54 protein-coding genes and 1 tRNA gene are annotated in these 56,196 nt (G+C 72.4%); 45 read left to right on the forward strand and 10 right to left on the reverse strand.

All coding sequences use genetic code 11. The features are described from left to right. Together ACWCYO_RS09030 and ACWCYO_RS09035 are read left to right on the forward strand one after the other, a co-directional pair. A partial coding sequence (locus ACWCYO_RS09030; protein WP_144385854.1) for an acyl-CoA dehydrogenase family protein occupies positions 1 to 92 on the forward strand: 92 nt, incomplete at its 5' end. A 144-nt stretch (positions 93 to 236) separates the two neighbouring features. Further along, positions 237 to 923, forward strand: coding sequence for a TetR family transcriptional regulator (locus tag ACWCYO_RS09035; RefSeq protein WP_270151334.1), 687 nt, complete (start codon positions 237 to 239; stop codon positions 921 to 923). A 172-nt stretch (positions 924 to 1,095) separates the two neighbouring features. Here ACWCYO_RS09035 and ACWCYO_RS09040 read toward each other — a convergent pair. Further along, positions 1,096 to 1,180 (reverse strand) — tRNA-Leu (locus ACWCYO_RS09040). A 293-nt stretch (positions 1,181 to 1,473) separates the two neighbouring features. Here ACWCYO_RS09040 and ACWCYO_RS09045 point away from each other — a divergent pair. From ACWCYO_RS09045 to ACWCYO_RS09055, 3 genes are all read left to right on the forward strand, one after another. Beyond that, positions 1,474 to 2,805, forward strand: a complete 1,332-nt coding sequence (locus tag ACWCYO_RS09045) for a M20/M25/M40 family metallo-hydrolase (protein WP_449783837.1) — start codon at positions 1,474 to 1,476, stop codon at positions 2,803 to 2,805. 278 nt (positions 2,806 to 3,083) lie between these two features. Then, on the forward strand, positions 3,084 to 3,326 hold the full coding sequence (locus tag ACWCYO_RS09050; RefSeq protein WP_405000739.1) for a chaplin: 243 nt from the start codon (positions 3,084 to 3,086) through the stop codon (positions 3,324 to 3,326). A gap of 291 nt (positions 3,327 to 3,617) precedes the next feature. Then, entirely contained in the window at positions 3,618 to 4,454 is an 837-nt protein-coding gene (locus ACWCYO_RS09055; protein ID WP_449783838.1) for a chaplin family protein, read from the forward strand. Positions 4,455 to 4,651: 197 nt separating this feature from the next. Here ACWCYO_RS09055 and ACWCYO_RS09060 read toward each other — a convergent pair whose 3' ends face one another. Continuing rightward, positions 4,652 to 4,861, reverse strand: a complete 210-nt coding sequence (locus ACWCYO_RS09060; protein WP_033350848.1) for a DUF5703 family protein — start codon at positions 4,859 to 4,861, stop codon at positions 4,652 to 4,654. Between the two features lie 363 nt (positions 4,862 to 5,224). Here ACWCYO_RS09060 and ACWCYO_RS09065 point away from each other — a divergent pair, with 363 nt between their 5' ends. Further along, positions 5,225 to 5,824, forward strand: coding sequence for a hypothetical protein (locus tag ACWCYO_RS09065; protein WP_270148176.1), 600 nt, complete (start codon positions 5,225 to 5,227; stop codon positions 5,822 to 5,824). A gap of 70 nt (positions 5,825 to 5,894) precedes the next feature. Here ACWCYO_RS09065 and ACWCYO_RS09070 read toward each other — a convergent pair whose 3' ends face one another. Together ACWCYO_RS09070 and ACWCYO_RS09075 are read right to left on the reverse strand one after the other, a co-directional pair. Beyond that, a complete protein-coding gene (locus ACWCYO_RS09070; protein WP_449783839.1) occupies positions 5,895 to 7,994 on the reverse strand; it encodes a helix-hairpin-helix domain-containing protein in 2,100 nt (699 codons plus the stop codon). Between the two features lie 73 nt (positions 7,995 to 8,067). Then, complete coding sequence (locus ACWCYO_RS09075; protein WP_270148178.1) at positions 8,068 to 9,048, reverse strand: aldo/keto reductase; 981 nt, start codon at positions 9,046 to 9,048, stop codon at positions 8,068 to 8,070. 389 nt (positions 9,049 to 9,437) lie between these two features. Between ACWCYO_RS09075 and ACWCYO_RS09080 the strand changes: the two genes are divergently transcribed. The 6 genes from ACWCYO_RS09080 (at position 9,438) to mshC (ending at position 14,570) form a co-directional block, all read left to right on the forward strand. Next, the gene (locus tag ACWCYO_RS09080; RefSeq protein ID WP_270148179.1) at positions 9,438 to 10,484 is read left to right on the forward strand and encodes an LLM class F420-dependent oxidoreductase; all 1,047 of its coding nucleotides are present in this window, start codon (positions 9,438 to 9,440) and stop codon (positions 10,482 to 10,484) included. A gap of 130 nt (positions 10,485 to 10,614) precedes the next feature. Continuing rightward, the gene (locus ACWCYO_RS09085) at positions 10,615 to 11,307 is read left to right on the forward strand and encodes a histidine phosphatase family protein (RefSeq protein ID WP_270148180.1); all 693 of its coding nucleotides are present in this window, start codon (positions 10,615 to 10,617) and stop codon (positions 11,305 to 11,307) included. 206 nt (positions 11,308 to 11,513) lie between these two features. Next, on the forward strand, positions 11,514 to 12,080 hold the full coding sequence (locus ACWCYO_RS09090) for a DUF3090 domain-containing protein (RefSeq protein ID WP_449783840.1): 567 nt from the start codon (positions 11,514 to 11,516) through the stop codon (positions 12,078 to 12,080). Then, complete coding sequence (locus ACWCYO_RS09095; RefSeq protein ID WP_405000740.1) at positions 12,050 to 12,922, forward strand: SCO1664 family protein; 873 nt, start codon at positions 12,050 to 12,052, stop codon at positions 12,920 to 12,922. Before ACWCYO_RS09090 ends, ACWCYO_RS09095 begins: the two co-directional genes overlap by 31 nt. Positions 12,923 to 13,009: 87 nt before the next feature. Then, the gene (locus tag ACWCYO_RS09100) at positions 13,010 to 13,306 is read left to right on the forward strand and encodes a helix-turn-helix domain-containing protein (RefSeq protein WP_449783841.1); all 297 of its coding nucleotides are present in this window, start codon (positions 13,010 to 13,012) and stop codon (positions 13,304 to 13,306) included. Positions 13,307 to 13,340: 34 nt separating this feature from the next. Beyond that, the gene (mshC, locus tag ACWCYO_RS09105) at positions 13,341 to 14,570 is read left to right on the forward strand and encodes a cysteine--1-D-myo-inosityl 2-amino-2-deoxy-alpha-D-glucopyranoside ligase (protein ID WP_449783842.1); all 1,230 of its coding nucleotides are present in this window, start codon (positions 13,341 to 13,343) and stop codon (positions 14,568 to 14,570) included. A gap of 72 nt (positions 14,571 to 14,642) precedes the next feature. On the opposite strand, the gene ACWCYO_RS09110 is transcribed toward mshC, so the two are convergent. Further along, positions 14,643 to 15,596 carry a PAC2 family protein gene (locus ACWCYO_RS09110; RefSeq protein WP_270148184.1) on the reverse strand — a complete coding sequence of 318 codons (954 nt, stop codon included), beginning with the start codon at positions 15,594 to 15,596 and terminating at the stop codon, positions 14,643 to 14,645. A gap of 355 nt (positions 15,597 to 15,951) precedes the next feature. Here ACWCYO_RS09110 and ACWCYO_RS09115 point away from each other — a divergent pair, with 355 nt between their 5' ends. Further along, positions 15,952 to 16,473, forward strand: a complete 522-nt coding sequence (locus ACWCYO_RS09115; RefSeq protein WP_270148185.1) for an SRPBCC family protein — start codon at positions 15,952 to 15,954, stop codon at positions 16,471 to 16,473. Here ACWCYO_RS09115 and ACWCYO_RS09120 read toward each other — a convergent pair. Next, the gene (locus tag ACWCYO_RS09120) at positions 16,470 to 17,522 is read right to left on the reverse strand and encodes a hypothetical protein (protein ID WP_449783843.1); all 1,053 of its coding nucleotides are present in this window, start codon (positions 17,520 to 17,522) and stop codon (positions 16,470 to 16,472) included. The genes ACWCYO_RS09115 and ACWCYO_RS09120 overlap by 4 nt on opposite strands. 184 nt (positions 17,523 to 17,706) lie before the next feature. Here ACWCYO_RS09120 and metH point away from each other — a divergent pair, with 184 nt between their 5' ends. The 3 genes from metH (at position 17,707) to ACWCYO_RS09135 (ending at position 23,962) form a co-directional block, all read left to right on the forward strand. Next, complete coding sequence (metH, locus tag ACWCYO_RS09125) at positions 17,707 to 21,234, forward strand: methionine synthase (RefSeq protein ID WP_449783844.1); 3,528 nt, start codon at positions 17,707 to 17,709, stop codon at positions 21,232 to 21,234. A gap of 151 nt (positions 21,235 to 21,385) precedes the next feature. Then, positions 21,386 to 22,090 (forward strand): HAD family hydrolase, encoded by a 705-nt coding sequence (locus tag ACWCYO_RS09130; protein ID WP_270148188.1) that lies wholly within the window; start codon positions 21,386 to 21,388, stop codon positions 22,088 to 22,090. 255 nt (positions 22,091 to 22,345) lie between these two features. Further along, entirely contained in the window at positions 22,346 to 23,962 is a 1,617-nt protein-coding gene (locus ACWCYO_RS09135; RefSeq protein ID WP_449783845.1) for an ABC transporter substrate-binding protein, read from the forward strand. A 65-nt stretch (positions 23,963 to 24,027) separates the two neighbouring features. On the opposite strand, the gene ACWCYO_RS09140 is transcribed toward ACWCYO_RS09135, so the two are convergent. Both ACWCYO_RS09140 and ACWCYO_RS09145 read right to left on the reverse strand, forming a co-directional pair. Next, entirely contained in the window at positions 24,028 to 24,699 is a 672-nt protein-coding gene (locus tag ACWCYO_RS09140) for a response regulator (protein ID WP_030286109.1), read from the reverse strand. Beyond that, complete coding sequence (locus ACWCYO_RS09145) at positions 24,699 to 25,616, reverse strand: RecB family exonuclease (RefSeq protein ID WP_449783846.1); 918 nt, start codon at positions 25,614 to 25,616, stop codon at positions 24,699 to 24,701. Before ACWCYO_RS09145 ends, ACWCYO_RS09140 begins: the two co-directional genes overlap by 1 nt. A 191-nt stretch (positions 25,617 to 25,807) precedes the next feature. Between ACWCYO_RS09145 and ACWCYO_RS09150 the strand changes: the two genes are divergently transcribed. From ACWCYO_RS09150 to ACWCYO_RS09160, 3 genes are all read left to right on the forward strand, one after another. Next, positions 25,808 to 27,019, forward strand: a complete 1,212-nt coding sequence (locus ACWCYO_RS09150) for a site-2 protease family protein (RefSeq protein WP_449783847.1) — start codon at positions 25,808 to 25,810, stop codon at positions 27,017 to 27,019. Between the two features lie 47 nt (positions 27,020 to 27,066). Continuing rightward, positions 27,067 to 28,026, forward strand: a complete 960-nt coding sequence (locus tag ACWCYO_RS09155) for a tRNA (adenine-N1)-methyltransferase (protein WP_270148195.1) — start codon at positions 27,067 to 27,069, stop codon at positions 28,024 to 28,026. 182 nt (positions 28,027 to 28,208) lie between these two features. After that, a complete protein-coding gene (locus ACWCYO_RS09160) occupies positions 28,209 to 28,868 on the forward strand; it encodes a hypothetical protein (RefSeq protein ID WP_270148197.1) in 660 nt (219 codons plus the stop codon). Positions 28,869 to 28,871: 3 nt separating this feature from the next. Here the strand turns inward: ACWCYO_RS09160 and ACWCYO_RS09165 are convergent, their stop codons facing one another. After that, positions 28,872 to 29,177 (reverse strand): ferredoxin, encoded by a 306-nt coding sequence (locus ACWCYO_RS09165; protein ID WP_207809367.1) that lies wholly within the window; start codon positions 29,175 to 29,177, stop codon positions 28,872 to 28,874. 286 nt (positions 29,178 to 29,463) lie between these two features. Between ACWCYO_RS09165 and arc the strand changes: the two genes are divergently transcribed. The 23 genes from arc (at position 29,464) to ACWCYO_RS09280 (ending at position 52,858) form a co-directional block, all read left to right on the forward strand. Beyond that, complete coding sequence (gene arc / locus ACWCYO_RS09170; protein ID WP_270148199.1) at positions 29,464 to 31,230, forward strand: proteasome ATPase; 1,767 nt, start codon at positions 29,464 to 29,466, stop codon at positions 31,228 to 31,230. Between the two features lie 228 nt (positions 31,231 to 31,458). Next, on the forward strand, positions 31,459 to 32,970 hold the full coding sequence (gene dop / locus ACWCYO_RS09175; protein ID WP_348532725.1) for a depupylase/deamidase Dop: 1,512 nt from the start codon (positions 31,459 to 31,461) through the stop codon (positions 32,968 to 32,970). 183 nt (positions 32,971 to 33,153) lie between these two features. Beyond that, a complete protein-coding gene (locus ACWCYO_RS09180) occupies positions 33,154 to 33,372 on the forward strand; it encodes a ubiquitin-like protein Pup (RefSeq protein ID WP_030286125.1) in 219 nt (72 codons plus the stop codon). A 161-nt stretch (positions 33,373 to 33,533) separates the two neighbouring features. Then, positions 33,534 to 34,376, forward strand: coding sequence for a proteasome subunit beta (prcB, locus tag ACWCYO_RS09185; protein ID WP_270148200.1), 843 nt, complete (start codon positions 33,534 to 33,536; stop codon positions 34,374 to 34,376). A gap of 31 nt (positions 34,377 to 34,407) precedes the next feature. Next, positions 34,408 to 35,169 carry a proteasome subunit alpha gene (gene prcA, locus ACWCYO_RS09190; protein ID WP_270148201.1) on the forward strand — a complete coding sequence of 254 codons (762 nt, stop codon included), beginning with the start codon at positions 34,408 to 34,410 and terminating at the stop codon, positions 35,167 to 35,169. A gap of 115 nt (positions 35,170 to 35,284) precedes the next feature. Beyond that, complete coding sequence (gene pafA, locus ACWCYO_RS09195) at positions 35,285 to 36,646, forward strand: Pup--protein ligase (RefSeq protein ID WP_207809376.1); 1,362 nt, start codon at positions 35,285 to 35,287, stop codon at positions 36,644 to 36,646. A 122-nt stretch (positions 36,647 to 36,768) separates the two neighbouring features. Next, the gene (locus tag ACWCYO_RS09200; RefSeq protein ID WP_449783848.1) at positions 36,769 to 37,755 is read left to right on the forward strand and encodes an FKBP-type peptidyl-prolyl cis-trans isomerase; all 987 of its coding nucleotides are present in this window, start codon (positions 36,769 to 36,771) and stop codon (positions 37,753 to 37,755) included. Between the two features lie 202 nt (positions 37,756 to 37,957). After that, a complete protein-coding gene (locus ACWCYO_RS09205) occupies positions 37,958 to 39,277 on the forward strand; it encodes an FKBP-type peptidyl-prolyl cis-trans isomerase (protein WP_270148203.1) in 1,320 nt (439 codons plus the stop codon). A gap of 163 nt (positions 39,278 to 39,440) precedes the next feature. Continuing rightward, positions 39,441 to 39,824, forward strand: coding sequence for an FKBP-type peptidyl-prolyl cis-trans isomerase (locus tag ACWCYO_RS09210; protein WP_270148205.1), 384 nt, complete (start codon positions 39,441 to 39,443; stop codon positions 39,822 to 39,824). 200 nt (positions 39,825 to 40,024) lie between these two features. Beyond that, complete coding sequence (locus ACWCYO_RS09215; RefSeq protein ID WP_270148206.1) at positions 40,025 to 40,999, forward strand: helix-turn-helix transcriptional regulator; 975 nt, start codon at positions 40,025 to 40,027, stop codon at positions 40,997 to 40,999. Between the two features lie 73 nt (positions 41,000 to 41,072). Beyond that, a complete protein-coding gene (locus ACWCYO_RS09220) occupies positions 41,073 to 42,029 on the forward strand; it encodes a helix-turn-helix transcriptional regulator (RefSeq protein WP_270148208.1) in 957 nt (318 codons plus the stop codon). A 27-nt stretch (positions 42,030 to 42,056) separates the two neighbouring features. Beyond that, a complete protein-coding gene (locus tag ACWCYO_RS09225) occupies positions 42,057 to 42,263 on the forward strand; it encodes a hypothetical protein (RefSeq protein WP_333493513.1) in 207 nt (68 codons plus the stop codon). A 29-nt stretch (positions 42,264 to 42,292) separates the two neighbouring features. Then, complete coding sequence (locus ACWCYO_RS09230; RefSeq protein ID WP_270148210.1) at positions 42,293 to 42,469, forward strand: hypothetical protein; 177 nt, start codon at positions 42,293 to 42,295, stop codon at positions 42,467 to 42,469. A 259-nt stretch (positions 42,470 to 42,728) separates the two neighbouring features. Further along, the gene (gene tatA, locus ACWCYO_RS09235) at positions 42,729 to 43,031 is read left to right on the forward strand and encodes a Sec-independent protein translocase subunit TatA (RefSeq protein ID WP_270148211.1); all 303 of its coding nucleotides are present in this window, start codon (positions 42,729 to 42,731) and stop codon (positions 43,029 to 43,031) included. A gap of 166 nt (positions 43,032 to 43,197) precedes the next feature. Further along, the gene (gene tatC / locus ACWCYO_RS09240; RefSeq protein WP_270151340.1) at positions 43,198 to 44,088 is read left to right on the forward strand and encodes a twin-arginine translocase subunit TatC; all 891 of its coding nucleotides are present in this window, start codon (positions 43,198 to 43,200) and stop codon (positions 44,086 to 44,088) included. A 152-nt stretch (positions 44,089 to 44,240) separates the two neighbouring features. Next, positions 44,241 to 45,401 (forward strand): NAD(P)/FAD-dependent oxidoreductase, encoded by a 1,161-nt coding sequence (locus ACWCYO_RS09245; RefSeq protein ID WP_449783849.1) that lies wholly within the window; start codon positions 44,241 to 44,243, stop codon positions 45,399 to 45,401. 76 nt (positions 45,402 to 45,477) lie between these two features. Further along, positions 45,478 to 45,798 carry a (2Fe-2S)-binding protein gene (locus ACWCYO_RS09250; RefSeq protein ID WP_270148213.1) on the forward strand — a complete coding sequence of 107 codons (321 nt, stop codon included), beginning with the start codon at positions 45,478 to 45,480 and terminating at the stop codon, positions 45,796 to 45,798. Beyond that, positions 45,779 to 47,170: an FAD/NAD(P)-dependent oxidoreductase gene (locus ACWCYO_RS09255; RefSeq protein ID WP_449783850.1), complete on the forward strand. Its 1,392-nt coding sequence runs from the start codon at positions 45,779 to 45,781 to the stop codon at positions 47,168 to 47,170. Before ACWCYO_RS09250 ends, ACWCYO_RS09255 begins: the two co-directional genes overlap by 20 nt. Positions 47,171 to 47,371: 201 nt before the next feature. Beyond that, positions 47,372 to 48,235, forward strand: a complete 864-nt coding sequence (locus ACWCYO_RS09260; protein WP_405000838.1) for a dihydrodipicolinate synthase family protein — start codon at positions 47,372 to 47,374, stop codon at positions 48,233 to 48,235. 134 nt (positions 48,236 to 48,369) lie between these two features. After that, positions 48,370 to 49,374 (forward strand): proline racemase family protein, encoded by a 1,005-nt coding sequence (locus tag ACWCYO_RS09265; protein WP_449783851.1) that lies wholly within the window; start codon positions 48,370 to 48,372, stop codon positions 49,372 to 49,374. Between the two features lie 39 nt (positions 49,375 to 49,413). Next, on the forward strand, positions 49,414 to 50,778 hold the full coding sequence (locus ACWCYO_RS09270) for an aldehyde dehydrogenase family protein (protein WP_449783852.1): 1,365 nt from the start codon (positions 49,414 to 49,416) through the stop codon (positions 50,776 to 50,778). Continuing rightward, positions 50,778 to 51,806, forward strand: coding sequence for a proline racemase family protein (locus ACWCYO_RS09275; protein WP_270148219.1), 1,029 nt, complete (start codon positions 50,778 to 50,780; stop codon positions 51,804 to 51,806). The genes ACWCYO_RS09270 and ACWCYO_RS09275 overlap by 1 nt, the downstream gene beginning before the upstream one ends. 152 nt (positions 51,807 to 51,958) lie before the next feature. Next, entirely contained in the window at positions 51,959 to 52,858 is a 900-nt protein-coding gene (locus tag ACWCYO_RS09280; RefSeq protein WP_449783853.1) for an ornithine cyclodeaminase family protein, read from the forward strand. A 107-nt stretch (positions 52,859 to 52,965) separates the two neighbouring features. Here ACWCYO_RS09280 and ACWCYO_RS09285 read toward each other — a convergent pair whose 3' ends face one another. Continuing rightward, positions 52,966 to 53,598, reverse strand: coding sequence for a TetR/AcrR family transcriptional regulator (locus tag ACWCYO_RS09285; RefSeq protein WP_449783854.1), 633 nt, complete (start codon positions 53,596 to 53,598; stop codon positions 52,966 to 52,968). Between the two features lie 105 nt (positions 53,599 to 53,703). Between ACWCYO_RS09285 and ACWCYO_RS09290 the strand changes: the two genes are divergently transcribed. The 3 genes from ACWCYO_RS09290 to ACWCYO_RS09300 all read left to right on the forward strand — a co-directional run bounded on the left by ACWCYO_RS09290 (position 53,704) and on the right by ACWCYO_RS09300 (position 56,152). Next, positions 53,704 to 54,585 carry an NAD(P)-dependent oxidoreductase gene (locus tag ACWCYO_RS09290; protein WP_270148221.1) on the forward strand — a complete coding sequence of 294 codons (882 nt, stop codon included), beginning with the start codon at positions 53,704 to 53,706 and terminating at the stop codon, positions 54,583 to 54,585. A 159-nt stretch (positions 54,586 to 54,744) separates the two neighbouring features. Next, a complete protein-coding gene (locus ACWCYO_RS09295; protein WP_449783855.1) occupies positions 54,745 to 55,455 on the forward strand; it encodes a GntR family transcriptional regulator in 711 nt (236 codons plus the stop codon). Positions 55,456 to 55,555: 100 nt separating this feature from the next. Next, positions 55,556 to 56,152, forward strand: coding sequence for a Uma2 family endonuclease (locus tag ACWCYO_RS09300; RefSeq protein WP_270148224.1), 597 nt, complete (start codon positions 55,556 to 55,558; stop codon positions 56,150 to 56,152). Positions 56,153 to 56,196 lie beyond the last annotated feature (44 nt).

The raw sequence follows: 56,196 nt of genomic DNA on the forward strand, positions 1-56,196 counted from the left end.
TGGAGCGGATGATGCGGGACGCGAAGATCACCCAGATCTACGAGGGCACCAACCAGGTCCAGCGGATCGTGATGGCCCGCAACCTGCCGTAACGGCGCTCGGACGTGCCCCGACGGCCGGACGGGCCAGCCCACCGGCCGTCGGGGCCGACGCATCGCGCCGATGCTAAGTTCCGGAGAATGAGCGACAAGGAAGAGCAGGACCTGCCCATGAACGACGGGCCCTCGAAGCCGGCGATGCGCGAGGCGCTGGTGGCCGCGGCCTTCGAGCTCTTCCTGGAGCGCGGCTTCGAGCAGACGACGATCGACGACATCGTCTCGCTCGCCGGCGTCGGCCGACGCTCCTTCTTCCGCTACTTCCCGGCCAAGGAGGACGTGGTCTTCCCCGACCACGAGCGCGGCCTCGCCGAGATGACGGAGTTCCTGGACTCCGGCACCGGCGAGGAGGACCCGGTCAAGCACGCCAGCGACGCGGCCCGCCTGGTCCTGCGGATGTACGCCGAGCAGCCCTCCTTCTCCGTCCAGCGCTACCGCCTCACCCGCAAGGTCCCCGGCCTGCGGGCGTACGAGCTGTCGGTGGTCTGGCGCTACGAGCACACCCTCGCCGCCTACCTGCGCGGCCGCTTCGCCGACCGCCCGGACGGCCCGCTGCGCGCCGACGTGATCGCCGCCGCCGTGGTCGCCGCCCACAACCACGCCCTGCGCACCTGGCTGCGCTCGGGCGGCGAGAGCGACTGGGTGGCCGAGGTCGACGCGGCGATGGCCTTCGTCACCTCCACCTGGAGCGACCGCCCCACCGACACCACCCCCGAGGGCGCCGACGCGACCGACGACGTGGTCGTCCTGGTCGCCAGCCGCCGGGCCCCGCTGTGGCGGATGGTCCAGGGCATCGAGACCGCCATCGGCGACACCCGCCGGATCTGACGGCCGGTGGGCCCGGCGCCCCGGCGGCGCTCGCCGTCGGCGGCGAACACCGAACACCCCGAGCCGACAGCCGCTCTGACGGGCAGATGCCTTGGCGATGCGGTGGTGACCGAGATGCTTCGCCCTGCCCGGGAAAAGCGAAAGGCCCCAGATGAACTGGGGCCTTAGCCGGTGTCCGAGGGGGGACTTGAACCCCCACGCCCGATAAAGGGCACTAGCACCTCAAGCTAGCGCGTCTGCCATTCCGCCACCCGGACGGGGTGTCGTCCTCGCGGCTTCCGATCTCTCGTCCGTCGCGCTGACAGATGTAACTGTAGCAAAGATCGGCTTGGGCTCCCAAAACGGCTCCGGACCGGGTGGCCGGGCCGGTGGCGGAGGCGGGGGGTGCCCTGTGGCGGGGGTGTGACCAGGGGGTTTCGGGGTGGGGCCGGGGGGGTGGATCGGGACCGGGGGCTGGGGGAGGATGGGCGGACGTGCTCGTACGGCCCGGGTGCAGGTCCTGGGGGTGGCGCGCTGGTGCGTCGGTGCGGGCCAAAGACGAGGAGTGACCGTGAGCGAGCGGAGCGGGTCGGCGGCGCCGAAGGTGACGGCTGAGTCGGAGGTCGCGGAGATCTGTCGCGATCTGATCCGGATCGACACCAGCAACTACGGTGACGGTTCCGGCCCGGGCGAGCGCAAGGCGGCGGAGTACGTGGCCGAGCAGCTCGCCGAGTTCGGCCTGGAGCCGCAGATCTTCGAGTCGGCCAAGGGGCGGGCCTCGACCGTGGTCCGGATCGAGGGCGAGGACCGGTCCCGCCCGGGCCTGCTGATCCACGGCCACACCGACGTGGTGCCGGCCAACGCCGCGGACTGGACGTACGACCCCTTCGGCGGCGAGATCGCCGACGGCTGCGTCTGGGGGCGCGGCGCGGTCGACATGAAGGACATGGACGCGATGACCCTCGCGGTCGTCCGCGACCGGCTGCGCACCGGCCGCAAGCCCCCGCGCGACCTGGTGCTGGCCTTCCTCGCGGACGAGGAGGCGGGCGGCACGTACGGCGCCCGGTTCCTGGTGGACAAGCACCCGGAGCTGTTCGAGGGCGTGACCGAGGGCATCGGCGAGGTCGGCGGCTTCTCCTTCACGGTCAACGACCAGGCGCGGTTCTACCTGGTGGAGACGGCTGAGAAGGGCATGCACTGGATGCGCCTGACGGTCGAGGGCCGGGCCGGGCACGGTTCGATGGCGAACGACGACAACGCGATCACCGAGCTGTGCGAGGCGGTCGCCCGGCTCGGCCGGCACAAGTTCCCGCTGCGGATCACCGACAGCGTCCGGGCCTTCCTGGACGAGCTGTCGGACGTGCTCGGGTACCGGCTGGACCCGGAGGACATGGACGAGGTGGTCCGCGTGCTGGGCGGCATCGCCAAGATGATCGGCACCACCTTCCGCAACACCGCCCAGCCGACCATGCTCGGCGCCGGCTACAAGGTGAACGTGATCCCCGGTCAGGCCACCGCGCACGTGGACGGGCGCTTCCTGCCCGGCTACGAGGAGGAGTTCCTGGCCGAGCTGGACAGCGTGCTCGGGCCGCGCGTGAAGCGCGAGAGCCTGCACTCGGACCGGGCGATCGAGACCAGCTTCGACGGCTCGCTGGTCGAGGCGATGCAGACCGCGCTGCGCGCGGAGGACCCGATCGCGCGCGCGGTGCCGTACTGCCTGTCGGGCGGGACGGACGCCAAGTCCTTCCAGGACCTCGGGATCCGCTGCTTCGGCTTCGCGCCGCTGCAGCTGCCGCCGGAGCTGGACTTCGCCGGGATGTTCCACGGCGTGGACGAGCGGGTGCCGGTGGACGGGCTGAAGTTCGGCGTCCGGGTGCTGGACCGCTTCATCGACGCCTGCTGAGCGATCCCGGACTCCTCCGCGCCTGCTGATCAGGCGACTGGGTCGGCCCGTTCCCGGACTGCCGGGGGCGGGCCGACCGCATTGTCGGAGCGCATGATTGTGAGACGGGCGGAGGAGATCAACAGAAACGATTCTTCCCGTAATTCCGCGTCGATTGCCCGTGCGAAGCATCACCGTTGCGGGTGAATGGCAAATCTGTTCCGTACCCCGTTTGCCGCAGCGTCGTTCATTCCTGTGCAGCCCGCCGAACGGGTTGCGTTGTCCGTACAGGAGGAATGATGAAGGTCAAGAAGATCGCCGCTGTCGCCGCCGCCACCGGTGGCCTGGTGCTCGCCGCCGCCGGTGTCGCGTCCGCTCACGGCGGTGCCGCCGCCGATGGTGTGACCGCGGGCTCCCCGGGCGTCGTCTCGGGCAACCAGGTCCAGATCCCGGTCCACGTGCCGGTCAACGTGTGCGGCAACACCGTCAGCGTGATCGGCCTGCTGAACCCGGCGTTCGGCGACCACTGCGCCAACTTCTGAGTCAACCTCCGGGCCGCTGAGGCCCGTTGAGCCCGATTCAGTACGGCCCCCGGGCGGCGGACGCGCCGCACCGGGGGCCTTTGCGCGCTCCGGCGCGGTGCTCGGCAAGGCCCGGACGTCCCGATCGCTCGATCGGGTGAAGTCGCTTCGTTCGGCTCAACCTCCCCGTTGGCCTCTCGTTAACTCCTGTGCAGTTGAAGACCTTGCGTGATTTCCGGACATACGAAAATTCCGACTTTCATAAGGTTCATGTCAAGGTCGCCATGCCGTCTCGAAACGTCAGGGGAAAACATGAGGAATGTAGCCAAGAAGGGGATCCTCACCGCCGTCGCCACCGGCAGCGTGCTGGCCTCGACCGCAGGCTACGCCTACGCGGCCGCCGAGGCGCAGGGAGGTGCCGCGGGCTCGCCGGGCGTCGCCTCGGGGAACTCGGTGCAGGTCCCGGTCGAGGTGCCGATCAACGCCTGTGGCAACACCGTCGACGTGATCGGCGTGCTGAACCCGGCGTACGGCAACCGCTGCGCCAACATCGACGGCCGTCACGCCGCCCCGCAGCCCGGCCAGACCGGTCAGTCCGGCGGCGACAGCTCCGGCATCGGCGCCGACCGCGGTTCCTCCGCCTCGGGCGCCTCCGCCGGCGGCACCACCGCCGGCTCGCCCGGTGTGGCCTCCGGCAACAGCGTCCAGGCTCCGGTGCACGTCCCGGTGAACGCCTGCGGCAACTCCGTGAACGTGGTCGGCGTCGGCAATCCGGCCTTCGGCAACGGTTGCGGCAACGTGGCCCAGCCCGCTCCGAAGCCGACCGACGACTGCACCGAGGGCCACACCCCCTCCACCCCGCCGTCGACCCCGCCGTCGACGGGCGGTGACACCCCCCCGGGCGGCGGACGCAACGGCGGCCCGTCCACCAGTGCCACCCCGAGCGCCCCGGCCACGAGCAACGGCGGCACCCAGGCCGTCCCGGCGGCTCCGAGCGCCCCGGCCTCCCCCGCCGCGCAGAGCGTCGCCGCGGAGGGGCAGTTGGCCCACACCGGCGCCGGCGGCGTCGAGGTGCTCGGAGCCGCCGGGCTCGCGCTGCTGATCGGCGGCGGCGTGCTCTACCGCCGCGCCCGCGCCGGCGCCCGCTGATCCCTCCCGCCGGCTGAGTCCCGGTCCGCTGAGCCCCGACCGCTCAGCGGCACCCGTCGGCGGAACGGCGCATCCGCCGGCGGAACAACAGCGGAACGACAGACGAAACGACGCACCCGTGGCCGCCCGATGAACGGGCGGCCGCGGGTGCGTGAAAGCTCGGCGCGCACTTCCTCAGGGCGACCGGACCTCGCCCGTCACCAGCTCCGGACCTGCCGGATGATCCGCCGCTTCAGCCGGACCGTCCGGCTGCCGTCGGGGAACAGCCTCAGCCGGTCGAGCTCCCAGTGCCCGTACTCGGCGTGCTCGGTGAGCAGTTGGCGTGCCGCGTTGCGCGTCGTCCCGCGCGGCATGCGCAGCGACTGGTACTCGTACTCCGGTTGCCGGACCGGCTTCGGTGGGGTCAAAACGCTCCTCCTGAGGATCACCTGCACGCAAGCCTACGGCCTGCCCCGGACAGTCGGCCCGGGTATTTCCGGCCGTCCTCCCGTCCCGCTGCGGCGGTTCGACGGCCCGTGGTCCGGGCGCCCGTCTGACAGTGCATCAGTTCTGTTGCTGTTGTGGAGTGGATACCCCGACACCGGCGCGCGAAGCGGCACCCGGACGGCCCCGCCGGACCGGCCGCACGCCCTCCGCGCCCGTCCCGCGCCGGTTCTACCGGTGGACAGAAGCCCCCGAATCGGACATCAGGGGGGAAGTTGCGGTGAAATCGCGGGTGTAGACGACAACCGCTGTGCGTACCGGCACCGCGGGGAGATAGCGTCTGCACCATGTCTGATGCCGCGCAGCCCACCATTGCCGAGGTACGCGCCGCCGCTGAGGCGGTCAAGGCCGCCATCGACCGTCATCTCGAAGCGGTGTCAAGCCCCAACGCAGCCGATGATCCCGCCGTGTCCGCCGCCTACGAGCAGCTCGCGACGGCGGCCATCGCCTACGACCAACTCCTGTACGAGGCCTACGACGAGGTCACCCCGTTCGAGATCCCCGGCGACGAGGGACCGGGCGGCTACCACGGCCCGGAACAGCCCGAGGCGATCAGCGTGCTGATCCGCCGCGACTACCACGTGGTGGACCCCGAGCGGCTGCGCGCGCAGGCCGAGCGGCTCGACGAGTCGCTGACCCCGGGCGGTGCCGGCGGCGTGAACGCGGCGATCGGCGTGCTGTTCGGCGAGTACGAGCCGGACGAGATCGCCGCCCGCAGCGAGGAGTTCGGCCTCGAGGAGGCGGACTCGACGCTCTGGGTCGCGGCCACCGAGCCGACCGAGCCGGGGGAGTGGCTGCCGGAGCCCTTCGAGCACGCCGACCCGCAGCTGCTGATCTGCCGGTTCGACGTGAGCGAGGTCTACGACGACGAGGACCCCGACGACTGACGTAGCCCGTACGCACGGAGGGCGGGCCCGGGAGCACCGGGCCCGCCCTCCGTGCGTCAGCGGGCAGGAACTAGGACGCGGAGGCCGCGTTCTCCGCGAGGATCGCCCGCAGCCGGGTGGTGCGCGGCTGCGCCGGGCGCTCGGCGACGGCCTGGACGAGCGCCGGGCCGGCCGCGTGGACCACGGACAGGTGCCGCTCGGCGCGCCCGAACGCGGTGTAGACCCACTGCCGGGAGAGCGCCGGACCGGCGTCCTCCGGCACCACGACCACCGCGGCGGGCCAACGGCGGCCCAGCGCCTGGTGGACGGTCAGCGCCCAGCCGTGCCGCAGCCGGCTCGCCTCGGCGGGCGGGACGGTCCGGCGCGAGCCGTCGGCGTACTCCAGGTGCAGGCCGGCGGCGTCGCCGTCCAGCACCCGGGCCGGGCGGGTGATCCCGGGCGCGGGGGACTCCACCACCCGGTCGCCCGGGTCGAAACCGCCGAACCGGCCGGGGCCGGGGTTCAGCCGGGCCTTGGCGGCGGCGTTCAGCGCACGGGTGCCGGCCGGGCCGCCGTGGCCCGGGGTGAGCAGCACCACTTGCTCGGCGCGGATGCCGAGCGCGCGCGGGATGGAGTCGGTGAGCAGCTGGATGGCGCGGTGGACGGCCTCGCCGCCGTCCCTGGCGGTCAGGATGACCACCTCCTTGTCCGGCGCCTCGACCGGCTGGAGCTCGCCGATGCCGACCCCCGAGACCAGCTCGCCGATCGGGCCGAAGTCCGGGGTGCGGGAGGCGACCGTCGGGCAGACCTTGGCGGCCAGCAGGTCGGCGAAGAACCGGCCCGGGCCGGCCGACCAGAGCTGGCCCGGGTCCCCGCTGAGCACCAGCCGGGTGCCGTCCGCGAGCGACTCCAGCACGGTGGCGGCGAGTTCGACGTCCAGCAGCGGCGCGTCCAGCACGACCAGGAGGTCCAGGGCGAGCGAGCCGTCGTGGGCGCGACCGGGGCCGGCCGCGCCGGACAGCAGCTCGGCGAGGGTGACCACCGGGGTCTCGGCCTCGCTGAGGGAGTCGAAGGACTCCTTGCCCTGGTCGGTCCAGGTGGCGGCCCAGGCCCGCAGTCCGAGCCCCCCGGCGGCGGCCAACAGCGCGGCCGGCTCGGCCCGGGCCGCCTCGCCGCCGGTGTGCAGCACCAGGGCGCTCTCGGCGACGGCCCGGATCAGGGCGGTAGCGGAGGAGGAGGGCGCGGCCTCGGCGGCGGCCGCCCAGGCGGCGGGGCCCGGGGAGACGGGCGTGGTCTCGGTGGACTCGTCCGACTCCGACGTCGGCTCCTCGGTGTCCTCGACCTTGACGTCCTCGCCCGGCACGAAGGTGGCCATCAACTGGAGCAGCTTCTCGGCGAGGCTGACCTCCGCCATCGCGAGCCCCTCCAGCGCGAGCAGCGCGTGCGTCGGCGTCTCGTCCTCCTCACCGCCCGCCGCGTGCGCCTCGGCCCCGCTCAGCTCCTCCTGGAAGAGCAGCACCCGCCCGTCCGCGAGGACCTCCTCGATCGCGGCGGCCGGATCGGGCATCCGGAGCCGTTCGAGCCCGGCGGCCACCTCGGCCAGCTCCTGGGCCGAGTGCCCGCGCAGTGCCGCCTGCTCCAGCTGCCAGACCACCAGCGCCCGGGCCCGGCGAGGGTCGTCCGGGGCGGCCTCGTCGCCGAGCAGCCCGCGGGCGAAGTGGTCCGCGTGCTCGGGGCGTACGCCCGGCAGGCCGAGGACCGCCCAGGGGTCCTGGCGCAGCCGTTCGGCGGCGCCGTCGCCGAACGCGGCCACCGCGGCGGCCGCCAGCTCGACGGGGGCGCCGCCGGCGGTCAGCACCGCGACCGTCTCCTGGAGCACGTCGGCGCTCGGCTCGTGGGACCGCACCGCCGGGGCAGCGGGAGCGGCCGGGACGGGCGCGGCGGGTGCTGCGGGCATGGCGGGTGCCGACGGAGCGGCCGACACCTGGACGTCCTCGGCCCCGGAAGTCTCCGGCCCGGTGTCCTCGGGCTCCGCCACCTTCGGAGCGGAAGGCCCGAGCCGGTGAGCCCCCGGCTTCGCTTCCTGCTGCTCGATCCGGCGGACCCGCGCCGCGAGCTCGGCGATCTTCGCCGCCTTCTCGGCAGGCGAGAGCGCGGTCCCCTCCGGAGCGCCGTTCCCCGTGTCACTCATCGTCGTCCGCTCCAAAGGTCACTCCACTGCACGTTCTGCACTGCCCGTTCTGCTCGACGACCCGGCCCAGGGGCTACAGCTCGGTCCACCCCTGGTCCGGGTAGCGGTGCACCGGCGACGAGATGTCGTCCAGCGCGCCACGGATCTCATCCGGAAGCGTAAGCGCCTCCACCGACAGTGCCGCCTGCAGCTGTGCCACCGTGCGCGCCCCGACCAGCGCACTCGCCACTCCGGGCCGGTCCCGCACCCACGCCAGCGCGACCGCGAGCGGGCTGCTGGCCAGCCCGTCGGCGGCAGTGGCGACGGCGTCCACGATCCGCCGGGAGCGCTCCCCGAGGTACGGCTGGACGAACCCGGCGAGGTAGGCCGAGGCGCCGCGCGAGTCCTGCGGAACGCCGTGCCGGTACTTGCCGGTGAGCACCCCGCGCCCGAGCGGCGAGCCCGCCAGGATCCCGACGCCGGCGTCCAGCGCGGCGGGCAGCGCCTCGCGCTCGATGCCGCGCTGCAGCAGCGAGTACTCCAACTGGGCCCCGGCCAGCGGCATCCGGCCGTGGTGGGCGCGCTGCCAGGTGGCGGCCTTGGCGAGCTGCCAGCCGCTGAAGTCGCAGACCGCGGCGTAGCGGGCGCGGCCGGAGGCGACGGCGATGTCGAGGGCGCTGAGGGTCTCCTCGACCGGGGTCATCGGGTCGAACGCGTGCACCTGCCACAGGTCGACGTAGTCGGTGCCGAGTCGGCGCAGCGAGGCGTCCAGGGCGGCGAGCAGGTGGCCGCGCGAGCAGTCGAAGCGGCGGGCGGACTCGGGGACGCTGCCCGCCTTGGTGGCGATGACGAGTTCGGAGCGCGGGACCAGGCTGTCGGTGAGGCGGGAGATCAGGTACTCGGCGCCGCCGTCGGCGTACACGTCGGCGGTGTCGACCAGGTTGCCGCCGGCGTCGACGAACTCCTTGAGCTGCTCGGCGGCTTCGTGCTCGTCGGTGTCGCGGCCCCAGGTCATGGTGCCGAGACCGAGGCGGGAGACCTGCAGGCCGGTACGGCCGAGGTGACGCTTTTCCATCGACGGGCCCTCCACTGGCCGGGTGGCACCGGTGGCCCCGGTAGCCCTGTAAACGCGCAGGTGGGGAGAGCGCTCCCCACGTCGGCTGAGCGTAGCGGCCGGTACCCCGGGCAGGGGTGCAGACCCGCAGAACGATCATTTAGTCGCGCCCGCTCGCCTCCGAGCCCTCCTGACCCGGTGCCGACGGTCGGCGCTCCCTCGCTCTCCCCCAGCCTTCGGCCGGGGGTACCCCCACCGTCGCTCCCTCGCTTCTCCCTTTCGGCACCGGCGGGCCCTTCGGCTCGGGGCGGGCCGCTGTGACCCAGACCACCGCTACCCGTCAGTAGCCTGACCCGCACGGACACCATTACGCTCGACCACCAAGCCCACCCGACTGGAAGGTTCGGCACATGCGACTCGGCATCAACCTCGGCTACTGGGGACTCGGCATGGATGCCGACAACATCACGGTGGCCCAGGAGGCGGACCGGCTCGGCTACTCGGTCTGCTGGGCGGCCGAGGCGTACGGTTCGGACGCCGCGACCGTGCTGAGCTTCGTCGCCGCGAAGACCGAGCGGATCGACGTCGGATCGGCCATCTTCCAGATCCCGGCCCGCACCCCGGCGATGACCGCGATGACCGCCGCGACCCTGGACACCCTCTCCGGCGGCCGCTTCCGGCTCGGCCTCGGCGTCTCCGGCCCGCAGGTGTCGGAGGGCTGGTACGGCGTGAAGTTCGACAAGCCGCTCGCCCGCACCCGCGAGTACGTGGAGATCATCCGCAAGGCGATGTCCCGCGAGCGCCTGGTGCACGAGGGCGCGCACTGGACCCTGCCGCTGCCCGGCGGCCCGGGCAAGCCGATCAAGCTGACCGTGCACCCGGTGCGCGAGCACATCCCGCTGTACGTCGCCGCGATCGGCCCGAAGAACCTGGAGCAGACCGGCGAGATAGCCGACGGCTGGCTCGGCATCTTCTTCGCCCCCGAGCACGCCGCGCTCTCCCTCGACCCGCTGAAGGCCGGGCGCGCCAAGGCCGGCAAGTCCCTGGACGGCTTCGACCTCTGCCCGACCGTCACCATCGCCGTCGGCGAGGACATCAAGGCCGGCGTCGACTCCCAGCGCTCCTACGCCGCGCTCTACATCGGCGGCATGGGCAGCAAGGAGAAGAACTTCTACAACCAGCTCACCCGGCGGATGGGCTACGAGCAGGCCGCCGACGAGATCCAGGAGAAGTACCTGGCCAAGGACTACGCCGGCGCCGCGGCCGCCGTCCCGCACGACCTGATCGACGCCACCTCGCTGATCGGCGACACCGCCCGGATCGCCGACCGGATGCAGGCCTACGCCGACGCGGGCGTCACCACCCTCACCCTGGCCCCGTCCGGGTTCACCCTGGACGAGCGGATCCAGGCGCTGCGCACGGGCGTCGAGGCGCTGGAGCAGGCCGGGCTCGCGTAACGACGGGACGGGCGGCGAGCAGCACAGCGGGAGGCCAGCAGCACCGCGGGAGCAACAGCCCGAGCCGGAACGGCAGCCCGACCGGGAACCGCCCCCCACGGCCGCGCCCGGAGGCCGTAGGCTAAGCCCCATGCCCACCCTGCTGCTCGTCCGTCACGGCCGCTCGACCGCGAACACCGCCGGGATCCTGGCCGGTTGGACCCCCGGCGTCGACCTGGACGACACCGGGCGCGCCCAGGCCGCCGCGCTGGCCGGCCGGCTGGCCGGGATCCCGCTGGTGCAGGCCGTCAGCAGCCCGCTGGAGCGCTGTCGGCAGACCCTGGAGCCGCTGCTCGCCGCCCGCCCCGAGCTGAACCCGCCGGCCGAGGACGAGCGGCTGGGGGAGTGCCGGTACGGCGAGTGGACCGGCCGTCCGCTGGCCGAGCTGGCCAAGGAGCCGCTCTGGCGCACGGTGCAGGACCACGCCGCCGCCGCGGCCTTCCCGGGCGGCGAGTCGCTGCGCGAGCTGAGCCACCGCACGGTCAGCGCGGTCCGCGAGTGGAACGCGAAGATCGCCGCCGAGCACGGCGAGGACGCGGTCTGGGTCGCCTGCTCGCACGGGGACGTGATCAAGGCGGTGGTGGCCGACGCGCTCGGCCTGCACCTGGACCACTTCCAGCGGATCAGCGTCGAGCCCTGCTCGGTCACCGCGATCCGCTACACCCCGCAGCGGCCCTTCGTGCTCAGGATGGGCGACACCGGCGACCTCTCCTCGCTGGCGCCCAGGCCCGCCGCCGCCCCGGCCACCCCGGCCGGTGACGCGGTGGTCGGCGGAACGGCCTGAGCGGCGCGCGGCACCGCCGCACCCGCGGGCGCCACCCCGCCCGGCGGCCTTCGGCTCGGCTCCCCGGCCGGGCCCCGGAGGTCGTAGGGTGACTGGTGAGTGCCGCGCAGTTCGGGCACCCGCCCGCCGAACGACCGAGCCCCGTTGGACACCCCGCGATCCCGCATGGCGGATCCGCACCGACCGACACGATCCGGAGCTAGAGCGTGCCCCGTCAGGTCTTCTTCTACGACCAGCCCGAACGGTTCGTGGCCGGCACCGTCGGCCAGCCCGGCGCCCGGGCGTTCTACCTGCAGGCCAGCGCCCGGGGCCGGATCACCAGCGTGCTGCTGGAGAAGAACCAGGTCGCCGCCCTCGCCGAGCGGATCGAGGAGGTCCTGGACGAGGCGCTGCGGCGCAGCGGCGGCGACGCGGCCATCCCGGCCACCGCGCCCAAGGACCTGCTCGACACCGCCCCGCTGGACCTCCCGCTGGAGCAGGAGTTCCGGGTCGGCACCATGGCCCTGGCCTGGGACAGCGTGGACGCCTGCCTGGTGGTCGAGGCGCAGGCGCTGGTGGAGGACGAGGAGGAGGAAGGCGAGGAGGCGGTCTTCCGGGACGACGACGACGGCCCGGACATGCTGCGGGTGCGGCTGACCGGCGCGATGGCCCGGGTGTTCGCCAAGCGCGCGCTGGACCTGGTCGCGGCCGGCCGCAAGCCCTGCCCGTTCTGCAACCTGCCGCTGGACCCGGAGGGCCACCTGTGCCCGCGCGCGAACGGCTACCGGCGCTGAACACCGAGACCCCGCCGCAGGCCGACCCGGCGGCCGCCGCCGCCCTCGCCGCCGACGTGCCGACCGCCCTCGCGCTGCTGCGCCAGGGCGGGCTCACCGTGCACGGGCGCCTCACCGAGGCCTCCAACGCCGTGCTGTACTGCACCGTCGAGCACGGCTCGCTGAGCGCGCAGGCCGTCTACAAGCCGGTGGCCGGCGAACGCCCGCTCTGGGACTTTCCGGACGGCACCCTGGCCGGCCGCGAGGTCGCCGCGTACGAGCTGTCCGCGGCGACCGGCTGGGAGCTGATCCCGCCCACCGTGCTGCGCGACGGACCGCACGGGCCCGGCATGGTGCAGCTGTGGGTCGAGCCGGACCCTGGGGCCGAGCCGCTGCTGGCGCTGCAGGACCCGAACGGACCGGAGGCGGGCTGGCTGCCGATCGTCCGGGCCGAGGTCGAGGACGGCCGGCCGGCGCTGCTGGTGCACCACGACGACCGGCGGCTGCGCCGGCTCGCCGTGCTGGACGCGGTGCTCAACAACGCCGACCGCAAGGGCGGTCACCTGATCCCCGCCGCCGACGGCCGGGTGTACGGCATCGACCACGGCGTCACCTTCAACACCGAGGGCAAGCTGCGCACCCTGCTCTGGGGCTGGGCCGGCGATCCGCTGCCCGCCGAGGCGCTGGAGGTGCTGTCCCGGCTGGCCCAGCAGCTGGACGGGGAGCTGGCAGAGCGCCTCGCCCCACACCTGACCGACGCCGAACTGGACGCCACCCGCGCCCGGGTGGCCGCGCTGCGCAGCTCGGGCAGGCACCCGCTGCCCTCCGCCGACTGGCCCGCGATCCCCTGGCCGCCGGTGTAGGCCGGCGGCACGGCGCCGGGCCCGCGCCGGCGAGGTTACCGGCCGGTGGTCTGGACCTGTTGCCGTCATGGGTCGCACACTGCTCCGATGGGCGGCCTGATCCGCCGGCAGCAGGCCCTGGAAGCCAAACGGCTGCTCGCCTGGACGGATCCGACGGCCCGTCGGGTCGCCGGGGAAGCGGGCTTCGCGGATCCGGCGTACTTCTGCCGCTTCTTCCGGCGGGAGACCGGGATGGCGGCAGGGCCGACCGGGCGCTCACCCGCGCCTGCGGGCCGCGTAGCCCGTGAAGCGCGCCTTATGCCCGAAACGGAACGCTCACTATCAGTCGGAAAGCGCTCAGGCAACGGCAGGAAGCGAATCCAGTCGATCTTTGTTACTGGTTAGGCTTTCAAATGTTCTCAAGGTTAAAGTCGATCCCATGCATGCCTGGCCCGCCTCCGAGGTTCCCGCCCTGCCTGGTCAGGGGCTCCCCCTCCACATCTTCGACACCGCAGCGGGCAAGGTCCGCGAGGTCGTGCCGCAGGACGGCACCGCCCGGATCTACGTCTGCGGCATCACCCCCTACGACGCGACCCACATGGGCCACGCCGCCACCTACAACGCCTTCGACCTGGTGCAGCGGGTCTGGAAGGACGCCGGCCACGACGTCCTGTACATCCAGAACGTGACCGACGTGGACGACCCGCTGCTGCAGCGCGCGGTCGAGACCGGCCAGGACTGGGTGGCCCTGGCCGAGCGCGAGACGGCCCTGTTCCGCGAGGACATGACCGCCCTGCGATTGCTCCCGCCGGCCCACTACATCGGCGCCGTCGAGTCCATCCCGTGGATCGTCCCGATCGTCCAGGAGCTGCTGGCCTCCGACGCCGCCTACAAGGTGGACGAGGACATCTACTTCTCGGTCGACTCCGACCCGCACTTCGGCGAGGTCTCCGGTCTCACCCGGGAGGCCATGCGCCCGGTCTTCGCCGAGCGCGGCGGCGACCCGGACCGCCCCGGCAAGCGCAACCCGCTGGACGCCCTGCTCTGGCTGGCTGCCCGCCCCGGCGAGCCCGCCTGGGACACCGAGCTCGGCCACGGCCGCCCCGGCTGGCACATCGAGTGCGTGGCGATCGCGCTGCAGTACCTGGGCATGACCTTCGACATCCAGGGCGGCGGCAGCGACCTGTCCTTCCCGCACCACGAGATGGGCGCCTCGCACGCCCAGGTCGCCACCGGCTCCCACCCGTACGCCAAGGCGTACGTGCACGCCGGGATGGTCGCCCTGGACGGCAAGAAGATGTCCAAGTCCCGCGGCAACCTGGTGTTCGTCTCGGCCCTGCGCCGCGAGGGCGTCGACCCGGCGGCGATCCGCCTGGCGCTGCTCTCGCACCACTACCGCGCGGACTGGGAGTGGACCAAGGGCGTCCTGGACGAGGCCGTCGAGCGCCTCGCCCGCTGGCGGGCCGCGGTCTCCCGGCCGGACGGCCCGGCGGCCGAGCAGCTGCTCGCCGAGGTCCGCGCGGCGCTGGCGAACGACCTGGACGCGCCCGCCGCGCTGGCCGCCGTCGACCGCTGGGCCGCGCAGCAGGAGAGCGAGGGCGGCACCGACACCGGCGCGCCCGGCCTGGTGAGCCGGACGGTGGACGCCCTGCTCGGCGTCGCGCTGTAGAGCCGAAACATGCCCGAAGGGGCGTCAGGACCGAGATCCTGACGCCCCTTCGGCGTTCACCGTCGAGGAGGACTACTCGTCCTCGGCGCCCTCCTGGCTCTCCCGGGTCGTGCCCGGCGACTCCGGCTCGGCCGGCCGCTCGGCCGTCGCGTGCCCGGACACCGGCTTCTCGCCGGTCGGCCCGACGTTCTCCCGGCGCCGCAGGTAGCGCTCGAACTCGCGCGCAATGGCGTCCCCGGAGGCCTCCGGCAGCTCCGCGGTGTCCTGGGCCTCCTCCAGCTGCTGGACGTACTCGGCCACCTCGCTGTCCTCGGCGGCCAGCTGGTCCACGCCGAGCTGCCAGGCCCGGGCGTCCTCGCCGAGCTCGCCCGGCGGGATGCGCAGGTCCAGCAGGTCCTCCAGCTTGTTCAGCAACGCCAGCGTGGCCTTGGGGTTCGGCGGCTGGGCGACGTAGTGCGGCACCGCGGCCCACAGCGTCACGGCGGGCACCCCGGCGTGGGTGCAGGCCTCCTGCAGCACCCCGACGATCCCGGTCGGGCCCTCGTAGCGGCTCTCCTCCAGGTCCAGCCGGCGGGCCAGGTCCGGGTCCGAGGTGACCCCGCTGACCGGCACCGGGCGGCTGTGCGGGGTGTCGCCGAGCAGCGCGCCAAGGATCACCACCAGCTCGACGCCCAGCTCGTGGGCGAAGCCGAGCAGCTCGTTGCAGAACGAGCGCCAGCGCATGCTCGGCTCGATGCCGCGCACCAGCACCACGTCCCTGGTCACCGGCTCGGTCACCCGGACCACCGAGAGCCTGGTGGTCGGCCAGGTGATCCGGCGGATGCCGCCGTCCAGCCAGATCGTCGGCCGGTTGACCTGGAAGTCGTAGTAGTCCTCCGCGTCCAGGGCTGCGAACACCTTGCCGCCCCAGGTCTCGTCCAGATGCGCCAGAGCCGCGGAGGCGGCGTCGCCCGCGTCGTTCCACCCCTCGAAGGCGCAGACCATCACCGGGTCGATCAACTCGGGAACATCTTCCAGCTCGATCACCCAGCGTCTCCCTCCGGTCGGCGGTCGGACCGGCACCGCCTCGGCTGGCCTGCCGGGGCACTGACGGGCCGGCTTCCGCCTGTCGAACCTCTCGTCTCCCGTGGAACGGCTCGCTCCACGGGACCTACCTGCCCAGCCTACGGGCTTTGATGCGCATGGCGGCCGGGCACCGGGACAGTCTGGGGGAGCGGGCCGCCGCGATCCAGCGGATATCCACGTCGCGACGGCTGACGTACCGTCATCCCACCACGGCGACGGCGCAGGGTGGCCGCCCGGCCACGGAGCGCACGGGAGTGCCGGTCGGGCGGGGCGGCGCGATGATGGTGGGCGGGGGCCGGGCGGAAGGGGCCGACCGATGAACCGATGGCTGTGGACCGGCGCGGGTGCGGGAGCCGCGTTGCTGGCCGGGGCCGTGTTGCTGGCGGCGGACCGGGCCGGGCGCCGGCTGCCGGTCGAGCACGTCACCGAGGGTGGGCTGGAGCTCGCCCAGCCGCCCGGCGCGGTCTGGGACGTGCTCACCGACATCGACCTCTACCCGGCCTGGCGCCCGGGCCTCACCCATGTCGAACGGCTGCCCGCCGGGGCCGGCGGCCGCCCGCGCTGGCGCGAGTACGACCGGCACGGGCACACCACCTACGAGGTGGTGGCGAGCGAGGCGCCGCACCGGCTGGTGACCGGCATCGCCGACCCGGACCTGCCGTACGGCGGCACCTGGACCTACCAGCTCACCCCGGCCGGGCCCGGCTGCTCGCTGACCGTCACCGAGCGCGGCGAGGTCCGCCGACCGCTGTACCGGGCCGTCTCGCACTACCTGATCGGCGAGGACGCCACCGTCCACCGCTACCTGGGTGCCCTCGCCCACCGGATGGCTTCCTAGGCCGGGTCCACCCAGCCGCGCCGGTACGCCGCCCAGTTCTCCGGCGTCGCGGCGAAGTCCACGTACAGCGCGACGCCGAAGCCGGCCCGCCGCAGGTCCTGGCGGCCGAGGCCCAGCCGGACGCCCCGGACGGCCGCCGGGACGGTCTCCGCGTCGCCCCGGTGGCCCCACTTGTCGTCCCAGAAGAACGGCAGGCCGATCAGGAGGTCGACCTGCGGCGGGGTGGCCCGCAGCGCCAGCTCGGTCTGCTGGGCGACGTAGCCGCCGAACAGCGGCTCGGTGGGCATCGAGGTGTCATAGGCCATCACCGCGATCTGGTCGACCCGGCGGGCCGTCTCCTGGAAGTACGCCTGGTCCCACCACTTGCCGTGGTCGGTGAGCAGGATGCCGGCGGTGTGCAGGCCCGGGACCGGGTCGATCTGCGGCGCCGCCACCGAGAGCGTGGCGCCGCGTGCCGCCGTCACCGGGCGGACCTCGTCGAGCAGGGCGAGCCAGCCGGCCGTGCCCGGGTGGATCGGCTCCATGTCGAAGTGCACGCCGTCGAAGCCCTGGTCCAGCACCTGGCGGGCGGAGGCGGTGATCCGGTCCCGGGTGGGCGCGTCGTCCAGGTCCAGGGCGTCCTTCTCCGGCTTGACCTCGTCGCCCAGCCAGCCCTGCAGCCGCACCCCGGGCAGCGCCCGGTGGGCGGCCTCGGTGAACCAGCGGGCCCGGGGGTGGACGGACGCCGGCAGCGAGCCGTCGTGCTCCAGCGGGCCGGTGTGCACGTACAGGTCGTGCACGCCGGTGCCGGCCAGCTGCCGGGCCAGCGCCGCCACGTCCGCGTCGGTCTTGCGGCCGTCCACCCAGGCGTGGCCGAGCCAGACGGCGTCCCGGCCCCGGGTGCGGGCCTCGGCGGCGGGATCACCCGTGTAGTGCAGTCGGATGGCGATGAACACCGAGCCCAGTGCCGCGACCGGGACGGCCACCGCCAGCCCCAGCGCCAGCAGCGCCCGGCGCCACCAGGACCAGCCCCTCCAACGCTCGCGCAGCGCCCGGAACGGGGCCGTCACGGCCCGACCCACGCACCGCGCGGCGGTCCCGAATCGGGCCACGCGCTCACTCCCCCATGCGTTCGAACGTTCAGGATACGGAATGGGCCCGCGGGCCGGGCCGTGGGCCGGATACCCTGGCGACGTGCGGGCCCGAGCAAGCGGGCTCGCAAAGCCGACAGCCGTCGCACCAGGGAGACGCCCCATGGCCACTGCAGCCGATCCGTCCATCACTCAGCAGAGCCGCGCGAACGCGTTGCGTGAAGCGCTCGCCACCCGGGTGGTGGTCGCCGACGGTGCGATGGGCACCATGCTCCAGGCGCAGGACCCGACGCTGGAGGACTTCCAGGACCTCGAGGGCTGCAACGAGGTCCTCAACATCACCCGCCCGGACATCGTCCGCTCCGTCCACGAGGCCTACTTCGCGGTGGGCGTGGACTGCGTCGAGACCAACACCTTCGGCGCCAACTACGCCGCGCTGGGCGAGTACGAGATCGCCGACCGCATCTTCGAGCTGTCCGAGGCCGGTGCCCGGATCGCCCGCGAGGTGGCCGACGCCCACGCCGCCGACGGCCGCCCCCGCTGGGTGCTCGGCTCGATCGGCCCCGGCACCAAGCTGCCGACCCTCGGCCACGCCCCGTACGAGACGCTGCGCGACGGCTTCCAGCAGAACGCGGCCGGCCTGATCGCCGGCGGCGCCGACGCGCTGCTGGTGGAGACCAGCCAGGACCTGCTGCAGACCAAGGCCGCGATCCTCGGCTCCAAGCGCGCCCTGGCCGAGGCCGGGCTGGACTTGCCGCTGCTGGTGCAGGTGACGGTGGAGACCACCGGCACCATGCTGCTCGGCTCCGAGATCGGCGCCGCGCTGACCGCGCTGGAGCCGCTCGGCGTCGACTGCATCGGCCTCAACTGCGCCACCGGCCCGGCCGAGATGAGCGAGCACCTGCGCTACCTGGCCAAGAACGCCAGGATCGGCCTGTCCTGCATGCCCAACGCGGGCCTGCCGGTGCTCGGCAAGGACGGCGCCCACTACCCGCTCTCCCCGGCCGAACTGGCCGAGGCGCACGACGTGTTCACCCGCGAGTACGGCCTCTCGCTGGTCGGCGGCTGCTGCGGCACCACCCCGGAGCACCTGCGCCAGGTGGTCGAGAAGGTCCAGGGCCGCCCGATCACCCGGCGCGAGCCCCAGCCGGAGCCCTCGGCCGCCTCGCTCTACCAGGCGGTGCCGCTGCGCCAGGACACCTCGTACCTGGCGATCGGCGAGCGCACCAACGCCAACGGCTCGAAGAAGTTCCGCGAGTCGATGCTGGCCGGCGACTGGCAGGCCTGCGTGGAGATCGCCCGTGACCAGATCCGGGACGGCTCGCACCTGCTGGACCTGTGCGTGGACTACGTCGGCCGCGACGGCGTCGCCGACATGAAGGAGATCGCCGGCCGGCTGGCCACCGCCTCCACCCTGCCGATCGTGCTGGACTCCACCGAGCCGCCGGTGCTGCAGGCCGGCCTGGAGGCGCTCGGCGGCCGCGCGGTGCTCAACTCGGTCAACTACGAGGACGGCAACGCCCCCGACTCGCGCTTCGGCAGGATCGCCTCGCTGGCCCGCGAGCACGGCGCCGGGCTGATCGCGCTGACCATCGACGAGCAGGGCCAGGCCCGTACGGCGGACAAGAAGGTGGAGATCGCCGAGCGGCTGATCGCCGAGCTGACCACCGACTACGGCATCGACGAGGGCTCGATCCTGGTCGACTGCCTCACCTTCACCCTGGCCACCGGCCAGGAGGAGTCCCGCCGGGACGGCATCGAGACCATCGAGGCGATCCGCGAACTCAAGCGCCGCCACCCGAAGGTGCAGACCACCCTCGGCCTGTCGAACATCTCCTTCGGCCTCAACCCGGCCGCCCGGGTGGTGCTCAACTCGGTCTTCCTGCACGAGTGCGTGGAGGCCGGCCTGGACTCGGCGATCGTGCACGCCTCCAAGATCCTGCCGATCTCCCGGATCCCGGAGGACCAGCGCGAGGCCGCCCTGGACCTGGTCCACGACCGCCGCCGGGACGGCTACGACCCGCTGCAGCGCCTGCTGGAGCTGTTCGAGAACGTCTCCACCGCCTCGGTCAAGGCCTCCAAGGCGCAGGAGCTGGCCGCCCTCCCGCTGGAGGAGCGGCTGCAGCGCCGGATCATCGACGGCGAACGCAACGGCCTGGAGGCCGACCTGGACGAGGCGCTGGCCGAGCGCCCGGCGCTGGAGATCATCAACGACACCCTGCTGTCCGGCATGAAGGTGGTCGGCGACCTCTTCGGCTCCGGCCAGATGCAGCTGCCGTTCGTGCTCCAGTCCGCCGAGGTGATGAAGACCGCGGTGGCCCACCTGGAGCCGCACATGGAGAAGTCGGACAGCGAGGGCAAGGGCACCATCGTGCTGGCCACCGTCAAGGGCGACGTCCACGACATCGGCAAGAACCTGGTCGACATCATCCTGTCCAACAACGGCTACAACGTGGTCAACCTGGGCATCAAGCAGCCGGTCTCGGCGATCCTGGACGCCGCGCAGGAGCACAACGCGGACGTGATCGGCATGTCCGGCCTGCTGGTGAAGTCCACCGTGATCATGAAGGAGAACCTGGAGGAGTTGAACCAGCGCAAGCTGGCCGCCAGTTTCCCGGTGATCCTCGGCGGCGCCGCCCTGACCCGCGCCTACGTCGAGCAGGACCTGCACGAGATCTACGAGGGCGAGGTCCGCTACGCCCGGGACGCCTTCGAGGGCCTGCGGCTGATGGACGCGCTGGTCGCGGTCAAGCGCGGCGTGCCCGGCGCGACCCTGCCGGAGCTCAAGCAGCGCCGGCACGCCCGGGTCGAGGTGGAGGAGCCGGAGCCCGAGGTCAACCTCGGCCAGATCCGCTCCGACGTCGCGCTGGACAACACCCTGCCCACCCCGCCGTTCTGGGGCGACCGGATCGTCAAGGGCATCCCGTTCGCCGACTACGCCTCCTGGCTGGACGAGGACGCGCTGTTCAAGGGCCAGTGGGGCCTGAAGGCCGCCCGCAACGGCGACGGCCCGTCCTACGAGGAACTGGTGGAGACCGAGGGCCGGCCGCGGCTGCGGGCCTGGCTGGACCGGCTGCAGACCGAGGGCTGGCTGGAGGCGGCCGTGGTCTACGGCTACTACCCGGCCAACTCCAAGGGCGACGACCTGATCGTCTTCCACGAGGACGGCACCGAGCGGACCCGCTTCACCTTCCCCCGCCAGCGCCGCGGCCGCCGGCTCTGCCTGGCGGACTTCTTCCGCCCGGAGGAGTCCGGCGAGCGGGACGTGGTCGGCCTGCAGGTGGTCACCATGGGCAACCGGATCTCGGAGGCGGCCAACGAGCTGTTCGCCGGGAACTCCTACCGCGACTACCTGGAGCTGCACGGCCTCTCGGTGCAGCTGGCCGAGGCGCTCGCCGAGTTCTGGCACGCCCGGGTCCGCTACGAGCTGGGCTTCCACGGGGAAGACCCGCAGGACGTCAAGACCGGGCCTGATCTGAAAGCGATGTTCGCGCTCAAGTACCGGGGCGCCCGCTTCTCGCTCGGCTACGGGGCCTGCCCCGAGCTGGAGGACCGGGCCAAGATCGCCGAACTGCTGAAGCCCGAGCGGATCGGCGTGGTGCTCTCCGAGGAGTTCCAGCTGCACCCGGAGCAGTCCACCGACGCGATCGTGATCCACCACCCGGAGGCGAAGTACTTCAACGCGCGGTAATCCGTACGCCCTTCTCCGTTCGCTCTTTCCGGGCGAAGCGGGCGTATCCTGGATGATCCTGAACGGGCCGGTCCGCTCACCAGCGGGCCGGCCTGTGCCATCCCCGAGGGACGTCCGACGGCTCCGCGGGGTACTGCCGGAAGGACTCGCCATGACCACCAGCTCCACCACCGCCCTGGCGCTCGACCACGGGGACGACCGCGGCCTGCAGGCGGTGCTGCTGGACATGGACGGGACGCTGGTGGACACCGAGGACTTCTGGTGGCAGGCCGAGGTCACCCTCTTCGCCGAGCTGGGCCACCAGCTGGACGAGCAGGACCGGGCCCACGTGGTCGGCGGCCCGATGACCCGGGTGATGGACTACCTGGTCGCCCGCACCGGGGTGGACATCGCCCCGGCCGACCTGGGCGTGCTGGTCAACCAGCGCTTCGTCGACCTGCTGGCCGGCGGCGTGCCGCTGATGCCGGGCGCCGAGCGGCTGCTCAACACCCTTGCCGCGCACGGCGTCCCGGCCGCGATGGTGTCCGCCTCGCACCGGCACGTGATCGACATCGTGCTGCGCTCGCTGGGCGCCGAGCGCTTCGCCTTCACCATCGCCGGGGACGAGGTGCCGCGCACCAAGCCGTTCCCGGACCCGTACCTGGAGGCGGCCCGCCGGCTGGGCGCGGAGCCGGCCCGCTGCGTGGTCGTCGAGGACACCCCGACCGGGGTGCGCGCGGGCGAGGCGGCCGGCTGCCCGGTGATCGCGGTGCCCTCGGTGGCGCCGATCGAGGCAGCGCCCGGGCGGCTGGTGCTGCCCTCGCTGGAGCAGGTCGATCTCGAACTGCTGCGCTCGCTGGTTGCCTCGCGGGTGTAGCGGGGTCAAGGGGAGCCGCGAGTGCGGGATGTGATTGTTATCTCATTGCGCCCCGTCCCTACCCGCCGGTAAACGGCCCCGCCCGGCATCTGTGTCGAGTTGGCCGGGGAGAAAACGGGCATTGGCTGACAACTCGTCGGGCATGTCGCGATGCCCCCAACCACCGTGTCCCAAACGTCATCTGCACGGGTATCGGTCGTGCGTGTTCGATATGGCACGCTACTCGGGTTCGTGACACCCCCGAAGGACGCTCCCGTGAAGACTTCAGCTGAACGCCTGGCAGCACTCGGCTGCGCCGGTCTGGTCGCCGTGACGGTGGCCGGTTGCGGATCGGTCACCGACGCCGTGAAGGGGGACAGCGGCAAGTCGATCACCATGGGCACCCGCGGCCTTACCAGCGTCCTGGACCCGGCCGGCGCCTATGACACCGGCTCGTGGCTGGTGCTCTCCAACACCTTCCAGTCGCTGCTCGCCTTCCCTCCCGCCGCCAGCTCCCCGACCCCGGACGCCGCCCAGTCCTGCGAGTTCACCAGCGGCGACGCCACCCAGTACCACTGCGTGCTCCGCCCCGGCCAGAAGTTCTCCAACGGCCACCCGCTCACCGCCGCCGACGTCGTGTTCTCGATCGAGCGCACCAAGAAGATCAAGGACCCGAACGGTCCGGGCGGCCTGCTGGACACGATCAAGTCGGTCGAGGCCAAGGGCGACAACGAGGTGGTCTTCCAGCTCTCGACGGCCGACGCGACCCTGCCGGCCAAGCTGGCCACCCCGGCCGGCGCCATCGTCGACCACGAGGTCTACCCGGCCGACAAGCTGCTCGACAACGACAAGGTCGTCGGCTCCGGCCCGTACAAGCTCGACTCGGTCGAGACCATGACCCCCGAGGGCGGTAGCGCCAAGGTCCTCGCCAAGGTCGTGCTGACTCCCAACGGCAAGTACGCCGGCGACGCCAAGCTGCAGAACGACAAGTTCACCGTGCGGTACTTCGACAGCCCCACCGCGCTGAAGGACGAGTTGGACAAGGGCGGCGTCGACCTCACCGACAACAGCCTGGAGCCGAACACCGCCGCCCGGATCCTCGACGACCAGCAGAACGGCAAGGGCGGTCTGACCGTCGTCCAGGGCGAGAGTTCCGACACCAACTCGATCGCCTTCAACACCAAGGACGCCACCACCGGGAACCTCGCCGTCCGTCAGGCCGTGGCGCAGCTGGTCGACCGGAAGGCCCTCGCCCGCGATGTCTTCGCGCGCACCGTCCAGCCGCTGTACTCGATGGTCCCGACCGGCATCACCGGCCACAACACCGCCTTCTACGACAAGTACAACGAGCCGGACGTCAGCAAGGCCAAGGCGTACCTCGCCGCCGCCAAGATCCCCACGCCGGTCAAGCTCAACCTCGCCTCGGGGCGCTCGCGCACCGGCACCAGCGAGATCGACACGCTGAAGCGCCAGTTGGAGACCGGCGGCCTGTTCCAGGTCACCACCCAGATCGAGAACGACTCGACCGCCTACCAGAAGGGCCGGAGCGAGGGCAAGTACCAGGCGTACCTGGTCGGATGGACCGCGGACTACCCGGACCCTGACAACTACATCGGGCCGCTGGTCACCGAGGACAGCGTCTACCACACCGGGTGGGTGGACGAGCGGGTCAGTCAGAAGCTGCTGCCGGAAGGTCTCAAGCAGGCCGACCGCGGCGCCGTGAACGGGATCTACAACCAGGTCCAGGGCATCGTCGCGGAGAACGTGCCGCTGATCCCGATGTTCCAGACCAAGGCCTTCTTCGCGGCCAAGCCGTACGTCACCGGCGTCGAGTCGACCACCGACACCACCGGCGTCTTCCGCTTCTGGGAGATCGGCCGCAACAAGAAGTAGCGCCCCGCGCACGGCGGCCCGCCGCCTCCCCCGGACCCGGGAGAGGCGGCGGGCCGCCGCGGTGTCTACAGCGTGCCCGGCCGCACCAGCCCGCTCTCGTAGGCGTACACCGCCGCCTGCACCCGGTCGCGCAGCTGGAGCTTGGTCAGCACGTGCCCGACGTGGGTCTTCACGGTCGTCTCGCTGACGAACAGCTCGGCCGCGATCTCCGCGTTCGACAGCCCGCGCGCCACCAGCTTCAGCACCTCCAACTCCCGCTCGGTCAGCGCGCTCAGCGCCTGCGGCGGCGCCTCCTCGCCCGAGGGCAGCTTGGTGGCGTACATGTCCAGCAGCCGGCGGGTGATGCTCGGCGCCAACATCGCCGCGCCGTCCGCGACCACCCGGATCGCCTGCACCAGCTCCTCCGCCGGGACGTCCTTCAGCAGGAAGCCGCTGGCGCCCGCGCGCAGCGCCTCCACCACGTACTCGTCCAGGTCGAAGGTGGTCAGCACCAGCACCTTGGCCGGGCCGTCCCGGCCCGGACCGGCGATCCGGCGGGTCGCCTCGACGCCGTCCATCCGCGGCATCCGGATGTCCATCAGCACCACGTCGGGCTGCAGCGCCCGCACCTGGTCCAGCGCCTGCTGACCGTCGCCGGCCTCACCGACCACCACCAGGTCGGACTCGGCCTCCAGGATCATCCGGAAACCGGTGCGCAGCAGCGGCTGGTCGTCGACCAGCAGCACACGGATCGTCACTAGGACTCCTTGCTCATCGGATCCCCCGTGGGATCGCTCTCATCCGACGTACGGGCTTGTGCCGGCACGGGCAGCGGGTACGGCGGCGGGGTGCCGCCGAACTCCGGGCAGCTCGCCTGGTGGTCGCACCAGTCGCAGAGCCGGTTGCGGGTGGCCGGGAAGTCCCCGGTGGCCACCGCGTGGCTGATCCGCTCCCACAGCGCCTGCAGCTTGCGCTCCACCGCGAGCAGATCGGCCTCGTCCGGGTCGTAGCTGACCACGTCCCCGCCGCCGCCGAGGTAGACCAGCTGGAGGCGCTTGGGGATCACGCCCTTCCAGCGCCACACCACCAGCGCGTAGAACTTCATCTGGAACATCGCCTTGCCCTCGAAGTCCCGCGAGGGCGCCCGGCCGGTCTTGTAGTCCACCAGCCGGACCTCGCCGGTGGGGGCGACGTCCACCCGGTCGATGTAGCCGCGCAGCAGCAGCCCCGACTCCAGGGCCGTCTCCACGTAGAGCTCCCGCTCCACCGGGTGCAGCCGGGGCGGGTCCTCCAGCCGGAACCACTGGCCGACCAGCTTCTCGGCGTCCGCCAGCCAGCGGGTCAGCGCCGCGCCGTCCGGGTCGTCGGGGAACAGCGAGCCCAGCTCCGGGCGCTCGCCCAGCAGGCGCTCCCACTGCGGGCGCAGCAGGCCCAGCGCCCGCTCCGGCGTCCGCTCGGCCGCCGGGCTGTCGAACAGCCGCTCCAGCACCGCGTGCACCAGGGTGCCCCGGGTCGCCGCCGCGCTCGGCGGCTCGGGCAGCCGGTCGATCACCCGCAGCCGGTACAGCAGGGGACAGGTGAGGAAGTCCCCCGCGCGGGACGGGGACAGCCCGGTCGGGGGCGCCGCCGGGCGCGCCGGAGCCCCGGCGGCACTGCTGGTGTCGGTCTGCTGCATGGCTACGACCCTATTGCCCTTTGCTGTCATCCCGCTGCCACCGTGCTGCCACGGCGGCTTTCCCCCGGCCCGGTCCGGGGCCGGTCCAGTGGGTATGAAGCCTGACAGAGGGGCGCGCGGCACCAAGTGGCCGCGATCACGTAGCGTGGGCGCACCGGGGGCACGACGGGCGGACGACCGAAGGGATCACGGTGAGCGACACCAGGGGGCAGCAGACCTCCGAGCAGCCACCGCAGGACGGCGGGCGCCCCACCGGGCCGCCCCCGGAGCGCGGCGGCGGCATCCTGATGGGGCGCCCCTTCGGCGTGCCCATCTACGTCACCCCGTCCTGGTTCGTCATCGCCGCCCTGATCACCTGGGTGTTCGGCGGACAGCTCGGCGACGTCCTGCCCGAACTCGGCAGCGGCGTGCGCTACCTGCTGGCGTTCTTCTTCGCGGTCGCCTTCTACGCCTCCGTGCTGGTGCACGAACTCGCCCACACCCTGGTCGCGCTGCGCTACAAGCTCGGGGTGCGGCGGATCCAGCTGCAGTTCTTCGGCGGCGTCTCCGAGATCGAGAACGAGGCCGCGAGCCCCTGGCGAGAGTTCTGGCTGGCCTTCGTCGGCCCGCTGCTCTCCCTGGTGCTCGGCGGCGTCTTCTACCTCGCGCTGCGCGCCGTCGAACTGTCCAGCGTGCCCGGGGTGCTGCTGACCGGCCTGATGGTCTCCAACCTGGTGGTCGCCGCCTTCAACCTGCTGCCCGGTCTGCCGCTGGACGGCGGCCGGATGCTGCGCGCCGTGGTCTGGGCGGTCACCGGCAAGGCGATGACCGGCACGGTGGCCGCCGCCTGGATCGGCCGGGCGCTCGCCATCGTGGTGCTGATCGGCCTACCGCTGGTCAGCGCCTCCCGCGGTGGCCAGCGCACCACCACCGACACCCTGGTGGACGCGGTGCTGGCCGCCGTGCTGGCCGCGATCATCTGGAACGGCGCCACCGGCAGCCTGCGCAACGCCCGGCTCAAGGAGGCGCTGCCCGAACTGCGGCTGCGCGACCTGGCCCGCCGCACCGTCGAGGTCACCGCCGACACCCCGCTCGGCGAGGCGATGCGCCGGGCCCGCGAGGCCGAGGCCGGCGCGGTCGTGGTGGTGGACGGCCGGGGCGATCCGATCGCCATCGTCCGCGAGTCCGCGGTACGCGCCGTACCGGAGCACCGCCGCCCCTGGGTGGCAGTCGGCCCGCTCGCCCGCGACCTCGAGCCCGGGCTGCGGCTGGACGCCGACCTCCGCGGCGAGGACCTGCTGCGGGCCATCCAGGCCACCCCGGCGGGGGAGTACCTGGTGGTCGAGGCGGACGGCCGGGTGTACGGCGTGGCCGCGCTCACCGACATCGAGCAGCGTCTCACCGCCGCCGTCTCGGGCAGGTGACCAGGCCTGGTGAGGCGGCGCGCCCCGCTTCCCTTAGGATTGGCCGCATGTCCGAACCGACCGGTGCCGCCCGCCGACGCGGGCCCTTCCAGGTCGGGGACCAGGTCCAGCTGACCGACCCCAAGGGTCGCCACTACACGTTCACGCTCCAGGCCGGGAACCAGTTCCACACCCACAAGGGTGCGTTCCCGCACGACGAGCTGATCGGCGCCCCCGAAGGCACGGTCGTGCGCACCACGGGGAACGTCCCGTACCTCGCGCTGCGCCCCCTGCTCCCCGACTACGTCCTGTCCATGCCGCGCGGCGCCGCCGTGATCTACCCCAAGGACGCGGGGCAGATCCTGGCGATGGCCGACATCTTCGCGGGTGCCCGCGTGGTCGAGGCGGGTGTCGGCTCCGGGGCGCTCAGCACCTACCTGCTGCGCGCCGTCGGCGAGCAGGGCATGCTGGCCTCCTACGAGCGCCGGCAGGACTTCGCGGACATCGCCCAGGGCAACGTCGAGCGCTATTTCGGCGGCCCCCACCCGGCGTGGAAGCTGACCGTCGGCGACCTCCAGGACAACCTGGTCGAGACCGACGTCGACCGCGTCATCCTCGACATGCTGGCCCCCTGGGAGTGCCTGGACGTCGCCTCCAAGGCGCTCGTCCCCGGCGGCCTCATCTGCTGCTACGTGGCCACCACCACGCAGATGTCCAAGACCGTCGAGGCGCTGCGCGAGCACGGCACCTTCACCGAGCCGCAGGCCTGGGAGACCATGGTCCGCACCTGGCACCTGGAGGGCCTGGCCGTCCGCCCGGACCACCGGATGATCGGCCACACCGGCTTCCTGCTCACCGCCCGCCGCCTGGCGGACGGCGTCGAGCCGCCGCTGCGCCGCCGCCGCCCGGCCAAGGGCGCCTACGGCGAGGACTACGACAGCGGGGCGCCCGAGCCGACCCTGCAGGAGCGCGCCGCGGCCCGCAAGGCCGCCCGCGACTCCGAGGCCGAGCAGCCCGACCTGGGCTGAGTCCGAACCTGAAGAAGGGGTGGTGCGAGCGTCACGCTCGCGCCACCCCTTCCGTTTGTCGCCGGCTTGCCTCCGGGCGCTCCGACCAGGCGCCGACGTTCCTCATTCCGGCGCTCGTCGCTTTCGGCACCGGCGCGCCCTTCGGCTCCCCGGCCGACCGCGGATGGGCACGGTGTGGGACGATGCTCGCTCACGCAGACCAGCTCCTGGAGCTCTGGAGGGGACGCCTGGTGGAGACCGCGGTCGGGACGACGGCGACGGCTGGACAGCAGACATCGCGGGGCCGCACCGGGCCCGGTCACGCGCGAACCGCCCCCTGGCACTGGGCCGTTGCCCTGGCCGGCTGCGGCGCGGTGGTGGCCGCGGCCCTCGCCGCCTCCCCGGCGACCGGCACCCCGTTGGCCGCCGGCGGCACCCCCAGGGCCCTCGCCGCGAGCGCCGCCCCCGACCCGGCCCGGGCCCAACTGCCGATGGACTGCGGCCCGTTCCCGGTCAGGACGGTGCTCAGCGTGCCCGCCGAGCTGGGCGACGGACGTCCCGGTACGGTCGTCGCCGCGCAGTGCGCCACCGACACCGGCACCCCGCCGGACTCCGTCTACCTGCTCGGCTTCGGCCCGGGCGAGCGCCCGGTGGTGGTCGCCACCCTGCTGACCGAGCGGGAGAACCTCACCCTGAGCCGGCTCGCGGTGCGCTCCGACGGCGCCATCACCGGCCGCGCGCAGGGGTATTCGAGCGACGGCGTGCCACGCTTCCGACCCGACGTCTCACTCGACCTCACCTGGGCGCACAAGGGCGGCGGCTGGCAACGCTTCCAGACCGCCGCCCCGGCAGGCTCCGCTTAGGAGTTATTCGGCGTCCGGCCCGTAGACCTCGACCCGGTCGGCGACCCGGCGCACGTGGATGCAGTCGCCGGGGCACTCCTTCGCCGAGTCCACCACGTCCTGAAGGAGCGTCAGCGGCACCGGGGCGGTCTCCCCGGGCTGCTGGCGCAGCTCGTCGTCCGGGCCCTTCACGTACGCGAGTCCGTCGATGTCCAGCTCGAAGACCTCGGGCGCGTACTGGGCGCAGATGCCGTCGCCGGTGCACAGATCCTGGTCGATCCACACCTCCAGCTCCTCGGTCGCCGCCGCGGTCTGCTCGGTCACCGACATGGTCCCCTGCCGTTTCTGTCCCGGGTCGCCCCTATTCCTGGAGCAATCCCGCCATTCGTACAACGATCGGACCCAAGCACGGCGGTCGCGATCGGATATCACTTCGCTCGACGATACATCTGGCCCGCTTTGGGTGGTGCGCGGTGGGTATCCCCTTAGCAGAGGGGAAGCACGCTGGGGCGAAGATCGGACACGCCCGTTCCATCTTTCTTGATCTAGGGGTTTACGGACCCCTGGTCCCAGGTAGGGTCTGGAAGCGTCCAGCTCCCCGGAGGAGGTGAGGACCGTGGCAGCCCACGATGACGACTACAACCGCAGCACCGGCAGGCCCGCTCGTGGTTCCGACGAGGCCGCTCAGGTCTCGTACCTTGAGCAGGAAATCGCCGTACTGCGCCGCAAGCTCGCCGACTCGCCGCGCAATTCGAGAATCCTCGAAGAGCGGATCGTCGAGCTCCAGACCAACCTGGCCGGCGTGACCGCCCAGAACGAACGACTCGCCTCCACCCTGCGCGAGGCCCGCGACCAGATCGTGGCCCTCAAGGAGGAAGTGGACCGGCTGGCACAGCCGCCGGCCGGGTTCGGCACCTTCCTCGAGGCGAACGAGGACGGTACCGCCGACATCTTCACCGGCGGTCGCAAGCTCCGCGTCAACGTCAGTCCGAACGTCGCCCTCGACGAACTGCGGCGCGGCCAGGAAGTGATGCTCAACGAGGCCCTCAACATCGTGGACGCGATGGCCTTCGAGCGCATCGGCGAGATCGTCACCCTCAAGGAGATCCTCGAGGACGGCGAGCGCGCCCTGGTCATCGGCCACACCGACGAGGAGCGCGTGGTGCGCCTCGCCGAACCGCTGCGCGAGGTCACCATCCGGGCGGGGGACGCCCTGCTGCTGGAGCCCCGCTCCGGCTACGTGTACGAGGTCGTGCCGAAGTCCGAGGTCGAGGAGCTGGTCCTCGAGGAGGTCCCGGACATCGACTACCGCCAGATCGGCGGCCTGAACAACCAGATCGAGCTGATCCGCGACGCGGTCGAGCTGCCGTACCTGCACGCCGACCTGTTCAAGGAGTACGAGCTGCGCCCGCCCAAGGGCGTGCTGCTCTACGGCCCGCCCGGCTGCGGCAAGACGCTGATCGCCAAGGCGGTCGCCAACTCGCTGGCCAAGAAGGTCGCCGAGGTCACCGGCCGCCCCCAGGGGAAGAGCTACTTCCTCAACATCAAGGGCCCCGAGCTGCTCAACAAGTACGTGGGCGAGACCGAGCGGCAGATCCGCCTGGTCTTCCAGCGAGCCCGGGAGAAGGCGGGCGAGGGCACGCCCGTCATCGTCTTCTTCGACGAGATGGAGTCGCTGTTCCGCACCCGCGGCTCCGGCGTCAGCTCGGACGTGGAGAACACCATCGTCCCGCAGCTGCTCGCCGAGATCGACGGCGTGGAGGGCCTCGAGAACGTCATCGTCATCGGCGCCTCGAACCGAGAGGACATGATCGACCCGGCGATCCTGCGGCCCGGCCGCCTGGACGTCAAGATCAAGATCGAGCGCCCGGACGCCGAGGCCGCGAAGGACATCTTCTCCAAGTACCTCAGGGACTCGCTGCCGTTCCACCCGGACGACCTCAAGGAGCACGACGGCTCCGTCGAGGCCACGGTGGCGGCGATGATCCAGTCGGTCGTGGAGCGGATGTACTCCGAGACCGAGGAGAACCGCTTCCTGGAGGTCACCTACGCGAACGGTGACAAGGAGGTCCTGTACTTCAAGGACTTCAACTCCGGTGCCATGATCCAGAACATCGTCGACCGCGCGAAGAAGATGGCCATCAAGGACTTCCTCGACCACGGTCAGCGCGGTCTGCGCGTCTCCCACCTGCTCGCCGCCTGCGTGGACGAGTTCAAGGAGAACGAGGACCTGCCGAACACCACCAACCCGGACGACTGGGCCCGCATCTCCGGCAAGAAGGGCGAGCGGATCGTCTTCATCCGCACGCTGGTCACCGGCAAGCAGGGCGCCGAGTCCGGCCGCTCGATCGACACTGTCGCCAACACGGGGCAGTACCTGTAAGCACACGGTTGTCCGGGCCGGCAGCGGTCCCCGGAGCTGTACGCACACCGTCCGGCTGTGGCGCCTCGCGGCCCCGCAGCCGGACGGCGCGTCTCGGGGCCCGCCGATCGGCGCCGGGAAATAGGCTCGACCCACCGTCCGCGGGCAGACGTCCGGCGTCGGTGTTGTTCAGCGGTACGTCAGCGTGTTCCGCCCGTCGGGGGCGGTGCACCGGGCAAGGAGGGCCGCATGACCGTACGGCGCGTGATGGGCATCGAGACCGAGTACGGGATCTCCGTGCCCGGGCACCCCAACGCCAACGCCATGCTCACCTCGTCCCAGATCGTCAACGCGTACGCGGCGGCGATGCACCGGGCACGGCGGGCCCGCTGGGACTTCGAGGAGGAGAACCCGCTGCGCGACGCGCGGGGCTTCGACCTCGCGCGCGAGGTGGCGGACGCGAGCCAGCTGACCGACGAGGACATCGGCCTCGCCAACGTCATCCTGACCAACGGGGCCCGGTTCTACGTGGACCACGCGCACCCCGAGTACAGCTCGCCCGAGGTGACCAACCCGCGCGACGCCGTGCTGTGGGACAAGGCCGGCGAGCGGATCATGGCGGCCGCGGCCCAGCGCGCGCTGGAACTGCCCAACGGGCAGAACATCCACCTGTACAAGAACAACACCGACAACAAGGGCGCCTCCTACGGCACCCACGAGAACTACCTGATGAAGCGGGCGACGCCGTTCGCCGACATCGTCCGCCACCTCACCCCCTTCTTCGTCTCCCGCCAGGTGGTCACCGGCGCCGGCCGGGTCGGCATCGGCCAGGACGGCTCGGCGCACGGCTTCCAGATCAGCCAGCGGGCGGACTACTTCGAGGTCGAGGTCGGCCTGGAGACCACCCTCAAGCGGCCGATCATCAACACCCGGGACGAACCGCACGCCGACGCCGAGAAGTACCGCCGGCTGCACGTGATCATCGGGGACGCCAACCTCTCCGAGATCTCCACCTACCTCAAGCTGGGCACCACCTCGCTGGTCCTGTCGATGATCGAGGACTCCTTCATCGCCTCCGACCTCGCCGTCGACCAGCCGGTGCGCACCCTGCACCGGGTCTCCCACGACCCGACCCTCAAGCACCTGATCACCCTGCGCAACGGGCGCAAGCTCACCGCCGTCCAGCTGCAGCTGGAGTACTTCGAGCTGGCCCGCAAGTACGTCGAGGACCGCTTCGGCACCGACGCGGACGAGCAGACCGTGGACGTGCTGGCGCGTTGGGAGGACGTCCTCGGGCGGCTGGAGCGCGACCCGATGTCGCTCTCCAAGCAGCTGGACTGGATCGCCAAGCGGGAGATCCTGGAGGGCTACCGCAGCCGGGACGCCCTGGAGTGGAACAACCCGCGGCTGCATCTGGTCGACCTCCAGTACAGCGACGTACGGGCCGAGAAGGGGCTGTACAACCGTCTGGTGGCCCGCGGCCGGTTCGAGCGGCTGCTGACCGAGGAGGAGGTCGAGCGGGCCGTCTCCAAGCCCCCGGAGGACACCAGGGCCTACTTCCGCGGGCGCTGCCTGGAGCAGTACGCGGAGCACGTCGCGGCGGCCTCCTGGGACTCGGTGATCTTCGACCTGCCGGGCCGGGACTCCCTGCAGCGGGTGCCCACCCTGGAGCCGCTGCGCGGCACCCGCAACCACGTCAAGGAGCTGCTGGACCGCTGCCGCACGGCGGAGGACCTGCTGCGCGTCCTGGCCGGTGGGTAACTTTTCGATCACCACGGGTGAACGTCCGCCGAATGGGAATCATCCGGGGTGGCAGCGGGTGTTGGACAGGAAGCGCCACCGGCAAACCGGGAGCGGCAGTCGCACCTTGTGTATAGGGTCGGTGCCAACCGGCAACGACCGACCGACCAAACCGTGCCAGACGATTCGAGCGGGGTGAGGGAAATGGCGAGCAAGGATACCGGCGGCGGCCAGCAGCGGGCAAACCGCTCCTCCGAGGAGGTCGAGGAGCAAGTCGCGGAAACCCAGAATTCCGATGACCTCAAGGAGCGCCAGGAAAAGCTGAGCGACGACGTCGACGCGGTGCTGGACGAAATCGACGAAGTGCTCGAGAGCAATGCCGAGGATTTCGTGCGTGGATTTGTCCAGAAGGGTGGGCAATAGTCCGTTCCCGGTATTCGGGAATTCACGGTCGTGACCGTCCCGGACGGTCGGGTGGCAACGTCCGCCCGGCCGTCCGGCTCCGGCCCCTCCACGCGTGGACAGTGATCGTCGGCGGGTAGGGTGCGGGCATTGCGCGCTTCAAGCTACCTGGAAGGAATCGTGTGGAAGCCAACACTCGTGGCACCGGGCGTCTACCGGCTGCCTTCCTGACCCCGGGGTCCTCCTCGTTCCTCGACTTCCTCGCCGAGCACAAGCCGGAGCTGATCCCCGGTCGCGGCGGGCTCCCCGAGGGATCGGTGGTGGAGGCCCCGCACGGGACCACGATCGTGGCCGCGGTCTTCGACGGCGGTGTGGTGATCGCCGGTGACCGCCGGGCGACCATGGGCAACGTCATCGCCCAGCGCGACATCGAGAAGGTGTTCCCGGCCGACGAGTACAGCGCGGTCGGCATCGCCGGCACCGCCGGCCTCGCGGTCGAGATGGTGCGGCTGTTCCAGCTGGAGCTGGAGCACTACGAGAAGATCGAGGGCACCACGCTCTCCCTGGAGGGCAAGGCCAACCGCCTCACCAGCATGATCCGGGGCAACCTGGGCATGGCGATGCAGGGCCTCGCGGTGGTGCCGATCTTCGCCGGCTACGACCTCGACCTGGGCCGCGGCCGGATCTTCAACTACGACGTCACCGGCGGGCGCTCCGAGGAGCGCGGCTTCGCCGCCACCGGCTCGGGTTCGGTCTTCGCCCGCGGCTCGATGAAGAAGCTGTACCGCGAGGACCTGACGGCCGAGCAGGCCGTCACCCTGGTCGTCCAGGCGTTGTACGACGCGGCGGACGACGACTCCGCCACCGGCGGCCCGGACCTGGCCCGCAAGATCTTCCCGATCGTCTCGCTGATCACCGAGGACGGCTTCCGCCGGCTCACCGACGCCGAGGTCGCGGAGACCGCGGTCGCCATCACCGACGAGCGCCTGACCCGGCCCAACGGCCCGCAGGCCCCGCTGATCTAGCCATCACCTCACAGGAAAGGGACGACCGCCGGTGTCGACACCGTTCTACGTCTCGCCCCAGCAGGCCATGGCGGACCGCGCGGAGTACGCCCGCAAGGGCATCGCTCGCGGCCGCAGCGTGGTCGTGCTCACCTACGCCGACGGCATCGTCTTCGTCGCGGAGAACACCTCCAGGGCGCTCCACAAGGTCTCCGAGATCTACGACAAGATCGCCTTCGCGGCGGTCGGCCGCTACAACGAGTTCGAGAACCTGCGCATCGGCGGCGTCCGCTACGCCGACCTGCGCGGCTACTCCTACGACCGGGCCGACGTCACCGCCCGGGGCCTCGCCAACGTGTACGCCCAGACCCTGGGCACCGTCTTCTCCTCGGTCGGCGAGAAGCCGTACGAGGTCGAGCTGATCGTCGCCGAGGTCGGCCGGACCGCGGACAACGACCAGATCTACCGGCTCACCCCGGACGGCTCGGTCGTCGACGAGAAGAACTACGTCGTGGTCGGCGGCAACGCCGACTCGATCGGCAACTACCTGGGCCAGCGCCACCGCGTCGGCATGAGCCTCACCGAGGCGGTGAAGGTCGCGGTGGACTCGCTCGCCCGCGACCCCAACGGCGGCAGCCCGCGGGCCCTCACCCCGGAACAGCTGGAGGTCGCGGTCCTCGACCGCCAGCGGTTCCAACAGCGCAAGTTCAAGCGGATCCTGGGCAACCAGCTCGGCCGGCTGCTCGACGGGGACCAGTCCGCCGAGGCGGACGACGAGGACGACCCGGCGGCCACCCCGCCGTCGGACGAGTAGTGCCTGCGGAGTCCCGTGCGGCGAGCGGATCGCCGTACGGGACTCCGGTGCCCCTGCGGCGGCCCAGTCGTCGTGGAGGCGGTTTCGGACAGCTCCGACCAGCAAAGGAGTGCTCATGGACCGCCGGATTTTCGGGCTGGAGAACGAGTACGGCGTGACCTGCACGTTCCGCGGGCAGCGGAGGCTGTCGCCGGACGAGGTCGCGCGGTACCTGTTCCGCCGGGTCGTCTCCTGGGGCCGCAGCAGCAACGTCTTCCTGCGCAACGGCGCCCGGCTCTACCTCGACGTCGGCTCCCACCCCGAGTACGCCACCCCCGAGTGCGACGACGTGGTCGAGCTGGTGACGCACGACAAGGCGGGCGAGCGCATCCTCGAGGGACTCCTGGTGGACGCCGAGCGGCGGCTGCACGAGGAGGGCATCGCGGGGGACGTCTACCTCTTCAAGAACAACACCGACTCGGCCGGCAACTCCTACGGCTGCCACGAGAACTACCTGGTGGCCCGGCACGGCGAGTTCTCCCGGCTGGCCGACGTGCTGATCCCGTTCCTCGTCACGCGCCAACTGATCTGCGGCGCGGGCAAGGTGCTGCAGACCCCGCGCGGCGCGGTGTACTGCGTCAGCCAGCGGGCCGAGCACATCTGGGAGGGCGTCAGCTCCGCCACCACCCGCTCCCGCCCGATCATCAACACCCGGGACGAGCCGCACGCGGACGCCGAGCGCTACCGCCGGCTGCACGTGATCGTCGGTGACTCCAACATGTCCGAGACCACCACCCTGCTCAAGGTCGGCGCCACCGACCTGGTGCTGCGGCTGATCGAGGCCGGCGTGGTGATGCGCGACCTCACCCTGGAGAACCCGATCCGGGCGATCCGCGAGGTCAGCCACGACCTCACCGGCACCCACCAGGTGCGCCTGGCCAACGGCCGGGAAGCCAGCGCGCTGGACATCCAGGAGGAGTACTACACCAAGGCCCTGGAGTTCGCCGACCGCAAGGGCATCAACACCGGCACCGTCGCCCGGGTCCTCGACCTGTGGGGCCGCACCCTGGAGGCCGTGCGCACCGAGCGGCTCGACGGGGTGGCCACCGAGATCGACTGGATCATGAAGTACAAGCTCATCGAGCGCTACCGCGAGAAGCACCAGATGAGCATGTCCAACCCGCGGGTGGCCCAGATCGACCTCGCGTACCACGACATCCACCGCCGGCGCGGCCTGTTCTACCTGCTCCAGGGCAAGGGCCAGGCGCAGCGGGTGACCACCGACCTCAAGACCTTCGAGGCCAAGTCGATCCCACCGCAGACCACCCGGGCCCGGCTGCGCGGGGACTTCATCCGCCGGGCGCAGGAGCAGCGCCGGGACTTCACGGTGGACTGGGTGCACCTGAAGCTGAACGACCAGGCGCAGCGCACGGTGCTGTGCAAGGACCCGTTCCGTTCGGTGGACGAGCGGGTGGAGAAGCTGATCGCCGGCATGTGATCGGCAGGCGCTGACGCGTGCGTTGACCGGCCCCGGTGGTGTCTACCGGGGCCGGACGCGTGCCGGGCATACGCTGTCCGTCGAGTCCGGAGAGCCGACTTCGACCGACAGTTAGGACCACCGTGCGCCGCACCGCCGGTTTGCTTCTCACCCTGCCGCTGCTGCTCGCGGTGGCCTGCAGCAGCTCGCCCAAGGCGGCCGGCCCGGCGGCGCCGTCCACGGCGAGCGCCGCCCCGACGGTGCCCCCGCCGGTGAGCGAGGCGTCCCCGATGCCCACTCTTTCGGGTGGCGGTTTCGGCAGCAAGGCCACCATCACCCTTCCCGAGGGCCAGCCCAGCGGCCAGTTCGTGGTGAACACGGTGACCGCCGGGGAGCGGTCGACGGTCAACAAGGGCGACTGGGTGACCGTCAATTACACGGCGAAGGACTGGACCACCGGCAAGGACCTGCCCAGCTCGTACGACGACAACGGCAAGCCGCAGCTCTACCAGGCGGGCAGCGGGCAGCTGGTGCCGGCGCTGGACCAGAGCGTGATCGACAAGAAGGTCGGCAGCCGGTTGCTGGTGGTGGCCCCGCCGGCGGCGGCCTTCGGGGCGCAGGGCTCCACCCAGTTGGGCGTCAACAAGGGCGACACCGTGGTGTTCGTGCTGGACATCATCGAGAGCCTGCCGCCGGACTCCACGCTGACCGGGAACATGACCCAGGCGGCCGCGACGCTGCCCCAGGTCAAGGACAACGGCAAGGCGCCGATGGGGATCACGATCCCGGCCGGGCAGGCCGCGCCCACCGACCTCCAGCAGGCGGTGCTGATCAAGGGCGAGGGCAAGCCGGTCAAGGGCGGACAGACCCTGATCGTGCAGTACACGGGGGTGCTGTGGAGCAACGGCCAGCAGTTCGACGCCTCCTGGACGCACGGCGGCGCGCAGGCGGTGCAGATCGGCACCGGCAGCGTGATCGAGGGCTGGGACAAGGGGCTGGTCGGGCAGAACGTGGGTAGCCGGGTGCTGCTGGTGGTGCCGCCGGCGCTCGGGTACAAGGACCAGGCGCAGGGCTCGGTGCCGCCGAATTCCACGCTGGTCTTCGTGATCGACATTCTGGAAGCGGTCTAGGAAGTCGCCGGGGGGATTCCGTACGCTTGGGCGGACGCTCGTACAACGAAGCGTCCGCCCTCATCCTGAGCTGTCATACTGCCCTCGCACTGTGGCAGGCGCCGCCCGGCGCCGAGGTCCGGGCGGGCGGTGCGGCGGCAGGCCGGCGCTCACCACGCCGGGCGCAGACCTGGAAGACCTGTGGCGAGATGGATGGGGAGTCATGACTGAGAAGACGCCGAGCCCGGGCGGGGCCGGCACCGCGGCGAACGACGGCTCTGTGGGTGACCAGGCCGCCTCTCGTCCCGGCGGCCCGATCGCGGCGGACCGCGAGTCGATCGTCGTCCCCCCGGCGATCCTCGCGCAGCAGGCCGGCTGGGCGCAGCCCGGTGACCGGCCGCGGACGGCGGGCGGGACCAAGACGGACGACGAGGCCCCGCAGATCTTCGCCAGCAACGTGCGCAAGTCCGACACCTCGGAGGCCGGGTACGACGAGAACCCGCCCGGTGTGGGAAAGCTGGGCGTGATCCTCGGCACGGTGCTGGCCGTGTTGCTGGTCGGCAGCGGCATCACGCTGTACATGGTGAACAAGGACGACTCCAAGGACAGCGCCTCGGCCGCCAAGCCGGACGCGGCCCAGACCGCGCCGCCGACGCCGAGCGCCGAGCCGGTGCCGCCGATCAAGGACAGCGCCAAGGTGCTGCCGACCGTCACCGGTGACTTCGGCAAGAAGGCCGACATCCAGGTGCCGGGCGAGGCCTCCGACGGCTCCTTCGTGGTGAAGGTGCTGTCCGAGGGCAGCGGCCCCAAGGTGGAGAAGAACAACTGGACCTCGGTGGACTACACCGGCAAGGACTGGAACACCGGCAAGGACATCCCGAGCTCGTACGACGACAAGGGCAAGCCGCAGATCTTCCAGGCCGGCACCGACGCGCTGATCCCGGCGCTGGACCAGGCCGTGATCGGGAAGAAGGCCGGCAGCCGGCTGCTGGTGGTGGCCCCGCCGGCCGCGGGCTTCGGCTCCCAGGGCAAGCCCGACATGTCGATCGGCGCCAAGGACGACCTGATCTTCGTGATCGACATCCGCAACACCAACGCGCCCGACGCCGTGGTGAGCGGTACCGTCACCCCGCCGCCGGCGGACTTCCCGCAGGTCAAGGACAACGGCAAGAAGCCGGCCGAGATCACCCCGGTGGCCGGCGCCAAGGACCCGACCGAGCTGAAGACCCACGTCCTGATCAAGGGCACCGGTCCGGCGGTGGAGAAGGGCGAGAAGGTCGTCGTCCAGTACACCGGCGCGCTGGCCAAGGACGGCAAGGTCTTCGACTCCTCGCTCAGCAAGGGCCAGGCGTTCTCCTTCGCGGTCGGCGGCGGCCAGGTCATCCAGGGCTGGGACCAGGGGCTGGCGGGCCAGACCGTCGGCAGCCGGGTCGAGCTGGTGATCCCGGCCGCGATGGGCTACGGGGACAAGGGCCAGGGCGACATCCCGCCCGGTGCGACCCTGGTCTTCGTGGTGGACATCCTGGACGCCGGTCAGGGCTGATCCACTTTTCGGGTGACAATGGTGGGCGTGTGACCTTCGGGGTCGGCCGCGTGGCCGCACCCCGACGGGCGGCGGGCGCCCGTACCGTGGTCCAGGAACGGACCGTGGTGCGGGCGCCCGCCGCTTGGTCGAGCAGGGAATTGCGAACGTGAGAAGAGGGACCATGGCTGTGAACCTGAACGAGAAGCCCGAGATCGACTTCCCGATCGGGGATGCTCCGACCGAGCTGCAGATCCGCGACATCGTCGTCGGCGACGGCGAGGAGGCCAAGCCGGGCAGCACCGTCAAGGTGCGCTACGTCGGCGTGACCTTCGAGACCGGCGAGGAGTTCGACGCGAGCTGGAACCGGACGCCCAACGAGTTCGTGTTCCCGCTGGGCGCCGGCCGGGTCATCAAGGGCTGGGACCAGGGCGTCGCCGGCATGAAGGTCGGCGGCCGTCGCGAGCTGACCATCCCGTCGCACCTGGCGTACGGCGCCCAGTCGCCGTCGCCGCTCATCCCGGCGCACTCGACCCTGATCTTCGTGGTCGACCTGCTGGCGGTCTGAGCCCGCGCTGACCTCGGGCCGGACCCCTGCCGGGGGCCCGGCCCGAGGCCGTGTTCGGACCCGAACGGCACGCCGGGGCGATCGGGCGTCGAACGCGGCTTTTGCAGTGCGTACCGCTACCGGTACGGTCGGTCCCGCCGGGTGAGGATCGCCCGGTTGGCGCACCCCGCGCGCGGCGGGGCACACCGGAAGGGTCAGCGATGGCGATCGCCAAGGCAGAGCGGCTGATGAATCTCGCCCTGTGCCTGATGAACACCAGACGTCCGCTCTCCAAGAAGGAGCTGCGGGAATCCATCGAGGCGTACCGCGAGGCCTGGCAGAACAGCAGCGAGGACGCCTTCAACCGGATGTTCGAGCGGGACAAGGACGACCTGCGCGAGCTCGGCCTGGTGATCGACGTCGACGAGAACGCGCTGGACGGCGAGCTCGGCTACCTCGCCCGCCCCGACCGCAACCGGCTGCCGGAGATCGCGCTGGACGCCGAGGAGGCGGCCGCGCTCACCCTGGCCGCCCGGGTCTGGCAGCAGGCCAAGATGTCCGGCGCGGCCAGTGGCGCGCTGCAGAAGCTGCGCGCGGCCGGGGTGCCGTTCGGCGAGGCCGAGGGCCGGACCGCCCTGGAGCCGCGCATCCCCGCCCGGGAGGCCGCGTTCGAGCCGCTGCTCACCGCCGCCCGGGACCGCCGTCCGGTCACCTTCGAGTACCGCAAGGCCGGCGCCGCCGCCGTCGAGCAGCGCAGCGTCGAGCCGTGGGCGCTGGAGTGCTGGCGCGGGCACTGGTACCTGGCCGGGTACGACCGGGACCGCGGTGACGCCCGGGTGTTCCGGCTCAGCCGGATCACCGGCAAAGTGAAGGCCAAGGGCGGGGCCTTCCTCGGCACCGTGCCCGAGCACGTGGACGTCCGGGCCACCGTGGCCAAGTTCGCGGGCGAGGGGGCCACCGCCACCGCGACCGTCCGGGTCCGCCGGGGCGCGGGCTTCCCGCTGCGCACCAAGGCGCTGAACAGCACCCGGGTGGACGAGGGCTGGGACGAGCTGGAGATCCCGTACGGCAACGGGCTGGGCGCCGACCTCGCGGAGTTCGGACCGGACGTGCTGGTGCTCGGGCCGGAGGAGCTGCGGGCGGATGTGGTCGACCGGCTGCGGGCGGTCGCGGGTATCGAGGGAGGGCACGCGTGAGCGAGTGCAGCGAGCGAATCATCGGAGGGTGCGCATTGTGCGAAGCGCCCGCCGAGCGCAGCGAGGTGGACGCATGAGCAACGCCATCGACCAGACCAGGCGGATGCTGTCGCTGGTCACCTACCTGCGCGAGCGGCCCGGGGCCGAGGTCGCCGAGGTGGCCCGGGCGTTCGGGATCAGTGAGCGGGAGCTGATCGGGGACCTCAACGTGCTGCCGATGTGCGGCACCAGCTTCCGCGGCGGCGACCTGCTCGACATCGACACCGACGGCGAGCGGATCTGGTGGCACAACGTGGACGACGTGGCCCAGCCGCTGCGGCTGGCCGCCGACGAGGCCACCGCGCTGCTGGTGGCCGCCCGCGCGGTGGCCGGGCTGCCGGGCCTGCGCGCCGGTGACCGGGAGGCGCTCACCCGGGCCGTCGCCAAGATCGAGAACGCGGCCGGGGAGAGCGCCGAGGGCAGCGCCCGGGTCGGCGTGACCTTCGAGGCGGAGAGCCACGTCTTCGCCGACATCGACCGCGCGCTCAGCGAGGGCCGCCGGCTCTGGCTGCGCTACTACTCGCACGGGCGCGGCGGGATGACCGAGCGCGAGGTCGACCCGATCCGGCTGCTCACCGAGGGCCACACCTACCTCGAGGCCTGGTGCCGCACCTCGGAGGACCACCGGATGTTCCGGCTGGACCGGGTCGCCGAGATCCGCGTCCTGGACGTCCCGGCCGACCCGCCCCGGCGCGAGCCGCGCGACCTCAGCGGCGGGCTGGTCAACCCGGCCGCGGACGACCCGGAGGTGGTGGTGGAGGTCTCCTCCGGCGGCCGCTGGGTCGCCGAGTACTACACCCACGACCGGGCCGAGGAACTGCCCGACGGCGGGCTGCGGATCACCCTGCGCAGCGCCGACCCCTCCCAGCTGCGCCCGCTGGCGCTGCGGCTGGGCCGGGACGGCCGGATCGTCTCGCCGCCCGAGCTGGCCGAGCAGGCGCGCTCGGCCGCACGGGAGGCGCTGGCCGCCTACGGGGAGGGGCGGGTCTGAGCGGTGGAGCCCGGGACGAGATTCAAGGTGTACTGCTCGCAGTGCCGGGAGAAGGTCGAGCTCCCGGCCGAGGAGTTCCGGCTGACCCTCGGCCGGACTCCGGCGCAGGCGCACTACAGCTTCGGCTGTCCGCTCTGCGGGGCGGCGGTGCGCAAGCCGGCCGGGGAGAAGATCGTCGAGGCGCTCACCGCGGCGGGGGTGCGCACCATGCGGCTCGTCCCGGCGGAGGGATAGCGCCGTTGCGGCCCGTATAGGGTGGGCGCATGTCCTGGATGCTCGTCGCCGTCGTCCTGCTCGCCACCGCGGGCCTGCTGGTCCTCGGGGTCCTCGCGATCCGGCTCTGGCTGGACGTGCGGGCGCTCGCCAAGGGCGTGGACGCGGCCTCGCGGGCGCTGACCGAGGCGGCGGGGGAGCTGGCCGCGGCGGTCCCGAACCGTTAGGGCCGTCCGGCGGATTTCGCTAGGCCCTGCGACGGCCTTCGCCCCGCCCTGGGTGGAATTCGGCTGGCCCACCCGGGGCGCCGGCGGTACGGGGGCTGCTGTGCGGGAGGCAGGGGCGGGTTACGCTCTCAGGTGGCTCCTGAACTGCGAACCGGGGCCGCTGTCCTGTTCGGGCGGCCGACGTCGGGGCGTCATCCGCAGCGGTTACCATCCGCGGCGGGCGGCCTGGCGGGTCGTGGATGCTGAAGGTGGTCGACGCATGCGCTTCTCGATGACCGCGATCGTGGTGGTCGTGGTGGTTGCCATCGTGCTGTTCGGGGCCAAGCGGTTGCCCGAACTGGCGCGCTCGCTGGGGCAGTCGATGCGGATCCTGAAGAGCGAGGCCAAGGCGATGCGCTCGGAGGACGAGCCGGACGCCGGCGCGCCGTCCGCCCGGCCGCAGGTCGCGCCGCAGTCGGCGGCCAGGACCATCCAGACCGCTCCGGGGGCCTCGGCCACCGCCCGTCCGGTCGCCGAGCCCGGCGCCGGGCAGGGGGAGCCCGACGGCGACCGACCGCACTGAGCGCGGCGCACGTGACGTACCCGACGTACGCGGCGCGCGCGACGTACGCGACGTACGCGACCACGGAGGCCCGTCGACCGGCGGGCCTCGACGCACGAGTTGAGGACCGGGGTTGAGCAAGCTCTCCAAGGCGTCGCCGAAGGCGCCCAAGGATCCTGAGGGGCGGATGGCCCTCGCCGATCACCTGCGGGAACTGCGCAACCGCGTGGTCAAGTCGGTCCTGGCGATCGTGGTGATCACCGTCATCGCGGCGATCTACCACAAGCAGATCGAGAACTTCCTGCTGCAGCCGCTGCCGCAGTGCACCAAGGAGACCTCCGGGCAGTTCCACGGCAGGTGCGCCCAGGTCTCCAACATCGGCCTGACCGCCGGTTTCACCTGGATGCTCAAAGTCTCGCTGACGGCCGGCGTGGTCGGCACCGTGCCGATCTGGCTCTACCAGGTGTGGGCCTTCGTGGCGCCCGGTCTGCACAGGCACGAGAAGAAGTACGCGGTCGTCTTCATGCTGTGCGGGGCGCCGCTGTTCCTGGCCGGTGTGGCCGTGGCGATCCTGACGCTGCCGACCACGGTCCAGGTGCTGATCTCGTTCACGCCGGATACGACCACGCCGATCCTGCCGCCCGAGGACTACTTCGACATCGCGACCCGGATGGTGTTGGTCTTCGGCCTGGCCTTCGAGTTCCCGCTGCTGCTGGTGATGCTGAACCAGGTCGGGATCATCACCGGCAAGCGGCTGCTCGGCTGGTGGCGCGGCATGGTCATGGGCATCACGGTGTTCGCGGCCTTCGCCACGCCGAGTGCCGACCCGCTGACCATGCTGGCGCTGGCCGCGCCGATCTGGGCGCTGTACTTCCTCGCGGTGTCCATCGCGCTGCTGAACGACCGGCGCAAGCGCCGGAACAACCCGGACGCCGACCTGGACGACGAGGAGGCCTCGCACCTGGACCTCTCGGTGCAGCCGGTCGAGGGTGCGGAGACGGTCCAGGCCTCGTCGGCTCCGGCGGCGAGCGCGCCGGTGCCGACCGCGCGCCAGGAGCAGATGGACGACATCACCTGAGCCGGTAGCGGTTCTCGAGCCGGTTGGCCCCGGTCCTCGCCTCGGGCGGCGGGCCGGGGCCTTCGGCTGTCCGGTGCCGGTTCGGTGGCCTTTCTGCGGTTGCTCCCGGTGCGCCCTTGGCAGGCTCGATGGCATGTGACATATTACTGCGCGTGCTGAAGACCTGGACACCTCCCCTGGACGTCGTCGTGGTCGGCGCCGGAGTCGTCGGCGCCGCCTGTGCCTACTACGCCGCCCGCGCCGGGCTCGCCGTCGCCGTCGTCGACCGCGGGCCGGTCGCCGGGGGCACCACCGGGGCGGGTGAGGGCAACCTGCTGGTCTCCGACAAGGAGCCCGGACCCGAGCTCGACCTCGCCCTGCTCAGCATCCGGCTCTGGCGCGAACTCGCCGAACAGCTCGGCCCGGCCGTGGAGTACGAGCCCAAGGGCGGCGTGGTGGTCGCCTCGACGGCCGCCGGGCAGCAGGCGCTGCGGGCCTTCGCCGCCGGGCAGACCGCGGCCGGGGTGACCGCCGAAGAGGTCCCGGCCGAGCGGCTGCACGAGCTGGAACCCCACCTCGCCCCCGGACTGGCGGGCGGCTACCACTACCCGCAGGACGCCCAGGTGCAGCCCGCGCTCGCCGCCGCCCACCTGCTGCGCGAGGCTCGCCGGATGGGCGCCGAGCTGAGCACCGGGGAGAGCGTGACGGCCGTCGAGCGGGGGCCGGACGGCGCGGTGCGCGGCGTCCGCACCGACCGGCGCCGCCTGGCCGCGCCCGCCGTGGTGAACGCCACCGGTGCCTGGGGGGCCGAACTGGCCGCGCTGGCCGGGGTGCACCTGCCGGTGCTGCCCCGGCGCGGCTTCGTGCTGGTCACCGAGCCGCTGCCCAGGGTCGTCCGGCACAAGGTGTACTCCGCCGACTACGTGGCCGACGTGGCCAGCGGCTCGGCCGGGCTGCAGACCTCCTCCGTGATCGAGGGCACCCCGGGCGGGCCGGTGCTGATCGGCGCCAGCCGGGAGCGGGTCGGCTTCGACCGGACCATGTCCCACGAGGCGATCGGCCGGCTGGCCGCCGAAGCGGCGGCGCTGTTCCCGGTGCTCGCCGAGGTAGCCGTGATGCGCACCTACCGGGGCTTCCGCCCGTACCTGCCGGACCACCTGCCCGCCATCGGGGAGGACCCCCGGGTGCCGGGGCTGTACCACGCCTGCGGACACGAGGGCGCCGGAATCGGGCTGGCGCCCGCCACCGGGCTGCTGATCAGCGAGCAGCTGACCGGAAAGCGGCCGGAGCTGGACCTCGCGCCGTTCCGGGCCGACCGGTTCCCGGACGGCTGACCGTGTTCCTGGGATTCGCTTCGTTCCTGGGATTCGCTTCCGGATTGGAGAAGCCGGTGATGGATTGGAGAAGCCGGTGACGCGTCGCCGCACCCCTGCCGCCCTGGTCGAGGCCGAACCCGGGCCCGGCCACCACATCGAGTTCGACGGGCGGCCCGTCCGCGCCCTGCCCGGGCAGTCGATCGCCGCCGCGCTCTGGGCCGACGGCGTGCTCGCCTGGCGCACCACCCGAATCGGCGGGCGGCCGCGCGGGGCGTTCTGCGGGATCGGTGCCTGCTTCGACTGCCTCGCCACCGTGAACGGCCGGGCCAACCAGCGCCTGTGCCTGCTGCCCGCCGAGCCGGACACCGTCGTCACCACCCAGGAGGGACACGGCCGTGCCGACCTCGCCGTCTGAGCACTTCGACCTCGCGGTGGTGGGCGCCGGGCCGGCCGGGCTGGCCGCCGCCGTCACCGCCGCCGACCTCGGGCTGCGCTGCGTGCTGCTGGACGGCGCGGACCGGATCGGCGGGCAGTACTACCGGCACCCCGCGCCCGGGCTCGGCGCGGCCCGTCCGGACCGGCTGCACCACGGCTGGTCGGCGTACACGGCGCTCGCCGAGCGGCTGGGCGTTTCCGGACGAGCCGAGTTCCGCGGCGGCCACCAGGTGTGGGCGCTGGAACGGACCGAGGACGGCTTCGCGGTGCACGTCACGCTGGGGCCGGAGGCCGCCGACCGGGCCACCGTCCGGGCCCGGACGGTGCTGCTCGCCACCGGCGCGTACGAGCGGCAGCTGCCCTTCCCCGGCTGGACCCTGCCCGGGGTGGTCACCGCGGGCGGCGCCCAGGCGATGCTCAAGGCCGGGCTGGTGCTGCCCGGGCGGCGGATCGTGGTGGCCGGCAGCGGGCCGCTGCTGCTCGCCGCCGCCTCCTCGCTGGTGAGCGCCGGGGCCGACGTCCCGGCCGTGGTCGAGGCGAGCGGCTACCTCGGGTACGCCCGGCGCCCCGACGTACTGGCGGCCGTCCCCGCCAAGTTGGTCGAGGGCGCCGGGCACGGGGGCGCGCTGCTGAGGCACGGCGTACGGCTGCGGCCGCGCAGCGCGGTCATCGAGGTGCACGGGGACGAGCGGGTCACCGGGGTCACCGTGGCCCGGCTGGACGCCGACTGGCGGCCGCTGCCCGGCACCGAGCGGCGGATCGACTGCGACGCGCTCGCCGTCGGCCACGGGCTGCTGCCGCAGATCGACCTGGCCACCGAACTCGGCGCGGACACCCGGACCGGGCCGGACGGCGCGGTCGCGCTGCGGGTCGACGCCCAGCTGCGCACCAGCGTCCCGGGCCTGTGGTCCGCGGGGGAGACCAACGGCGTGGGCGGCGCGGACCTCGCGCTGGCCGAGGGGGAGCTGGCCGCGCACGCGATCGCCGGGGCGCTGCCGGGGCGCGCGCTGCTGCGCCGCCGGGCGCGGTTGCGGGCCTTCGCCGAACTGATGGCGGCGGCCCACCGGCCGGGGGCCGGCTGGACCGGGTGGCTGCGGCCGGACACCGACGTGTGCCGGTGCGAGGAGGTGCCGGTCGCGCGGATCCGCGAGGCGGTGGAGGAACTGGGCGCGGGCGACCCGCGGACCGTCAAGCTGCTCACCCGGGCGGGGATGGGCTGGTGCCAGGGGCGGATGTGCGGTCCGGCCGTGGCCTGTCTGGCCGGTGCCACGGGGGCGGGGCCGGACCGGCGGCCGCTGGCCTGCCCGGTGCCGCTCTCGCAGCTGGCGGCGGAGGCGTCTTCGCCGGAGTAGGGCCGGTCCGGACCGGAGCCGGTCCGGTTCGACTCGGTTCAGCTCGGTTCAGCTCGGTTCGGTTCGGTTCCGATCCGTGGGAACGCGCGGGGCGGGGACTCTTGTCTCCGGCCTGTTCCCGTTTATAAAATGTCACACCTCACCAAGGAGCTCAACGTGTCCATCACCCCGCACGACACCACCCGACCCTGGCGCGGCATCATGGTCGCCACCACGATCCCGCTGCGCCCGGACCTCTCCGTCGACTACGACGCCTACGCCGAGCACGTCCGCTGGCTGATCGACTCCGGCTGCGACGGCGTCGTCCCCAACGGCTCGCTGGGCGAGTACCAGACGCTCACCGCCGAGGAGCGCGCCCGGGTCGTCGAAGTGGCGATCGAGGCGGCCGGCGACGGCTCCCGGGTCATGCCCGGCGTCGCCGCGTACGGCAGCGCCGAATCCCGCCGCTGGGCCGAGCAGGCCGCCGAGGCCGGAGCGGGCTCCGTCCTGCTGCTGCCGCCCAACGCCTACCGGGCCGACCACGCCTCCGTGCGGGCGCACTACGCGGAGGTCGCCCGGGCGGGCCTGCCGGTCGTCGCGTACAACAACCCGATCGACACCAAGGTCGACCTGGTGCCCGCGCTGCTCGCCCAACTGCACGGCGAGGGCTCGATCGTGGCCGTCAAGGAGTTCAGCGGGGACGTCCGCAGGGCGTACGAGATCGCCGAGCTGGCGCCCGGGCTGGACCTGCTGATCGGTGCCGACGACGTGCTGCTGGAGCTGGCGCTGGCCGGTGCGGTGGGCTGGATCGCCGGATACCCGAACGCGCTGCCGGAGGCCTCGGCGGCGCTCTACCACGCGGCCGTCCGGCGGGACCTGGACACCGCGCTGCCGCTGTACAAGTCGCTGCACTCGCTGCTGCGTTGGGACTCCAAGACCGAGTTCGTCCAGGCCATCAAGCTCTCCATGGACATCGTCGGGCGCCCCGGCGGGCCGGTCCGGGCGCCCCGGCGGCCGCTGGAGCCGGAGATCGAGGCGGCGGTGCGCGCGGCCACCGAGAAGGCGCTGGCCGAGGGCCTCGCGTAGAGCCTGCCTTTGGGGGCTCGCGTAGGGCCTGTCCGCAGGGCCTGTCTTCAAGGGCCTGACGTCCGGCCGGCTGTGCGGGCAGCCGGCCCCAACCGACCGCTTCGACTTTGACTTCGACAGAGGAGTTGTGAGGAATGCGCAGCCGTCACGTGTTCTACGCCGTGGACTCGCACACCGAGGGCATGCCGACCCGGGTGATCACCGGAGGCTTCGGCGTCATCCCCGGCGCCACCATGGCCGAACGCCGGGTGCACTTCCAGCAGCACCTGGACCACTTCCGCACCCTGCTGATGTACGAGCCGCGCGGGCACGCCGCGATGAGCGGCGCCATCCTGCAGCCGCCCACCCGGCCGGACGCCGACTTCGGCGTGCTCTACATCGAGGTGTCCGGGCTGCTGCCGATGTGCGGGCACGGCACCATCGGCGTCGCCACCGTGCTGGTCGAGACCGGGATGGTGCCGGTGGTCGAACCAGTGACGACGGTACGGCTGGACACCCCCGCCGGACTGGTCGTCGCCGAGGTGCGGGTCGAGGGCGGCGCCGCCAAGGCGGTGACCATCCGCAACGTGGCGTCCTACGCCGTCGCGCTGGACCGCAAGATCGAGGTGCCCGGTTACGGCACGGTCGGCTACGACCTCGCGTACGGCGGCAACTTCTACGCCATCCTGCCGCTCGCCGAGCTCGGGCTGCCGTTCGAACGCGAGCGCAAGCAGGACATCCTGGACGCCGGCCTCGCCCTGATGGCCGCCGTCAACGCGAGCCCCGACCGGCCGGTGCACCCGGAGGACCCGTCCATCCACGGCTGCCACCACGTCCAGCTGCTCGCCCCCGGCTCCACCGCCGAACACTCCCGGCACGCGATGGCCATCCACCCCGGCTGGTTCGACCGCTCGCCCTGCGGCACCGGCACCTCGGCCCGGATGGCCCAGCTGCACGCGCGCGGCGAACTGCCGCTCGGGCGGGACTTCCGCAACGACTCCTTCATCGGGACGACCTTCACCGGGCGGCTGGTGGCGGAGACCGATGTCGCCGGACACCCCGCCGTGGTGCCCACCGTCACCGGGCGGGCCTGGGTCACCGGCACCGCCCAGTACTTCCTCGACCCGGACGACCCGTTCCCGGCGGGTTTCCTGCTCTGACTGCTGTGCTTGTGAACTCGCTCTGAAGGGCTGGTAGTTGTGACCATCACCTCGTACAACCCCGCCGACCCGGCCGATCTCGTGGTCGCCGTCGAGGCGCCCGGCGCCGAGGCCGTGCGGGCCGCCGTCGGACGGGCCCGGGCCGCGCAGGGTGGCTGGCTCGCGGCCGGGGCGGGCGCCCGCTCGGCGGCGCTCGGTCGGATCGCCGAGGCGGTCGAGGCGCACGCGGAGGAACTGGCCGCGCTGATCGTGCGCGAGGTCGGCAAGCCGCTGGCCGAGGCGCGGGGGGAGGTCGCCCGGACGGCGGCGATCTGGCGCTACTACGCGCAGGCGCCGTACGAGCCGTCCGGGGCGGTGCACGAGACCGCCGCCGGTCCGGGGCTGCTGCTCACCCGGCGCCGCCCGTACGGGGTGGCCGGCCTGATCGCGCCGTGGAACTTCCCGCTGGCGATCCCGAGTTGGAAGGCCGCGCCGGCGCTGGCGGTCGGGAACACGGCGGTGCTCAAACCCGCGCCGGAGGCGACGGCCTGTGCGCTGCGGCTGGCCGAGCTGGCCGCGCTGGCCGCATTGCCGGCGGACGTGTTCACGGTGGTGCCCGGCGGGGCCGAGGAGGGGGCGGCGCTGGTCGACGAGGCGGACGTGGTCTCCTTCACCGGCTCGACCGGGGTCGGCCGCGCCGTGGTACGGGCCGCCACCGGGCGCGGGGTGCCGGTGCAGGCCGAACTCGGCGGACTGAACGCCGCGTTGGTGCTGCCGGACGCGGACGTGGAGCTGGCCGCAGGGCACATCGCGGCCGCGATCGCCGGGTACGCCGGGCAGAAGTGCACCGCCACCAGCCGGGTGATCGCGGTGGGCGCGGCCCATCAGCCGCTGCGGGAGGCGCTGATCAAGGCCCTTGCCGCGGTTGACGATTCGGTGTGCGGGCCGGTGGTCAACGCCGTCGCGCGGGAGCGGATGGTCGGGGCGGTCTCCTCGGCCGTCGAGGCCGGGGCGAGCGTACTGGTCGGCGGGCGGGTGCCCGAGCGGGTCGGTTGGTACGTCGAGCCGACCCTGCTCGCCGAGGTGCCGGCCCAACACCCGCTGGCCCGCGAGGAGTTCTTCGGGCCGGTGGCGGTGCTGCACGCGGCCGCCGACCTGGACGAGGCCATCGCGCTCGCCAACGACACCCCGCACAGCCTCGCCACCTCGGTGCACACCCGCAGCCTGGACGCGGCGCTGGCCGCCGCCGACCGGCTGGACGCGGGCATGATCCGGGTCAACGCCCCGTCCAGCGGCGTCGACTTCCACCTGCCCTTCGGCGGGACCAAGGGCGCGAGCCACGGCGAGCGCGAACAGGGCCGGGCGGCACTGGAGTTCTACACCGTGAGCCGGACGGTCAGCGTGCTGCCGGGTGGGGGCCTGTGATGTGGGTCCGTACGGTCGACTACCACACGGCCGGAGAGCCGTTCCGGATCGTGCTGGACGGGGTGCCCCCGATCCCGGGTGACAGCGTCGCCGAGCGGCGGGCCATCGCGCTCGGCGCGGGCGGCAGCGCGACCGCGCCCCGGCCGAGCGCGCTGGACGAGGTCCGGCAGCTGCTCGTCCGGGAGCCGCGCGGGCACGCCGGGATGTACGGCGGCTTCCTGGTGCCGCCGGACGACGAGGAGGCGCACCTGGGCGTGCTGTTCTGGCACAAGGACGGTTACTCGACCGCCTGCGGGCACGGCACCATCGCGCTCGGCGCCTGGGCGGTCGACTCCGGCCTGGTCCCGGCCCCCGAGGACGGCGTGGCCCGGGTGCGGATCGACGTGCCCTCCGGGCGGGTCACCGCCCTGGTGCACCGGGCGGGCGGGCGCACCACCGGGGTCACCTTCCGCAACGTGCCGAGCCGGGTCGGTGCGCTGAAGCTGCCGCTGGCCACCTCGCGCGGGGCGGTGGAGGTCGCCGTGGCGCACGCCGGGGCGTGCTACGTCTCGGTGCCGGCGGCCGCACTGGGCCTCGAGGTCTCGCAGCGGTTCCTGCCCGAACTCACCGCTGTGGGGCGGGAGATCAGGGAACTGCTGGCCGACTCCGAGGCGGTCTCGCACCCGACGGATCCGCGGCTGTCGGGCGTGTACGGTGTCGTGCTGTACGACGAACTGCCTTCGGAGGGCAGCGCGTTGATCCAGCGGAACGTCACCGTCTTCGCGGACGGGCAGATCGACCGCTCGCCCTGCGGCTCCGGAACCTCCGCCCGCCTCGCGGTGCTGGTCGCCGAGGGAAGGCTCGCGCCGGGGGAGGAACTGCTGCACGAGTCGATCACCGGCACGGTGTTCAGCGGGCGGGCGGTCGCCGGAGGCGACCCGCTGGTCGAGGGCATCGTCACCGAGGTCGGCGGGGTGGCGTTCCGCACCGGGGAGCACGCGTTCGTGCTGGAGGCGGGGGACTCGCTCGGGACGGGGTTCCTGCTGTGAGTGGCGCTGTGCTGCCCGGTGCTCGGCTGTTCGGTGCTGGGCCGTCCGACGGTGGGCCGTCCGGTGCTGGGCCGTCCGACGGTGGGCCGTCCGGTGCTGGGCCGTCCGACGCTGGTCTGCCCGGTGCGGGGGCTGAGCCGCTCCAGTACACCGTGCCGGGCACCGGCGGGCTGGGGCCCGCCGGGGCGGTGGGGGCGATCGAGCGGGTGCTGCTGGACGGGCTGGACCCGGAGGCGGCGCCCGCCCGGTCGGCCGTACCGGTGCCGGCCGGGGAGCTGCTGCTGATGCCGGCCGCCGCCGGGCCGTACGCGGGCGTCAAGATTGCCGGGGTCGCGCCGGACAACCCGGCGCGCGGGCTGCCCCGGATCACCGGCAGCTACCTGCTGCTGGACGGGCCGACGCTGCGGCCGCTGGCCGTGCTGGACGGCGCGGCCCTCACGGCCCTGCGCACGCCCGCCGTGACGGCGGCGGCGCTGGCGCGGCTGGCGGTGCCGGAGGCCGAGCACCTGGTGGTGTTCGGCTCCGGCCCGCAGGCGTACGGGCACCTCGACGCGCTGCTCGCCGTTCGGCCGCTGACCCGGCTGACCGTCGTGGCGCGCGACGCCGGACGGGCTGCCGCGCTGGTGGCGTATGGGCGGAGGCTCGGGCTGGCGGCCACGGCCGGCGGGCCGGAGGAGGTCGGTCGGGCGGACGTGGTGGTCTGCTGCACGACCGCGCGCACCCCGCTGTTCGACGGTGCGCTGGTGCCCGCGCACGCGGCCGTCGCGGCGGTCGGCTCGCACGAGCCGGACGCGCGGGAGGTGGACGAGGTGCTGGTCGGCCGGGCCGAGCTGTACGTCGAGGCGCGGACCGCCGCGGCGCGCGAGGCGGGGGACCTGCTGCTGGCGGGCGCGCTCGGGCGGCGGCAGGTGTGGAACCTGGCCGAGCTGGTGCGCGGCGATGCGCTGGTGCCGGACGGGCGGCCGCGGTTCTTCAAGAGCGTCGGCATGGCCTGGGAGGACCTGGCGGTGGCGGCGGAGGTGTACCGGGCCGGGCGGCGTCGGTCGCCGTAGAGCACGAGCCGACTGCCGGGGGGGGGCGGTGCAGTTGTGGAGCCGGAGTCGGCGCGGTGAGGTGGGATCCCTCGGCCGCGCCGGCTCCTTTCGCGTTCTGGCCGTTGCTACGGCTTCCAGCCGTTCCGGCGGTAGGTGGCGAGCAGCCGGGCGAGGTGGCGGCCGGCGATGTGCAGCGGTTCCTCGCTGCGGGCGACCTGGGCGGAGAGCTCGGCGCCCTCCAGGGTGTTGATGACGGTGCCGGCCAGTTCGCGGGCGTCTTCGGCGCCGATGCCGGCGGCGCGCAGGCGTTCTTCCACGATGGCCTGCCAGTTGGCGAAGGCCTCGGCCACGGCCTGCTCGATCACCGGGGCGCGGCCGACGGTCTCCAGGGCGGTGGTGGTGATCGGGCAGCCGTCCTGCCAGTCGGAGCTGCGCAGTTCGCGCGCGAGCAGGGTGGTGCAGGTGGTGACCGCCTCGGTGAGGTCCGTGGAGGAGCCGAGGCCGGCGCGCAGGATGACGGCGAACTCCTGCTCGCCGTGCCGGATCGCCTCGGCCGCCAACTCCTGCTTCCCGCCCGGGAAGAAGTGGTAGACGGAGCCGAGGGTGGCCTCGGCCTCGCGGGAGATCTGCTTGATCCCGGTGCCCTCGTAGCCCTGGCGCTGCAGCAGCCGGGAGGTGGCCCGGACGATCCGCTCGCGGGTGCCGACGCTGCTGGTCTTCTCGGCGGTCTTCACGGGGGTCTTCACGGGGGTCTTCACGGGCCGATCCTAGCCGATCTTCTGAATAGAGCGTTCGTTCCAGTGCTGTGCTAGCGTCGTCGACGGCACTGGATAGAGCGTTCGTTCTAGAGGAGGGGCAGTCGCATGTCCGTTGAGCGGAATTCGAAGGCGTCCGTGACGGTGATCGGGCTCGGCCCGATGGGGCAGGCCATGGCCCGGGCGTTCCTGGACGCCGGTCACGCCGTCACGGTGTGGAACCGTACGGCCGCTCGGGCCGATGAACTGGTCGCCCGTGGCGCGCAGTTGGCACCCAGTGCGGAGGCGGCGGTGGCGGCCAACGAACTGGTGGTGCTCAGCCTCACCGACTACGACGCGGTGTTCGCGGTGCTGGAGTCGGTGGAGCGGGTGGTGGCCGGGAAGGTGATCGCCAACCTCAGCTCGGACACCCCCGAGCGGGCCCGGGAGGCGGCGCGCTGGCTCGCCGAGCGCGGCGCGGGGCACCTCACGGGCGGGGTGCAGGTGCCGCCCTCGGGCATCGGCAGCCCGGAGTCGTCCACCTTCTACAGCGGGCCGGTCGAGCTGTTCCAGCGGCACCGGGCCGCACTGGAGGTGCTGACCGGCGCCGACTACCGGGGCGACGACCCCGGGCTGGCGCAGCTCTACTACCAGATCCAGATGGACCTGTTCTGGACCTCCATGGTCGGCTACCTGCACGCCACCGCGATCGCCGAGGCCAACGGCATCTCGGCCGAGGAGTTCCTGCCGTACCTGAGCTCGACGGCCGCCTCGCTGCCGGGCTTCCAGGCGTTCTACGCACCCCGGATCGCGGCCGGGAACCACGCCGGGGACGTCGACCGGCTGACGATGGCGCTGGCCGGCATCGAGCACGTCCGGCACACCGCCGAGGCCTCCGGGGTGGACGGTGCGCTGCCGGCCGTCCTGGCCGAGGCGTTCCGGCGCGGCGTCGAGGCCGGGAACGGTGCGGCGAGCCTGACTTCGTTGGTGGGGCAGTTCCGGCGGGCGTAGCCCTGTGTGCGGTGGCAGATCGTGTGCCGTCGGCCGTTGTCACGGTCGGCGGCCGCTGTCACCATGACCCTCAAGGGAATGGTCGATTCCTGGACTGTTGCACGCTCAACGTAACGTGACATTGTACGCTGGTGTTCTGCACCCACCCGGAGGAACACCATGGCCGAGCTCAAATCCCGCACCCTGATCTCCGTGCAGGAGCGGCTCCGCGACCAGGTCGCCCACGCCCTCCGGGCCGCCCTCATCTCCGGCGAACTGCGCCCCGGCGTCGTCTACTCCGCGCCCGCGCTCGCCGCCGACTTCGGCGTCTCCGCCACCCCGGTGCGCGAGGCCATGCTCGACCTCGCCCGCGAGGGCCTGGTCGAGGCCGTCCGCAACAAGGGCTTCCGGGTCACCGAGCTCACCGAGCGCGACCTGGACGACTATACCGAGATCCGCGCCCTGATCGAGGTCCCGACCGTCGGCCGGGTCACCCGCACGGCGAGCAAGGAGCAGTTGGAGCGGCTGCGGCCCCAGGCCGAGGCGATCGTCGCGGCCGCGCGCAAGCACGACCTGATCGGCTACCTGGAGGCGGACCGGCAGTTCCACCTCGACCTGCTCGGGCTGGCGGGCAACGCGCGGCTGGTCGAGGTGGTCGGGGAGCTGCGCAAGCGCTCCCGGCTGTACGGGCTGACGAGGCTGGACGAGCAGGGGCAGCTGGTCTCCTCGGCGGAGGAGCACGTGGAACTGCTGGACCTGATGCTCAGCGGCGACGCGGAGGCGGCGGAGGCGTGCATGACCCGCCACCTCAGCCACGTGCGCTCGCTGTGGGCGGGCCAGGACGAGACGGCGGAGACGGAGCGCCCGGCGCTGCGGCTGCGGGCTCGCTAGGGGCTAAACCGCTCGTTCGGGTGAAGGTGGAACGGCGGGCGTCGGGAGGCGCCCGCGTCCTACGATGATGTTCTCGACATCGGCAGCCAGGAGGAAATCCATGTCCGCCGCCGCAGTGGAAGAACCCATGGAGCAGTTGACGCTGCTCGAAGCCGCAGACCTGATCTCCAACAAGCTGGTCGGCTACCGGGTCGAGATCATCGGGGGTCAGATCGCAGTGACGCCGCCACCTGACGGTCAGCACGGTGATGCACTCACCACCATCAGCTTTCCGCTCCTGCTCGCTGGTCTCCATGGCGAGACAACCCGCGTGATCCAGGGGATGGGTGTTTGGTTGCCGGACGGGCCGTTTGACTTCGCCGTTCCGGACCTGTCGGTGGTTGATGCCGACTACGCGGACCACAAGATCGAGCACAACTGCTACGACCCGTCGGTATTCCGCCTTGTACTTGAGGTCACCTCATCGAATCTCAGCGATGACCTCAAGCGGAAGCCGACGGCTTATGCGTCGGCAGGCGTGCCCGTCTATGTCATTGCGGATCGGACGAACCAACGGGTCATGATGCTTACCGACCCGCACGAAGGCGAGTACCGGCTGCATGCTGTCCACCACCCGGGGCAGTCCTTCGAACTGCCTGGGGCGGTCGGTGCGTCGGTGATGCTGAAGGTGGACGACGTGCTCGGGCCGTTGAAGTAGCGTCGTCCCGTGCGTCACATGGCGGAGGCCCTCTTCGAGCGGTT

Source organism: Kitasatospora sp. NPDC001683 (genome assembly GCF_053596495.1).

What these genes read in the sequence shown, in the direction of transcription:
- ACWCYO_RS09210 (WP_270148205.1), top strand. Translation starts at nt 39,441, where the DNA reads ATGGCTGTGAACCTGAACGAGAAGCCCGAGATCGACTTCCCGATCGGG.
- pafA (WP_207809376.1), top strand. Translation starts at nt 35,285, where the DNA reads ATGGACCGCCGGATTTTCGGGCTGGAGAACGAGTACGGCGTGACCTGC.
- ACWCYO_RS09065 (WP_270148176.1), top strand. Translation starts at nt 5,225, where the DNA reads ATGTCTGATGCCGCGCAGCCCACCATTGCCGAGGTACGCGCCGCCGCT.
- tatC (WP_270151340.1), top strand. Translation starts at nt 43,198, where the DNA reads ATGGCCCTCGCCGATCACCTGCGGGAACTGCGCAACCGCGTGGTCAAG.
- ACWCYO_RS09215 (WP_270148206.1), top strand. Translation starts at nt 40,025, where the DNA reads ATGGCGATCGCCAAGGCAGAGCGGCTGATGAATCTCGCCCTGTGCCTG.
- ACWCYO_RS09220 (WP_270148208.1), top strand. Translation starts at nt 41,073, where the DNA reads ATGAGCAACGCCATCGACCAGACCAGGCGGATGCTGTCGCTGGTCACC.
- ACWCYO_RS09155 (WP_270148195.1), top strand. Translation starts at nt 27,067, where the DNA reads ATGTCCGAACCGACCGGTGCCGCCCGCCGACGCGGGCCCTTCCAGGTC.
- ACWCYO_RS09275 (WP_270148219.1), top strand. Translation starts at nt 50,778, where the DNA reads ATGTGGGTCCGTACGGTCGACTACCACACGGCCGGAGAGCCGTTCCGG.
- ACWCYO_RS09075 (WP_270148178.1), bottom strand. Translation starts at nt 9,048, where the DNA reads ATGGAAAAGCGTCACCTCGGCCGTACCGGCCTGCAGGTCTCCCGCCTC.
- ACWCYO_RS09085 (WP_270148180.1), top strand. Translation starts at nt 10,615, where the DNA reads ATGCCCACCCTGCTGCTCGTCCGTCACGGCCGCTCGACCGCGAACACC.
- ACWCYO_RS09300 (WP_270148224.1), top strand. Translation starts at nt 55,556, where the DNA reads ATGTCCGCCGCCGCAGTGGAAGAACCCATGGAGCAGTTGACGCTGCTC.
- ACWCYO_RS09165 (WP_207809367.1), bottom strand. Translation starts at nt 29,177, where the DNA reads ATGTCGGTGACCGAGCAGACCGCGGCGGCGACCGAGGAGCTGGAGGTG.
- ACWCYO_RS09055 (WP_449783838.1), top strand. Translation starts at nt 3,618, where the DNA reads ATGAGGAATGTAGCCAAGAAGGGGATCCTCACCGCCGTCGCCACCGGC.
- ACWCYO_RS09130 (WP_270148188.1), top strand. Translation starts at nt 21,386, where the DNA reads ATGACCACCAGCTCCACCACCGCCCTGGCGCTCGACCACGGGGACGAC.
- ACWCYO_RS09290 (WP_270148221.1), top strand. Translation starts at nt 53,704, where the DNA reads ATGTCCGTTGAGCGGAATTCGAAGGCGTCCGTGACGGTGATCGGGCTC.
- ACWCYO_RS09230 (WP_270148210.1), top strand. Translation starts at nt 42,293, where the DNA reads ATGTCCTGGATGCTCGTCGCCGTCGTCCTGCTCGCCACCGCGGGCCTG.
- tatA (WP_270148211.1), top strand. Translation starts at nt 42,729, where the DNA reads ATGCGCTTCTCGATGACCGCGATCGTGGTGGTCGTGGTGGTTGCCATC.
- ACWCYO_RS09160 (WP_270148197.1), top strand. Translation starts at nt 28,209, where the DNA reads ATGCTCGCTCACGCAGACCAGCTCCTGGAGCTCTGGAGGGGACGCCTG.
- metH (WP_449783844.1), top strand. Translation starts at nt 17,707, where the DNA reads ATGGCCACTGCAGCCGATCCGTCCATCACTCAGCAGAGCCGCGCGAAC.
- ACWCYO_RS09070 (WP_449783839.1), bottom strand. Translation starts at nt 7,994, where the DNA reads ATGAGTGACACGGGGAACGGCGCTCCGGAGGGGACCGCGCTCTCGCCT.
- ACWCYO_RS09260 (WP_405000838.1), top strand. Translation starts at nt 47,372, where the DNA reads ATGGTCGCCACCACGATCCCGCTGCGCCCGGACCTCTCCGTCGACTAC.
- ACWCYO_RS09035 (WP_270151334.1), top strand. Translation starts at nt 237, where the DNA reads ATGCGCGAGGCGCTGGTGGCCGCGGCCTTCGAGCTCTTCCTGGAGCGC.
- mshC (WP_449783842.1), top strand. Translation starts at nt 13,341, where the DNA reads ATGCATGCCTGGCCCGCCTCCGAGGTTCCCGCCCTGCCTGGTCAGGGG.
- ACWCYO_RS09265 (WP_449783851.1), top strand. Translation starts at nt 48,370, where the DNA reads ATGCGCAGCCGTCACGTGTTCTACGCCGTGGACTCGCACACCGAGGGC.
- ACWCYO_RS09115 (WP_270148185.1), top strand. Translation starts at nt 15,952, where the DNA reads ATGAACCGATGGCTGTGGACCGGCGCGGGTGCGGGAGCCGCGTTGCTG.
- dop (WP_348532725.1), top strand. Translation starts at nt 31,459, where the DNA reads ATGACCGTACGGCGCGTGATGGGCATCGAGACCGAGTACGGGATCTCC.
- ACWCYO_RS09100 (WP_449783841.1), top strand. Translation starts at nt 13,010, where the DNA reads ATGGGCGGCCTGATCCGCCGGCAGCAGGCCCTGGAAGCCAAACGGCTG.
- ACWCYO_RS09050 (WP_405000739.1), top strand. Translation starts at nt 3,084, where the DNA reads ATGAAGGTCAAGAAGATCGCCGCTGTCGCCGCCGCCACCGGTGGCCTG.
- ACWCYO_RS09145 (WP_449783846.1), bottom strand. Translation starts at nt 25,616, where the DNA reads ATGCAGCAGACCGACACCAGCAGTGCCGCCGGGGCTCCGGCGCGCCCG.
- ACWCYO_RS09080 (WP_270148179.1), top strand. Translation starts at nt 9,438, where the DNA reads ATGCGACTCGGCATCAACCTCGGCTACTGGGGACTCGGCATGGATGCC.
- ACWCYO_RS09295 (WP_449783855.1), top strand. Translation starts at nt 54,745, where the DNA reads ATGGCCGAGCTCAAATCCCGCACCCTGATCTCCGTGCAGGAGCGGCTC.
- ACWCYO_RS09205 (WP_270148203.1), top strand. Translation starts at nt 37,958, where the DNA reads ATGACTGAGAAGACGCCGAGCCCGGGCGGGGCCGGCACCGCGGCGAAC.
- ACWCYO_RS09180 (WP_030286125.1), top strand. Translation starts at nt 33,154, where the DNA reads ATGGCGAGCAAGGATACCGGCGGCGGCCAGCAGCGGGCAAACCGCTCC.